The sequence below is a fragment of the Agromyces litoreus genome, assembly GCF_040496015.1.
Taxonomy (GTDB): Bacteria; Actinomycetota; Actinomycetes; order Actinomycetales; family Microbacteriaceae; genus Agromyces; species Agromyces litoreus.
The window spans coordinates 167,773-224,126 of record NZ_JBEPKA010000003.1; the positions used below are offsets into that span (position 1 = coordinate 167,773).

General features: G+C 72.8%; 52 protein-coding genes (2 of these 52 only partly in view). 21 read left to right on the top strand and 31 right to left on the bottom strand.

Annotation, left to right across the window (positions count from 1 at the left end; genetic code table 11):
- The 3 genes in view from ABME01_RS03825 to ABME01_RS03835 are tightly spaced (at most 14 nt apart) and all read left to right on the top strand, a layout consistent with a single transcriptional unit that may run on beyond the window.
- Window positions 1-783, top strand: partial view of a tyrosine-protein kinase domain-containing protein gene (locus ABME01_RS03825; RefSeq protein ID WP_353827028.1) — the 3' portion only. The gene continues 759 nt to the left of window position 1, outside the view; only the last 783 of its 1,542 coding nucleotides appear in the window; its start codon lies off the left edge, out of view; it ends in the stop codon at window positions 781-783.
- A 3-nt stretch (window positions 784-786) separates the two neighbouring features.
- Entirely contained in the window at window positions 787-1,992 is a 1,206-nt protein-coding gene (locus ABME01_RS03830) for a glycosyltransferase family 4 protein (RefSeq protein WP_353827029.1), read from the top strand.
- A gap of 14 nt (window positions 1,993-2,006) precedes the next feature.
- Window positions 2,007-2,894, top strand: a complete 888-nt coding sequence (locus tag ABME01_RS03835) for a polysaccharide pyruvyl transferase family protein (RefSeq protein WP_353827030.1) — start codon at window positions 2,007-2,009, stop codon at window positions 2,892-2,894.
- 11 nt (window positions 2,895-2,905) lie between these two features.
- On the opposite strand, the gene ABME01_RS03840 is transcribed toward ABME01_RS03835, so the two are convergent.
- Entirely contained in the window at window positions 2,906-3,973 is a 1,068-nt protein-coding gene (locus ABME01_RS03840; protein ID WP_353827031.1) for a glycosyltransferase family 4 protein, read from the bottom strand.
- 315 nt (window positions 3,974-4,288) lie between these two features.
- Between ABME01_RS03840 and ABME01_RS03845 the strand changes: the two genes are divergently transcribed.
- Window positions 4,289-4,879 (top strand): hypothetical protein, encoded by a 591-nt coding sequence (locus ABME01_RS03845; RefSeq protein WP_353827032.1) that lies wholly within the window; start codon window positions 4,289-4,291, stop codon window positions 4,877-4,879.
- A gap of 187 nt (window positions 4,880-5,066) precedes the next feature.
- The gene (locus ABME01_RS03850; protein WP_353827033.1) at window positions 5,067-6,230 is read left to right on the top strand and encodes a glycosyltransferase family 4 protein; all 1,164 of its coding nucleotides are present in this window, start codon (window positions 5,067-5,069) and stop codon (window positions 6,228-6,230) included.
- 164 nt (window positions 6,231-6,394) lie between these two features.
- On the opposite strand, the gene ABME01_RS03855 is transcribed toward ABME01_RS03850, so the two are convergent.
- Genes ABME01_RS03855 through ABME01_RS03875 form a run of 5 tightly spaced genes read right to left on the bottom strand, consistent with a single transcriptional unit; the run spans window position 6,395 to window position 12,900 of the window.
- On the bottom strand, window positions 6,395-7,531 hold the full coding sequence (locus ABME01_RS03855; RefSeq protein ID WP_353827034.1) for a glycosyltransferase: 1,137 nt from the start codon (window positions 7,529-7,531) through the stop codon (window positions 6,395-6,397).
- Window positions 7,528-8,589: a glycosyltransferase gene (locus ABME01_RS03860; protein ID WP_353827035.1), complete on the bottom strand. Its 1,062-nt coding sequence runs from the start codon at window positions 8,587-8,589 to the stop codon at window positions 7,528-7,530. Before ABME01_RS03860 ends, ABME01_RS03855 begins: the two co-directional genes overlap by 4 nt.
- Complete coding sequence (locus ABME01_RS03865; protein WP_353827036.1) at window positions 8,586-9,716, bottom strand: glycosyltransferase family 4 protein; 1,131 nt, start codon at window positions 9,714-9,716, stop codon at window positions 8,586-8,588. The genes ABME01_RS03860 and ABME01_RS03865 overlap by 4 nt, the downstream gene beginning before the upstream one ends.
- The gene (locus tag ABME01_RS03870; RefSeq protein WP_353827037.1) at window positions 9,713-10,879 is read right to left on the bottom strand and encodes a glycosyltransferase family 4 protein; all 1,167 of its coding nucleotides are present in this window, start codon (window positions 10,877-10,879) and stop codon (window positions 9,713-9,715) included. Before ABME01_RS03870 ends, ABME01_RS03865 begins: the two co-directional genes overlap by 4 nt.
- The gene (locus ABME01_RS03875; RefSeq protein WP_353827038.1) at window positions 10,876-12,900 is read right to left on the bottom strand and encodes a glycosyltransferase; all 2,025 of its coding nucleotides are present in this window, start codon (window positions 12,898-12,900) and stop codon (window positions 10,876-10,878) included. Before ABME01_RS03875 ends, ABME01_RS03870 begins: the two co-directional genes overlap by 4 nt.
- 81 nt (window positions 12,901-12,981) lie before the next feature.
- Here ABME01_RS03875 and ABME01_RS03880 point away from each other — a divergent pair, with 81 nt between their 5' ends.
- Complete coding sequence (locus ABME01_RS03880; protein ID WP_353827039.1) at window positions 12,982-13,707, top strand: arsenate reductase/protein-tyrosine-phosphatase family protein; 726 nt, start codon at window positions 12,982-12,984, stop codon at window positions 13,705-13,707.
- The gene (locus ABME01_RS03885; RefSeq protein ID WP_353827040.1) at window positions 13,704-14,900 is read left to right on the top strand and encodes a glycosyltransferase; all 1,197 of its coding nucleotides are present in this window, start codon (window positions 13,704-13,706) and stop codon (window positions 14,898-14,900) included. Before ABME01_RS03880 ends, ABME01_RS03885 begins: the two co-directional genes overlap by 4 nt.
- A gap of 10 nt (window positions 14,901-14,910) precedes the next feature.
- On the opposite strand, the gene ABME01_RS03890 is transcribed toward ABME01_RS03885, so the two are convergent.
- Window positions 14,911-15,879: an alpha/beta hydrolase family protein gene (locus ABME01_RS03890; RefSeq protein WP_353827041.1), complete on the bottom strand. Its 969-nt coding sequence runs from the start codon at window positions 15,877-15,879 to the stop codon at window positions 14,911-14,913.
- A 71-nt stretch (window positions 15,880-15,950) separates the two neighbouring features.
- Between ABME01_RS03890 and ABME01_RS03895 the strand changes: the two genes are divergently transcribed.
- A complete protein-coding gene (locus ABME01_RS03895; protein WP_353827042.1) occupies window positions 15,951-16,628 on the top strand; it encodes a TetR/AcrR family transcriptional regulator in 678 nt (225 codons plus the stop codon).
- A 5-nt stretch (window positions 16,629-16,633) separates the two neighbouring features.
- On the opposite strand, the gene ABME01_RS03900 is transcribed toward ABME01_RS03895, so the two are convergent.
- The 14 genes from ABME01_RS03900 to ABME01_RS03965 form a co-directional block, all read right to left on the bottom strand.
- The gene (locus tag ABME01_RS03900) at window positions 16,634-18,058 is read right to left on the bottom strand and encodes an FAD-dependent oxidoreductase (RefSeq protein WP_353827043.1); all 1,425 of its coding nucleotides are present in this window, start codon (window positions 18,056-18,058) and stop codon (window positions 16,634-16,636) included.
- Between the two features lie 32 nt (window positions 18,059-18,090).
- Window positions 18,091-18,933 (bottom strand): uroporphyrinogen-III C-methyltransferase, encoded by an 843-nt coding sequence (cobA, locus tag ABME01_RS03905; protein WP_353827044.1) that lies wholly within the window; start codon window positions 18,931-18,933, stop codon window positions 18,091-18,093.
- Window positions 18,930-19,847 (bottom strand): ABC transporter permease, encoded by a 918-nt coding sequence (locus ABME01_RS03910; RefSeq protein ID WP_353827045.1) that lies wholly within the window; start codon window positions 19,845-19,847, stop codon window positions 18,930-18,932. The genes cobA and ABME01_RS03910 overlap by 4 nt, the downstream gene beginning before the upstream one ends.
- A 94-nt stretch (window positions 19,848-19,941) precedes the next feature.
- The gene (locus ABME01_RS03915; RefSeq protein ID WP_353827046.1) at window positions 19,942-20,691 is read right to left on the bottom strand and encodes an ABC transporter ATP-binding protein; all 750 of its coding nucleotides are present in this window, start codon (window positions 20,689-20,691) and stop codon (window positions 19,942-19,944) included.
- Window positions 20,688-21,800: an ABC transporter substrate-binding protein gene (locus ABME01_RS03920; RefSeq protein WP_353827047.1), complete on the bottom strand. Its 1,113-nt coding sequence runs from the start codon at window positions 21,798-21,800 to the stop codon at window positions 20,688-20,690. The genes ABME01_RS03915 and ABME01_RS03920 overlap by 4 nt, the downstream gene beginning before the upstream one ends.
- Window positions 21,797-23,164 (bottom strand): sulfate adenylyltransferase subunit 1, encoded by a 1,368-nt coding sequence (locus ABME01_RS03925; RefSeq protein ID WP_353827048.1) that lies wholly within the window; start codon window positions 23,162-23,164, stop codon window positions 21,797-21,799. Before ABME01_RS03925 ends, ABME01_RS03920 begins: the two co-directional genes overlap by 4 nt.
- Window positions 23,164-24,096 carry a sulfate adenylyltransferase subunit CysD gene (gene cysD, locus ABME01_RS03930; RefSeq protein WP_353827049.1) on the bottom strand — a complete coding sequence of 311 codons (933 nt, stop codon included), beginning with the start codon at window positions 24,094-24,096 and terminating at the stop codon, window positions 23,164-23,166. Before cysD ends, ABME01_RS03925 begins: the two co-directional genes overlap by 1 nt.
- The gene (locus ABME01_RS03935) at window positions 24,093-24,884 is read right to left on the bottom strand and encodes a phosphoadenylyl-sulfate reductase (protein ID WP_353827050.1); all 792 of its coding nucleotides are present in this window, start codon (window positions 24,882-24,884) and stop codon (window positions 24,093-24,095) included. The genes cysD and ABME01_RS03935 overlap by 4 nt, the downstream gene beginning before the upstream one ends.
- Complete coding sequence (locus ABME01_RS03940; RefSeq protein ID WP_353827051.1) at window positions 24,881-26,659, bottom strand: nitrite/sulfite reductase; 1,779 nt, start codon at window positions 26,657-26,659, stop codon at window positions 24,881-24,883. The genes ABME01_RS03935 and ABME01_RS03940 overlap by 4 nt, the downstream gene beginning before the upstream one ends.
- A gap of 153 nt (window positions 26,660-26,812) precedes the next feature.
- Window positions 26,813-27,550, bottom strand: a complete 738-nt coding sequence (locus ABME01_RS03945) for a sirohydrochlorin chelatase (protein WP_353827052.1) — start codon at window positions 27,548-27,550, stop codon at window positions 26,813-26,815.
- Window positions 27,551-27,611: 61 nt separating this feature from the next.
- On the bottom strand, window positions 27,612-29,504 hold the full coding sequence (locus tag ABME01_RS03950) for a vWA domain-containing protein (protein WP_353827053.1): 1,893 nt from the start codon (window positions 29,502-29,504) through the stop codon (window positions 27,612-27,614).
- Between the two features lie 152 nt (window positions 29,505-29,656).
- A complete protein-coding gene (locus ABME01_RS03955) occupies window positions 29,657-30,241 on the bottom strand; it encodes a hypothetical protein (RefSeq protein WP_353827054.1) in 585 nt (194 codons plus the stop codon).
- Between the two features lie 94 nt (window positions 30,242-30,335).
- Complete coding sequence (locus ABME01_RS03960) at window positions 30,336-31,145, bottom strand: cache domain-containing protein (RefSeq protein ID WP_353827055.1); 810 nt, start codon at window positions 31,143-31,145, stop codon at window positions 30,336-30,338.
- Entirely contained in the window at window positions 31,142-31,942 is an 801-nt protein-coding gene (locus tag ABME01_RS03965) for a FadR/GntR family transcriptional regulator (protein WP_353827056.1), read from the bottom strand. Before ABME01_RS03965 ends, ABME01_RS03960 begins: the two co-directional genes overlap by 4 nt.
- Window positions 31,943-32,092: 150 nt before the next feature.
- Between ABME01_RS03965 and ABME01_RS03970 the strand changes: the two genes are divergently transcribed.
- The 5 genes from ABME01_RS03970 (at window position 32,093) to ABME01_RS03990 (ending at window position 36,918) form a co-directional block, all read left to right on the top strand.
- Window positions 32,093-33,142: an ABC transporter ATP-binding protein gene (locus ABME01_RS03970; protein ID WP_353827057.1), complete on the top strand. Its 1,050-nt coding sequence runs from the start codon at window positions 32,093-32,095 to the stop codon at window positions 33,140-33,142.
- A 41-nt stretch (window positions 33,143-33,183) separates the two neighbouring features.
- Window positions 33,184-34,365, top strand: a complete 1,182-nt coding sequence (locus tag ABME01_RS03975; RefSeq protein ID WP_353827058.1) for an extracellular solute-binding protein — start codon at window positions 33,184-33,186, stop codon at window positions 34,363-34,365.
- An 85-nt stretch (window positions 34,366-34,450) separates the two neighbouring features.
- The gene (locus ABME01_RS03980) at window positions 34,451-35,440 is read left to right on the top strand and encodes an ABC transporter permease (protein ID WP_353827060.1); all 990 of its coding nucleotides are present in this window, start codon (window positions 34,451-34,453) and stop codon (window positions 35,438-35,440) included.
- 10 nt (window positions 35,441-35,450) lie between these two features.
- Window positions 35,451-36,251, top strand: coding sequence for an ABC transporter permease (locus ABME01_RS03985; RefSeq protein WP_353827061.1), 801 nt, complete (start codon window positions 35,451-35,453; stop codon window positions 36,249-36,251).
- A 43-nt stretch (window positions 36,252-36,294) separates the two neighbouring features.
- Window positions 36,295-36,918 (top strand): nucleoside deaminase, encoded by a 624-nt coding sequence (locus tag ABME01_RS03990; RefSeq protein ID WP_353827062.1) that lies wholly within the window; start codon window positions 36,295-36,297, stop codon window positions 36,916-36,918.
- Between the two features lie 10 nt (window positions 36,919-36,928).
- Here ABME01_RS03990 and ABME01_RS03995 read toward each other — a convergent pair whose 3' ends face one another.
- Entirely contained in the window at window positions 36,929-37,615 is a 687-nt protein-coding gene (locus ABME01_RS03995) for a winged helix DNA-binding protein (RefSeq protein ID WP_353827063.1), read from the bottom strand.
- A 138-nt stretch (window positions 37,616-37,753) separates the two neighbouring features.
- Here ABME01_RS03995 and ABME01_RS04000 point away from each other — a divergent pair, with 138 nt between their 5' ends.
- Entirely contained in the window at window positions 37,754-38,416 is a 663-nt protein-coding gene (locus ABME01_RS04000; protein WP_353827064.1) for a MarR family winged helix-turn-helix transcriptional regulator, read from the top strand.
- 161 nt (window positions 38,417-38,577) lie between these two features.
- Window positions 38,578-41,160, top strand: coding sequence for an ExeM/NucH family extracellular endonuclease (locus ABME01_RS04005; RefSeq protein WP_353827065.1), 2,583 nt, complete (start codon window positions 38,578-38,580; stop codon window positions 41,158-41,160).
- A gap of 58 nt (window positions 41,161-41,218) precedes the next feature.
- Here the strand turns inward: ABME01_RS04005 and ABME01_RS04010 are convergent, their stop codons facing one another.
- From ABME01_RS04010 to ABME01_RS04020, 3 genes are all read right to left on the bottom strand, one after another.
- Window positions 41,219-42,577 (bottom strand): MFS transporter, encoded by a 1,359-nt coding sequence (locus ABME01_RS04010; RefSeq protein WP_353827105.1) that lies wholly within the window; start codon window positions 42,575-42,577, stop codon window positions 41,219-41,221.
- A gap of 272 nt (window positions 42,578-42,849) precedes the next feature.
- On the bottom strand, window positions 42,850-43,422 hold the full coding sequence (locus ABME01_RS04015) for a YceI family protein (protein ID WP_353827066.1): 573 nt from the start codon (window positions 43,420-43,422) through the stop codon (window positions 42,850-42,852).
- Between the two features lie 87 nt (window positions 43,423-43,509).
- On the bottom strand, window positions 43,510-44,403 hold the full coding sequence (locus ABME01_RS04020) for a serine protein kinase RIO (RefSeq protein ID WP_353827106.1): 894 nt from the start codon (window positions 44,401-44,403) through the stop codon (window positions 43,510-43,512).
- A gap of 250 nt (window positions 44,404-44,653) precedes the next feature.
- On the opposite strand from ABME01_RS04020, the gene ABME01_RS04025 reads away from it, so the two are divergent.
- Entirely contained in the window at window positions 44,654-45,274 is a 621-nt protein-coding gene (locus ABME01_RS04025) for a TOPRIM nucleotidyl transferase/hydrolase domain-containing protein (RefSeq protein WP_353827067.1), read from the top strand.
- 36 nt (window positions 45,275-45,310) lie between these two features.
- Here the strand turns inward: ABME01_RS04025 and ABME01_RS04030 are convergent, their stop codons facing one another.
- The gene (locus ABME01_RS04030; RefSeq protein WP_353827068.1) at window positions 45,311-45,889 is read right to left on the bottom strand and encodes a hypothetical protein; all 579 of its coding nucleotides are present in this window, start codon (window positions 45,887-45,889) and stop codon (window positions 45,311-45,313) included.
- Between the two features lie 170 nt (window positions 45,890-46,059).
- Here ABME01_RS04030 and ABME01_RS04035 point away from each other — a divergent pair, with 170 nt between their 5' ends.
- Window positions 46,060-47,400, top strand: coding sequence for a hypothetical protein (locus ABME01_RS04035; RefSeq protein ID WP_353827069.1), 1,341 nt, complete (start codon window positions 46,060-46,062; stop codon window positions 47,398-47,400).
- Here ABME01_RS04035 and ABME01_RS04040 read toward each other — a convergent pair.
- The 4 genes from ABME01_RS04040 to ABME01_RS04055 all read right to left on the bottom strand — a co-directional run bounded on the left by ABME01_RS04040 (window position 47,397) and on the right by ABME01_RS04055 (window position 51,674).
- A complete protein-coding gene (locus tag ABME01_RS04040) occupies window positions 47,397-47,663 on the bottom strand; it encodes a hypothetical protein (protein WP_353827070.1) in 267 nt (88 codons plus the stop codon). The two genes, ABME01_RS04035 and ABME01_RS04040, sit on opposite strands and share 4 nt — an antisense overlap.
- An 18-nt stretch (window positions 47,664-47,681) precedes the next feature.
- Window positions 47,682-49,019, bottom strand: a complete 1,338-nt coding sequence (rlmN, locus tag ABME01_RS04045; RefSeq protein ID WP_353827071.1) for a dual-specificity RNA methyltransferase RlmN — start codon at window positions 49,017-49,019, stop codon at window positions 47,682-47,684.
- A 149-nt stretch (window positions 49,020-49,168) separates the two neighbouring features.
- Window positions 49,169-50,695 carry a M1 family metallopeptidase gene (locus ABME01_RS04050; protein WP_353827072.1) on the bottom strand — a complete coding sequence of 509 codons (1,527 nt, stop codon included), beginning with the start codon at window positions 50,693-50,695 and terminating at the stop codon, window positions 49,169-49,171.
- Between the two features lie 226 nt (window positions 50,696-50,921).
- Window positions 50,922-51,674, bottom strand: a complete 753-nt coding sequence (locus tag ABME01_RS04055; RefSeq protein WP_353827073.1) for a putative endonuclease domain-containing protein — start codon at window positions 51,672-51,674, stop codon at window positions 50,922-50,924.
- A gap of 585 nt (window positions 51,675-52,259) precedes the next feature.
- Between ABME01_RS04055 and dnaK the strand changes: the two genes are divergently transcribed.
- The 4 genes from dnaK (at window position 52,260) to ABME01_RS04075 (ending at window position 56,305) form a co-directional block, all read left to right on the top strand.
- Complete coding sequence (gene dnaK / locus ABME01_RS04060) at window positions 52,260-54,143, top strand: molecular chaperone DnaK (RefSeq protein WP_353827074.1); 1,884 nt, start codon at window positions 52,260-52,262, stop codon at window positions 54,141-54,143.
- Window positions 54,144-54,145: 2 nt separating this feature from the next.
- A complete protein-coding gene (locus ABME01_RS04065) occupies window positions 54,146-54,793 on the top strand; it encodes a nucleotide exchange factor GrpE (RefSeq protein ID WP_353827075.1) in 648 nt (215 codons plus the stop codon).
- A 91-nt stretch (window positions 54,794-54,884) separates the two neighbouring features.
- A complete protein-coding gene (locus ABME01_RS04070) occupies window positions 54,885-55,883 on the top strand; it encodes a DnaJ C-terminal domain-containing protein (RefSeq protein ID WP_353827076.1) in 999 nt (332 codons plus the stop codon).
- Window positions 55,883-56,305: a heat shock protein transcriptional repressor HspR gene (locus ABME01_RS04075; protein WP_353827077.1), complete on the top strand. Its 423-nt coding sequence runs from the start codon at window positions 55,883-55,885 to the stop codon at window positions 56,303-56,305. Before ABME01_RS04070 ends, ABME01_RS04075 begins: the two co-directional genes overlap by 1 nt.
- A 37-nt stretch (window positions 56,306-56,342) precedes the next feature.
- Here the strand turns inward: ABME01_RS04075 and ABME01_RS04080 are convergent, their stop codons facing one another.
- Window positions 56,343-56,354, bottom strand: partial view of a GNAT family N-acetyltransferase gene (locus tag ABME01_RS04080; protein ID WP_353827078.1) — the 3' portion only. It continues 426 nt past the right edge of the window; 12 of the gene's 438 nt are visible here — the last part of the coding sequence; its start codon lies off the right edge, out of view — the gene reads right to left on this strand; it ends in the stop codon at window positions 56,343-56,345.

The following is a 56,354-nucleotide window of genomic DNA, read 5'->3' on the forward strand; positions in this document are numbered from 1 at the left end:
TTGCGCGCGTTGCGCACCAACCTCCAGTTCATGGATGTCGACCACCCGCCGAAGACCATCGTGGTCACCAGTCCGCTCCCGGGCGACGGCAAGTCCACGATCGCCTGCAACCTCGCGCTCACGCTCGCCGCGGCAGGCTCCACGGTCGTGCTCGTCGACGGCGACCTGCGCCGCTCGATGGTCGCGAAGACGATGGGCCTGCCCGGCGGTGCCGGGCTCAGCGACGTGCTCGCCGGCCGCGCTGCGCTCTCCGAGGTGCTGCAGCGCACGCCGAAGTCGAACAACCTGCTCGTGCTCGCCGCCGGGAGTGTGCCGCCGAACCCGAGCGAGGTGCTCGGGTCCGAGCGGATGCATGCGCTGATCGCCGACCTGACCAAGCACGCCACGGTCATCATCGACGCGCCGCCGCTCCTGCCCGTGACCGACGGCGCCGTGCTCGCGCACCAGGCAGACGGCGCCCTCGTCGTCGTCACGCTCGGCAAGACGACCTACGACCTGCTCGACAAGTCGCTCGACACCCTCAAGAAGGCACGTGGCCGCGCGCTCGGCATCGTGCTGAACAAGGCCCCGGTCCGGGGCGCGGATGCCGCGACGTACTCGTACGAGTACCGGCGCGACTACACTTCGTCGGCGACCGAGGCGACCCCCGCGGGTGAGCATGCCGAGAAGTCGAAGCCGGCGCCGAAGAAGCGACGCGGACGGGGCAAGTCCAAGTCCGAGACCGAGCCGACCGACGACCTCGTGACCGAGCCGCCGTCGGATGAGCACGGCGCGCACAGCTGACGCGTGACCGAGCCGGATCGAACCGCGACGCCCGTCGCCGACCGTGGTCGCCGCCTGCGCGTCGCCCTCGTGACCTCCTCGTACGCTCCGCACGTCGGCGGCGTCGAGGAGCACGTGCGTCAGGTCGCGCACGAGCTGCTCGAGACCGGGACCGCCGTCGAGGTGTGGAGCGTGGACCGCGGAACCGGCCCGGTGGTCCGCGAGGTCGAGGGTGTCACCGTGCGCTACCTTCCGACGCCCCTGCCGTCTTCGTCGGTGGGCGGCGTCGCGCGGTTCGCGAAGGCACTGCCGGGGGCGTGGCGGCTCTGGTCTGGGGCGCGCGCAGCGTTCCGTCCCGACGTGCTCCACGTGCACTGCTTCGGACCGAACGGCGCGTATGCGCTGGCTGCGCACCGTCGGTATCGGCTGCCGCTCGTCGTCACCTCGCACGGGGAGACCGTTGCCGATGACCACGGCGTGTTCGATCGCTCGGCGATCCTGCGCACGTCGCTGCGGCGCGCGCTGCACGCGGCGGCGGCGGTCACGGCGCCGTCCGGGTTCGTGCTCGACGACCTGCGATCGCGGTTCGGCCTCGTGGGCGGTGAGGTCGTGCCGAACGGCGTCGACCTCGGGCTGGTCGGCGATGCCGCGCGGAGCCCATTCGCGGGCCCGTACCTCCTCGCGGTCGGCCGGCTCGGGCGCGCCAAAGGATTCGACCTGCTCATCAGCGCCATGGACGGCATCGCACTCGACGCGGCGATGCGGCTGGTCGTCGTCGGCGACGGAGAGGAACGCGCTCGACTCGAGGCACTGGTCGCCGAACGGGGCCTCGAGGGCCGCGTCGAGTTCGCGGGCCGGCTCGACTCACCGGTTGTCGCGGATGCGATGGCGGGAGCCACGATGGTGGTCGTGCCGAGCCGGATGGAGGCGTTCGGCATCGTCGCACTCGAGGCCTGGCGCAGTGGCGCCCCGCTGGTGATGACCGATCGCGGCGGCGCGCCCGGGTTCGTGCGCGACGGACGGGACGGCGTCCTCGTCGACCCGCGCGATATCGCAGCGCTCCGAGCGGCCATCGTCCGGGTCGCCGGCGATGACGACCTGCGGAGCCGGATGGTCGCGGCGGGCCGCGAACGCGTCGCGAGCTTCACGTGGCGGCGCGCCGCCGATGCGTACGAGGGCCGGTACGCATCGGTGCCCGGGTTTGCCGAAATCGCGGCAGGTGCCGCATGACGTATACGAACCCCGTGAGGCGCCGGCTGCGGCAGTTGCGTCGCATGGCCGCCGCGGCGACCCGTCCCGCGATGTGGCGCTCCGGATTGGTCGTGCCCACGACCTGGTGGGACGGCCATCCGAACTTCGGCGACGACCTCACCCCGTGGCTCCTCCCCGAGTACGGAGTCGCGCCCGTGCACCGTGTGGCCCGGAGTGCCCGGCTTTCCGGCGTCGGCAGCATTCTGGAGTTCCTCCCCGAGGAGTACGACGGCGCCGTGTGGGGAAGCGGCCTCATGTACGGCCAGCCCCATCCCCTCCCGCGGGCGAAGGTCCTCGCCGTGCGAGGTCATCTCACGCGCGATCTCATCGGTGCCCCCGAGGACGTCGCCCTGGGCGATCCGGGGATCCTCGTCGCCCGCCGCTCGCCCCGGCCGCGGGTGCGGTGGGATGTCGCGCTCGTGCCGCACGGGCACCATCGGCAGCACGAGCCGTTCATGTCGATGGCGGATGCCTCGGGCCTCCGGGTGCACGTCGTCAACGTGCACCAGCCCGCGGCCCGGGTCGTGCGTGAGATCGCCGCGGCGGATGCGGTCGTCACGACCTCGCTCCACGGTCTCGTGACGGCGGACGCGTACGGGATCCCCGCGAGCTGGACCATGCTCGAGCCGCCGCTCAGCGGCGGACCGTTCAAGTTCCACGACTACGAGTCGGTCATCACGCCCGGGTCGAGTCGGTTCACCGCATTCGACGAACGGCGCGGACTGGCGGGCATGCTCGAGGGCGCCTCGGCGGCACCGAGCGCGACCGTCGAACATGCGTGCCAGGGTCTGGAGCGGTCGATTGCTCGGCTCGCAGAGGTACTCCCCGGCCTTCGGATGTTCCCGCTCGGTGTGCTGGGCGTGCTCGCGGGACGCGGGTAGTGGGGCGGCTCTCAGGCGAGCGAGGCCCACACGCGCGCATGTGCCTCGGCGCAGCGCGCCCAGGTGAACTCGCCGGCGCGTGCGCGGCCGGCCGCGACCAGGGCGTCCGGACGGGAGCTTCCGGTGGCGTCGAGGATGCCCGCGGCGATGCCGGCCGCAGTGGGCTCCACGAGGATGCCAGCGTCGCCGACCACCTCAGGGAGCGAACTCGTCGCCGCGGCCACGACGGGCACGTTGGCGGCCATCGCCTCGAGCGCGGGAAGCCCGAACCCCTCGTACAGCGAGGGGACGACGACCAGTTCCGCGCCCGCGACGAGGCCCGGCATCACCTCGTCCGGCAGCCGCCCGACCATCCGGGTCCCGGGCATGCCCTCGAACAAGGCGGTGCGCCGCGGGTGCGTCGGGCCCGCGAGGACGAGTTCCAGCCCTGGGCGCTGCCGACGCACGACCGGCCAGGCCTCGGCCAGGGCCTCGAGGTTCTTGCGACGAGTCGCACCGCCGGCGTGCAGTACATAGCGATGCGGAAGACCATGGGCCCGGAGGCTCGCCGCGTCGAGCGGGGCGGCGTCGAAGAACCGGGCGTCGACGCCGTTGTGCACCACGTGCGGCTCCCGGATGCCGAGCAACTCGACTGCCTCGCGCGCGCTGAATTCCGACACGCAGATCACGGCGGCGGCGCTGCGCGCCTCGTCGATCGCGGCGGGCACTGGCGCGGACTCGTCGGGGAACCGCCAGGCCACGACGTCGTGCACCGTGATCACGTCGCGGCCGGGCGCCGGCGGGAGTTCGAGGGCCATGCGGTGCACGACCGCGTCGCCCGCGTAGAGCGCGCGGCCGATGGCTCGACGCTGGCCGGTCGACGCGCGCGCGATGCGTCCGAGCGGCAGCCGTCGGTTACCGGCGAGACGGGAGCGGAGCGAGCGCAGCACCAGCCTTCGGATCCGCCACGCGCGATCGTCGACCGAGGACATCGCCTCGGGCGCGCGCCGCGCGACCTGCTCCTGGTACGCCTGTGCACCCATCGGCGTGTCGGTGGCGATCGTGGCGATCGTGAGCCGTGGCGTGTCACGCGACGTCATCTGGCGATCCCTCCGGGTGCGGTTTCTGGGGCGACGGAGCGTCGACCGCGCCTCGAATCTACTGATCCGCGGACGACGGCGCACGGACCACGCCTCGCACCGGACGCCTGGCGTATGCGTGTGCACAGATGTCACCCGAACGTGGGTGACGCGGATTCCGACGAGGAAGCCTCAACCCCTAGAGTTGCCTGTGAAAACCCGATAGTGTGCGGCAGGTACTGACCAGACCGCAACGGCAGTATCACAACCCGATAAGGACCCGACAGCTCCGGCGGAGGGTCGCCCAACCACAGCAAACAGTCCAGGAGGATCCCAATGAGCGACCTCGAAGAGCCGAAGCCCGGCGTCTCACGGCGCACGGTGGCCAAGGCCATGGCGTGGTCGGTTCCCGCCGTCGCGCTCGCCGTCCCCGCTCCCGCCTATGCCGCGTCCGGCCCGCCCCCGCAGGTGTTCGTCGGCGTCGCATGTAAGTTGCCCGGCAACAGCCTCGGCACGAAGTGCGCCGAACTGTTCGCGGGACTGCCGGGCCTCAACCCGGCCAAGGCCTTCGCCATCCCGCTGCAGATCTGCAACAACACCAGCAAGGCGATCGTGCTGCAGCCGGACATTCTGATTCAGTCGACGCCGCTGCCGTTCCAGGTCGTGGGCATCAACCCGCCGTACTGCACGCCGATCCAGCCCGGCGAGTGCGTGAAGGTCATCGTCTACGCGAACTCGGACAACAGCGCCAACGCGCCGGCGACGCTCTCCCTCGCTATCCCGTGGGGTCACGACTGCAACGACACCGACCACTCGCCGATCATCATCCCCTCGTACGTGGTGGACGCCTTCCCGCCGTGCTCGAGCAAGACGCCGTTCCCGACGGGAGCACCGACCTGCGACCCGCCGTTCTACCAGGAGAACTGATCGGTCGGTCCGACTCGAGGGTGCGCTGCTCCGGCAGCGCACCCTCCGTCATTCCTTGCCGACGTTCAACCGGCCGGGTCGCTGACCGTCTCGGCCAGTCCTCGAAGCAGAGCAACGAGAAACCGGTTGCCCCGTGGGTCTGTCCTCTGGCGCCCGCTAGCCTTACGAAAGTGATGGAGGGCGGCCGATGAGAGATGTCATCCACGTCGTCACGCCCGGTGACCATTTCTCACCACGAACCGGTTCCGCCATCCCGACGGTCATCGACGGACTGGCGACTGCGTCGGCTGCCGAAGGTGCGCCGTACCGTCATGTCGTCGCGATCGACCGATCCACGATGCGGCCGCGGTATTCGTCCGCGTCGGTCGTGGAGTACTCCGGCGTCCCACGCCCGAACCGGAACGAGCGCTACGTCGACCTGGTTCGCGGGGTCTTCGGTCGTCCCAGGGCAGGTGTACGGCGCTACTACGGTCCCGCCGCCGACGCCGTCCGACGCCACGAATCCGCGATCGTCGTCGCGCACAACGCGCCGGTCCTCGCATCGCTCCTCGAAGGCTCGGACCATCGGACGGTCCTGTTCGTCCACAACGAACTGATGCGCACGTATTCACGGTTGGAGGCGGCACGAGTATTCGGTCGCCCCGACATCATCATCTGCGTGAGTTCCTGGCTTGCGGAGCGTGTGGCCTCGCGTCTTCCGCATCATGTCGCTGCGCGTATTCGCGTCGTGCCCAACGGAGTGGACACGATTCGATTCGCGCCACGTGGCGATCGGCGTGGCGACGGGCGTCGAACCTCGACCGATGCCCTTCAGGTCCTCTTCGTCGGGCGGACCATCGAGCTGAAGGGCCCCGACGTGCTGCTTCGAGCGGCCGCGTTGCTTCGACGTCCCGATATCGAGTTCACCATCATCGGCAGCCATGGGTTCGCGCGGGACGCGCCGCTCAGCTCGTACGAGCATGAGTTGCGTGAGATCGCACAGACATGCCGTTCATTGGTCAGATTCGTCCCATTTGTCGACCGAATGGAATTGCCGCACTTGATCCGAGAGCACGATGTCCAGGTCGTTCCATCGGTTCGGTCCGAGGCGAGCGGACTCACGGCACGAGAGGGAATGGCCAGCGGCCTCGCCGTCATCGCGAGCCGGGTGGGCGGCCTTCCCGAGGTGGTTGGCGATGCGGGAATGATGGTCGATCCCGGTGACCCGAACTCGCTCGCAGCTGCGCTGTCGGCGCTCGCCGACGACCGTGAGCGGTTGCAGGAACTGCAACGGGACGGTCGGTGCCACGCACTCGAGCACGACTGGAATTGGGCGTGGAGGCGATTCCGTGAGGTACTCGACGAAATGTGACTCGTCCCGGCGTCCGGCCATCGCGTGCGCCGGCGGTGACCTGTGGCGATGGGCCCGATGGCGTGCGACACATACCCATCGTTCGGGGGATCCACCCCATTCCCGGATTCGCCGCCCGTCTCCGGCGAGGCCGGCCTCGGCGCATCGCCGAGGCTTTCGCAGGATCAGGCGGTATCGCTCGCCCGGGAGAGTCGTACCAGCACCTCGTGCATAGCGGCCACTCGCTCGCTCCAGTCGCTCGCCGGTCCGTCGGCACCGTGCGGGAACGGCTGCGACGCCTCGGCCGCCGCGGTGACCGCGGCCGGGAACGACGCACCCTCGGCGATCGTCACGCGCGCGTCGTCGACGTCGCGGAAGCCCGCCACCGGCGTCGAGACGACCGGGCGGCCGACCGCTTGGTACTCGTAGAGCTTGATCGGGTCGAGGCTGTCGGTGAACGCCGTGACCACGTGGGGCACGATGAGCACGTCGGCGTGCTGGAGGTAGCCGATCACGTCCTCCCGGGCCCGCGGCCCGAGGAGCACCGCACCCGCCCGCTCGAGTCGCGACGTGGCATCCGACCCGAGGAGGGTGGGCCCCACGAGCACGAGCGTGCCGCCGACCGAGCCGAGCGCCCGCGCGGTCGCGTCGCAGAGGTCGACGTCGATGCGGTCGGGGTGCGCGGTGCCCAGGTAGAGCGCCGTGCGGCCGGCGGGCAGGTCCGCGGGACGGCCGACGGGCGAACGGTACGCGGCGGCGTCGACGCCGTTCGGGATGAGGGTCACGGGGCGGTCGGCGCCCTTGCGTCGCGCCAGCTCGGGTGAGCACACGACGACCTCGCCCGCGATCTCGAGCAGCCGCGCCTCGTTCGCCGCGGCCCGCGCCCGCTCGGCGTCGGGGCGATCCGCCGCGAGCCAGTCGTCGGTCACGTCGTAGAGGCTCGGCCAGCCGGTGCGCTCGGCGAGGCCGACCGCACCGGGGTCGTTGATCCAGAGCAGCGGATCGTGCATGCCGAGCGATGCGGCGGCGCGCTCGACCGCCGCCGCGAGTCGTTCGTCGGCGCGGCGGTCCACGCGTCGCGGGAGCCACTTGGTCGGCCGCAACGTCCACAGCCGTCCCGGCGCCGGCCCCGGCACGGGCCGGACGCCCCGGCCGAGCTCTGGAGCGCGACCCGAGGCGAGCGCGTGCGTCGGGTCCGCCGCGGGCTCGACGAACAGCACGCGCAGGGCGGGGTCCGCACGCAGCAGGCCGGCGACGAGGTGCTGGTTGCGACGCCACACCTCGTCCCAGCGTTCGAGCGAGAGCACCACGAGATCGGTCATGCGTCGCTCCTCGTCCTCGCGATCGCGTCGCGGTAGACCGCCTCGGTGCCGGCGGCCTGCGCCCGCAGCGAGAAGTGCTGCTGCTGTCGAGCCCGTGCCGCCTCGCCGAGGGCGGCGCGCGCCGCGGGGTCGGCCGCGAGTTCGCGCAGGCGTGCGCCTGCGGCATCCGCGTCGTCGGCGGCGAACCGCGTGCGCGGGTCGAGTCCGTCGAGCACCTCGACGTGGCCGGCCGCGTCGGCGGCGACGGGCGGCAGTCCGGAGGCCATCGCCTCCAGCAGAGTGAGGCCGAGACCTTCGACGGGGCACGGCGCGAGGAGCAGGCCGGATCGCGCGAGCAGGTCGGGCAGGTCGGTGCGGTAGCCGCTGAACCGGACGGATGCCGCGACGCCGAGTTCGGCCGCCAGGCGCTCGAGGGGCTCCCGCTCCGGGCCGATCCCGGCGACCTCGAGGGTCCAGCCCCGGCCGGCGAGCCCGGATGCCGCGAACGCGCGCATCCCGACGTCGGAGCGCTTCTCGGGCTGCAGGCGCTGCGCCATGAGCACGGTGCGCTCGCGCGCCGCAGGATCGCCCGCCGCCCTCGGCTCGATGCCGGTGTGCACGACCGTGCTCGGGCCCGAGACCGCTGCCGCCACGGCGGCGCTGATGGCGAGCTGGGCGTCCAGTCGCGGACCGACGAGGGCATCGATCGGGATCGGCCCGACGCGGCCGCGCGCCCGGGCGAAGTGGCAGGTCGCGACGAGCGCCGGCCGACGCGAGGGCCGCCCCGTGGCGAGGGCCGCGACGGCCGCGACATCCGCCGCCGTCATGTGCGTGTTGACGACGTCGACCTCGGCAGCGAGCCCGCGGACCGCGCGCAGCACCTCGATCGTGCGCGCAGCGGGCGTGTGCCCGACGCCCGCGGCGTCGAGTCCCGGCCGCATGCGCGGCGGGTCGCCGCCGATCACGTGCACGGCGTGGCCGTCGGCGGCCTGCGTGCGTGCGAGCCGCAGCACGAACTGCTCGACGCCCGAGAACCCGTCGGAGCGGATGGCGTGCAGGATCCGCAGGCGATCGCTCACAGGCGCGCCGCCCGGTCGCGCTCGAGGGACCTCGCGAGCTCGAGGTAGCGCGACGCGACCTCGCGCCACGAGTGCTGCTCCGCCGTGCGCCTCGCCCGCTCGCGCCAGGCGTCGAGCGGTTCCGCGCTGAGCTCGGCGAGGCGTGCGCCGACGGCCGAGGCATCGCGCTCGACGAGGAAGCCGTTCTCGCCGTCGACCACGATGTCGGGCGCGAAGCCGACCCGCGTCGAGATCACCGGGACGCCGCACGCGAGCGCCTCGAGCACGACGAGCGCGTTCGCCTCGTAGGCGCTCGGCAGCACGAGGACGTCCGACGCCCGCAGGAGCGGCACGGGGTCGGGCCGCTCGCCCGCGAACACCACCCGGTCTGCGACGCCGGCCCGGCGGGCCTGCACCGTGGCCCGGCGGATCATCTCGCTCGTGCCGCCGACCACGAGCAGCACGACGCGCGGCGCGGCGCCGAGCGCGGCGATCGCGACGTGCAGCCCCTTGCGCTCGAACTCGTGGCCGATGAAGACGGCGACGACCCGATCGTCGGCGATGCCGAGCTCGCGCCGGACCTCGGCGCGCTCCACGGCATCCCCCGGGCTGAAGCGCTCGATGTCGACCCCGTTCGGGATGACGGTGACCGGCGGACGCACGCGTCCGTACACCTCGCGGAGCAGGTCCGCCTCCTGGCCGGTCAGTGCGACCACCGCGCGGTGCGTGCGTCCGCGATAGCGGATGCGGTCCCGCGCGGCCGTGAACAGGTGCACCGGGTTGCGCACCATCCGCCACGAGTAGTTGCCGCGGGCCTTCATGGCGGCCTGCAGGAGGCCGTGGTTGACGTAGACGTCGCCCGCCATCACGTCGTTGTGGGTGAAGGCGATCGCGTCGGGTCGCTCCGCGAGGAACCGCTTCGCGCGGCGGGTGCCGACCGTGCTGAACCAGACGACGTTGCCGGCCCGCAGGAGATGGCGGCCGAGCGCCGTCCGGCGCGGGCGGTCGAGCGTCCGGCCGGCGTCCGCGGCCGTGAACCGCTCGACCGGGACGCCCGCAGCGCGGAACTCCTGCTCGAGTGCGTACGCCACGCCGGCGACCCCGCTCCCGGGCTCGATCGTCGGCGCGATCTGCACGATGCGCGTCATCCGCCGGACCGCTCCGCCGACGCGTCCGATGCCGAGCGCTCCGCGTGCACGCCCTCGAGCAGGTCGAGGTAGCGCTGCGCGATGGTCGGCCAGCCGAGCGGGACGACGGATGCCCGGGCCCGCTCCCGGAACGCCTCGAGCGCCGCGTCGTCGAGGCTCGCGATCTGCTCCATCCGATCGCCGACGGCCTGCGGGTCGCGGTCCACCAGGTACCCGTTCTCACCGTCGACGATGATCTCGGGGGCGTAGCCCACGGGGGTGGCGACGACCGGGAGGCCGCTCGCGAGGGCCTCGAGCACCACGAGCGCGTTCGCCTCGTAGGCGCTCGGGAAGACGAACAGGTCGCAGGCGGCGAGATGCCGTCGGAGGTCGCCGCGGGGGCCGAGGAACAGCACCCGATCGCCCACGCCGTGCTCCTTGGCCTCCTCGTAGGCCTCCGCGATGATCGCGTCGTTGCCGCCGATGATGAGCAGCAGCACGCTCGGCGCGTGCGCGAGGCCGCGGATGGCGAACGACAGGCCCTTCCGCGAGAACTCGTGCCCGACGAAGACGGCGACGCGCTCCTCGGTGCCGAGCTTCAGCTCCGTGCGCGCCGCCGCGCGCTCGTCCGGCGTCGGCGGGCGGAAGCGATCGAGGTCGACGCCGTTCGGGATCACCTCGATGCGAGGACCGATCGGGCCGTACGTGGCACGCAGGTCGTCCGCGTCGCGCTCCGAGAGACAGACGACGGTGCGGTGGGCGTGGCCGCGGTAGCGGATCCGGTCGCGCGCGTAGATGAACAGGTGCACTGGGTTGCGGTAGATGCGCCACGGCGAGCGCCCCCGGGCGCGCATCGACGCGAGCAGCACGCCGTGGTTGACGTAGACGTCGCCCGCGAGCACGTTGTTGTGGCAGATCGAGACCGCGTCGGAGTGCTCGGCGAGGAACCGCTTCGCCCGGCGCGTGCCGACCGTGCTGAACCAGATCATTCGCCATCCGCCGCGGATGCGGGCGAGGAAGGCGTTCCGCGGCCATGGGATCGGGCGGCCGCGCCGGGCGTCGTCGAAGGTGAACCGGTCGACCTCGGCCCCGAGCGCCCGCAGGCGCTGCTCGAGGTTCCAGGCCACGCCGGCCACGCCGGTCCCCGGCCCGATGAACGGGACGATCTGGATGATCCGGGTCATGCGGCCGACTCCCCTCGGAACCGCGCCTCGACCCGGACCGGGCCGAGGCGGTAGATCGCCGCGCGGCGGCGTGCCGCGCGACCGCGCTCGCCGGGGAGCACGACCGAGCGTGTCATCGCGCCCAGCCACTGCCCGGCGCGAGCCACCTGCCATCCGGCGGCGCCGAAGTGCTTGCGCAGGAACCGCTCCTGCGAGGCGTGGAAGTGGGCCTCCCGACGGCGCGGGTCGCCGCCGGTCCCGGCACCGGTGTGGACGGCCCGCGCCTCCGGCACGACGTCGTGGCGCCAGCCGAGGCGGTGCGCTCGGTAGGCCCAATCGGCTTCCTCGGCGTAGAGGAAGTAGCGCTCGTCGAAGGCGCCGACGTGCTCGAGCGCCTCGGCGCGCAGCAGCATGACCGAGCCGATCACGTACGACGGGTCGCGCCGCAGGCGTGCGAGGCCGAGGGCTTCGAGCCAGGTGCCCGCGGGCGAGGGGAGCCACCACTCGACCCGGGCCTGCGCGCCGCGATCGTCGACCTGGGCCGGCCCGACGCTCGCGAGGTCGGGGCGCGCGTGGAGCGCCCGGTGCAGGGCCGCGACGTCGTCGGCGGAGATCTCGGCGTCGGGGTTCACGAGGAGGACGTCGGCGCCCGGCGCGATCCGATTCGCGAGCCCTGCGTTCACCCCCGCGGCGAACCCGCCGTTGCGGCCCGGGTCGAGGTAGCGCACGCCGAGCTCCTCGCACAGCGCCGCGATCTCCGGCAGCGACGAGTTGTCGACGACGGTGACCGGCAGCCCCGCGAGCGGCTCGAGCGCGCGGCGCAGCAGCTCCGGCGCGCCGTACGCGACCACGATGACCTCGAGGCCCGCCGTCGGTTCGGGGGCCGGGGACGGTTCGTGCAGGATGCCGCGGTACAGCTCGAGGTAGTCGCGCCCCACCGCGCCCCAACTGCACTCCTCGGCGCGCACGAAGCCCGCGGCGCGGAGCTCGGCCGCCCGGGGACCTGCCGCTTCGACGAGCGCCTCGGCGAGGGCGGCCGCGTCGCCGGTGGGCACCAGGAGGCCCGCGCCTCCGACCACGTCGGGCAGCGCGCCCGCGTCGCTCGCGACGACCGGCACGCCGCAGGCCATCGCCTCGACGGCGACCCGCCCGAACTGCTCGGTCCACGACGGCGTCGGCATCGAGGGGATCGCGAGCACGTCGAACGAGCGCAGCACCTCGGGGATGCGGGAGGGGTCGACCGCGCCGACGAGCTCGACGCGGTCGGCGACGCCGGCCGCGGCCGCACGCGACGGGAGCTCCGCGGCGAGGGGTCCGCTGCCCACGATGCGAAGGCGCAGCCGCGGTTCGGTCACGAGGGCGTCGAGGAGGAGCAGGACGCCCTTCTCGGGCACGAGGCGTCCGAGGAAGCCGACGGTGATCGGCGCTGCGTCGTCCGACGCCGGGGCCTCCGTCGCGCCGTCCGACCCGGGACGCTCCGGTGCGGGCGAGGTGCCCGCATCCGCGTCATCCGCCGGGGTGAACCGCGCGAGGTCGACGCCGAGCGGGATGACGCGCGCCCGGCCGGAGAAGCCCTTGTCCTCCACGATGCGCGCGGCCTCGGTGTTGCATGCCGCGATGCCCGACGCGGTGCGCAGCGCCCGTCGCTCGAGCCACCGGAAGGGGATCGGGTAGCGCTTGCGCAGGTTCTGCGCGGTGTAGAGCACGACGGGCGGACGCCGACGGCGCAGCGCGCGGAGCAGCAGGATCTCTGCCGTGGCGAGGGCGAACGGCTCCTCGTGCACGTCGAGCACGTCCCACTCCTCGCCGAGCGCGCGCCAGAGCGGGATCGGGTCGTAGACGAACAGGGCCGGATGCCGCCCGAGCGTTCGGACGCCGCGCACGCGCTCGTCGGGCCGCGGCTCGAGGGCGACCGGCACGCCGCCCGCATGCCATCGCCGCGCACACGCGACCTCGACGTCGACGCCGAGCGCGGCCAGGGCGCGCTCACGACCGCGCCACTCGTCCACGACGGCGCTGTGCGAGACCCTCAGTACGCGCACGGCACCCCCTCTAGACTCCTGTTGCAGAAACCCTATCCGGGGGCGGGGTCCCCGGTCGCGGGCGAGTTGGGGGTGGTGGCCGTGGATCGCGACGCCTTCCGCGTGCTCGTCGTCTGCACCGGCAACCTCAATCGCTCCGCGCTCGGGGCGGCACTGCTGCGCACCTGGGTCGAGTGGTACCTCCCCGCCGACCTGGCGGCGCGCGTCACCGTCACGAGCGCCGGCACCGCCGCACCGGTGGGACGCCCGATGCGGCGCCGCACCCGCGCGATCGCGGAGGCGCTCGGCGCGAGCGGGAGCGGGCACCGGGCCCGCCAGCTCGACGAGTCCGAGGTCGGCGCGGCCGACCTCGTGCTCACCGCGGACGTCGCGCACCGCGACGCCGTGCTCGGGATGGTGCCCGCGATGCTTCGCTCCACCTTCACGATCCGCGAGGCCGGCGCGATCGCCGCCGACCTCGGCCCCGCACTTGCTCCGCAGACCGCCGACGAGCTCCGCGAGCGGGTGGCGCGACTCGCCGAGGGGCGAGGCCGCGGCATCCAGGGTCCGGGCGACATCACCGACCCGCAGGGCAAGGACGACGAGGCGTTCCGTGCGATGGCGCGCGACGAGGTCCCGCCGCTGACCAGGCTCGCCGCGCAGCTGCTGGGAATGCCGCAGAAGGACCTCGAGGCGATCGGGGGCGAGGTGACGGCACCCGACGCCTTCCCCTTCGTCGGCCTCGACCCGCCGCCCACGGGTGGGCGGACGTCCCAGCCCGCCCTCGAGCGGCGGCTCCGCCGCTGGTTCGGGCGGAAGGACTCGTGAGCGTCGCACGCCGCGCGCCGGGCGTCGAGCGGCCGTTGCGGGTGCTCCACCTCGACCACACCGCCGCAGCCGGAGGGGCGGAACTCGCCCTCATCCGGATGCTGGGGGCGGCGCCCGGCTGGTCGCCCGTCGTGCAGACGCCCCCGCTCGGCGGCGAGGCCGCGGTGTGGAGCCGTCTGCCCGACCGGGTCCCGCACCGCGTGACCGGCATCGCCCAACCCGCCGGGGCGAGCTCCGGCGGTCGGCTGGCGGCGGCCGCCTTCGGAGCGCGGCTCGTCGTGCAGGCCATCGCCGTTCGCGGCTCGTCGGCCTTCCGCGGCGCCGACCTCGTCGACGCGAACACGGCCCGCGCCGCCGCCTATGGCGCCCTCGCCGCACGACTCGGGCGCACGCCGTTCGTCGTGCACCTGCGCGACCGCGTCGAGCCCGAGGCGCTCGGCGGTGCCGGGCACGCCATCATGACCCGCGTCGTGCTGCCCCGCGCCGACGGCGTCATCGCGAATTCGCGCGCCACGCTCGTCACCGCGCAGCCGTACCTGCGCGAGGGGGCCGTCGCCGAGGTCGTGCCGAGCGCCTCCGGCCTCGCCGTCGGTGCGGCGAGCCAGGCGGACGCCGCCGCGCCGCTGCGGACCATCGGCATGCTCGCGCGCATCGACCCGTGGAAAGGCCAGGTGCTGCTGCTCGAGGCATTCGCCCGGGTGTTCCGCGGTCGGGACGTGCGCCTGCAGTTCGCCGGCGGAGCGCCGTTCGGACACGAGGGCGAGGTCGACGCACTGCGCGCGCGTGCCGACGCGCTCGGCGTGGGCGGTCAGGTCGACCTGCTCGGGCACGTCGACGACGTGCCGGGGCTTCTCGAAGGGTGGGATGTCGCGGTGCAGGCTTCGACCCGCGCCGAGCCGCTCGGCCAGAACGTGCTGCAGTACCTCGCCGCGGGCCGGGCGGTCGTCGCCGCCGACGAGGGCGGCCCGGCCGAGTGGATCGCCGACGGCGTGAACGGGCTGCTCGTGCGGCCCCGCGACGTGGACGCGCTCGCGGACGCGCTCGCGCGCCTCGACGAGGAGCCCGCGCTGCGCGGCCGCGTCGCCGCGGCGGCCGCGGCGACGCCCGGGCTGATGGACGACCGGGCGGTCGCGGCGGCCCACCTGGCCGTCTACCGGCGCGTGATGACGGCGCGCGACGGCAGCACGGACTGAGCACTGAGGATCAGCGCGCGGCCGTGCGCGCGCCGGTCGCGTCGGACGTGAGCGCGACCGCGGCGTCCGCGGTGGCGGACGCCGGCGCGAGCCGGTCGATCCCATCGAGCCCGCGCGTCGCGAACGCCGTGATCGCGTCGAGCGCGGCATCCGCCCCCAGCACGCGGTTGTGACCGGCGCCCTCGGTCAGCAGGAGCCGTGAGCGCGCGCCGTGCGCCTCGTGCAGGCGGATGCCCTCGCCGACCGGCACCTCCCGGTCGCCGCGGTCGTGCACGACGAGCAGCGGCATCCGCTCGGGCAACGGCACGGCGACGCCGTCGAACCGCGACCAGGGGTCGGCGAGTTCCGGAACGATCCGCTGCTCGAAGCGCGAGGTCAGTGCGTCGGCCGTCGCGGGACCCACGCCGACGCGTCGGGAGAACGAGTCGACGAGGAACCGCGCGTCGGCGGGGCCGGCGATCGCCACGAGCGCACCGGCCGCGAGCCCGTCGTGCACGGCGCCGCGCGCGGCGACGGCGCCGAACGAGTGGCCGATCACGGCATGGAAGCGTCCGTCCCGCGCCTGCAGCGCCTGGATGGCGGCCAGCCAGTCGCGGATGTCGGTGCGGCGACCGGTCGAGTCCCCGTTCGCGGGCGCGTCGAACGCGACGAGCCGGAACCCCTCGGCGCGGAGCTCGCGCACGATCGGGGCGAACTGCGAGGCGCGGCCGCGCCATCCGTGCACGAGCAGGATCGTGTCGGCGCCCGTGCCCCACTCGTAGGCGGTCACGTCGCGGCCGCGCACGCGGAGCACCGAGCGGCGCGCCGCCTCGTGCACCGCGCGGTCGGCGGCACGCACGGGCAGTCGCGGGCCGACCCGCATGAAGAGCGGCAGGGCAGCGGATGCCGCGAGCGACGGCGAGAGGGGCTCGGCGGCGCGGATCGCGGCGACGCGCCCGAGGAGCGCGGCGGTGGTGGCGGCTTCGGCGAGGCGGGACACGGGGACTCCGATCAAACTGTACGAACGGTCGTGCGTTGAGTATACGAACGTTCGTGCGTAAAATCCAGAGGGTGAGCATCATCGGAACCGAGGAGACCGTCCGCGCGGACGGGCGACGCGCGCGCGGCGACGCGTCGCGACGTCTCGTGCTCGCGGCCGCCGTCGACCTCGCCTCGGTCGAAGGGCTCGACCAGCTCTCGATCGGGCGCATCGCCGACGCCGCGTCGGTCAGCAAGAGCGGGGTGGCGACGCTGTTCGGCAGCAAGGAGCGCCTCCAACTGGCGGCCGTCGAAGCCGCGCGCGAACGGTTCGTCGAGACGGTGATCACGCCGGCGCGCGAGTTCCCGCGGGGCCTGCGCCGGGTGGTCGCGCTCGCGGACCGATGGATCGCCTACTCGCGCGACCGGGTGTTCCCGGGCGGGTGCTTCTTCGCCGAGGCGGCCGCCGACTTCGACGCCAAGCCCGGCCCGGTGCGGGACGCCATCCGGCACGCGCTCGACCAGTGGAACGGGTACCTCGCCGTGTCGCTCCGATACGCGCACGACCGCGGTGAGCTGCCCGGGCTCGACGACCCGGAGCAGCTCGCCTTCGAGTGCTCCGCGCTGCTCGACCTGGCCAACCGCAACTCGCTCATGCGCGACACGAACGAGCCGTACGCCCGCGCCCGAGCCGGGATCGCCGCGCGCCTGCGCACGGTCGGCGGCGACCCCGCCACGATCGACGCGTTCGCCGCCGTCCGCGACGCCTGAGGGCGTCAGCCCGCGATCAGGGCGCCGTCGCGCGACAGGTCGACCTGCTCGTCGCGGGGCACGACCTTCACGCGCTCGCGCGCGACGGGCCCCTCGAACGCCTCGCCGAGGCCCCGCTCGTGCGCGTCGAGCGCGAGCCATCCGTTCCAGGTGGTGAAGCGGATGCCGCGGCCATCGAGCAGCTCGAGCACCTCGTCGCCCGCGGCCGCGTCGATCGTCGGCGCCACGCCGGGCGACGCGAGCACGCCCGCCTGCGCGTCCGCCACGAGGTTGGTGATCGTCTCGAGCGCGTCGCCCTTCGTGTGGCCGATGAGGCCGACGGGGCCGCGCTTGATCCAGCCCGTCGCGTAGACGCCGGCGACGGGGGCGCCGGAGGCATCCGTCACCCGCCCGCCCTCGTTCGGGATCACGCGCGAGCGCTCGTCGAACGGCACGCCCGCCACGGGCGAGCTCGCGTAGCCGACCGCGCGGTACACGGCCTGCACGGGCACGTCGACGAACTCGCCCGTACCGGCGACCGAGCCGTCGCCGACCGGGCGGGTCCGCTCGAACCGCACGCCCTCGACCGCGTCGGTGCCGAGCACCTCGACGGGCGAGTGGAAGAAGTGCAGGTGCAGGCGGCGCGACGCCGTGTACGGCCGGTCGTCGGCTCGGCGCCACCCGTTGAGGGTCCGCGTCATGACCTTGACCTGGTTGTTCGTCGCGAGCAGGTGCGCGGCGTGCTCGTCGCCCTCGGCCCGGGCGAAGTCCTCGTCGTACACGACGAGGTCGACGTCGGGCACCTCGCCGAGCTCGCGCAGCTCGATGGGCGTGAACTTCACCTGCGACGGGCCGCGGCGGCCGAAGACGTGCACGTCGGTCACGGGCGACGCGAGCAGTCCCGCGTGCACGTTCGCGGGGATGTCGGTCGAGAGCAGGTCGGCCGGGTGCTTCGCGAGCACGCGCGCCACGTCGAGCGCCACGTTGCCGTTGCCGATGACGGCGATCGCCTGCGCTTCGAGCGGCCACTCGCGCGGCACGTCGGGGTGGCCGTCGTACCAGGCGACGAAGTCGGCGGCACCGTACGAGCCCGGCAGGTCGATGCCCGGGATGTCGAGCGGGGCGTCCTTCAGGGCGCCGGTCGCGAAGATCACCGCGTCGTAGCGCTCGCGCAGCTCGTCGACCGTGACGTCACGGCCCACCTCGACGTTGCCGATCAGCCGGATCGTGCCCTCGTCGAGCATCTCGTGCAGCGAGTTGACGATGCCCTTGATCCGCGGGTGGTCGGGCGCGACGCCGTAGCGGATCAGGCCGTACGGCGCGGGCAGCGACTCGAACAGGTCGATCGAGACCTCGCCGCCGGCCTCGTCGACCTCGCGGCGCAGGATGTTGCCCGCGTAGATGCCGGCGGGGCCGGCGCCGACGATCGCGACACGGAGGGAGAGGGTCATGGTGACGAGGGCCTTTCGGGGTGCGGGCAGGGTCAGGACGCGGCCGGTCGGGCCGCGGTCGTCATCGACGTTCGGGTGCCCCCGGCGAGGGCGGATGCCGCGAGCTCGGCGGGCGCGTACGGACTGAGCCGCACCACGTCGCCGACCACCACGACGGCCGGTGAACGGACGCCCCGGACCGCCGCCTGGTGGGCGATCGTCTCGAGCGTGCCGATGGTGACCCGCTGGCGCGGGCCGTACCCATCCTCCACGATTCCGACGGGGCAGTCCGCACCGCGCTCGCCGCGGGCGAGCGTCATCGCGGAGTTCGCGAGCGTGCCGACGCCCATGAGCAGCACGACGGTGTGGTCGCGGCCGCCGCCGAGCGAACGGATCTGGTCGTGCCCGGTGACGACGGTGAAGGTCGTCGCGAGCCCGCGGTGGGTGAGCGGGATGCCGGCGATCGAGGGCACGGAGACGGCGCTCGTGATGCCGGGCACGACCTCGACGTCGACGCAGTGCTCGCGGCAGAACGCCAGCTCCTCGCCGCCGCGCCCGAACACGTAGGGGTCGCCGCCCTTGAGGCGCACGACGCGCTTGCCGTCGCGCGCGAGCGTCACGAGCAGGTCGTTGATCGCGTCCTGCGGCACGGCGTGGTGGCCGGGCAGCTTGCCGACGTCGACCACTTCGGCCGGGAGCTCGACCCCCTCGGCGGCGAGGCCGTCGAGCACCGACCGGGCGCCGAGCCGGTCGGCCACGATGACGTCGGCGGCTTCGAGGGCGCGCAGGCCCCGCAGGGTGAGGAGGCCGGGGTCGCCGGGGCCGGCGCCGACGAGGGCGACGTGCCCGGGGGCCGGAGCGGCATCCGCCCGGTGGTGGTTCGCGTGATCGGTCATCGGGGTCCTCCGGTCAGTCCGCGGCGGCGGAGCATGCCGCGCTCGAGGGGGGCGAAGGCGAGCAGCTCGATCACCACGCCGAGGGCGAGGATCACGAGGATCGTGCCGAGCACGCTCGCGAGGTCGGCGAGGTCGCGGCCCTGCTGCAGGAGCGAGCCGAGGCCGAAGCCGATGGAGCCGCCGAACGCGATGATCTCGGCGGCCATGAGGGAGCGCCACGAGAAGGCCCATCCCTGTCGGAGCCCGGCGAGGTAGCCGGGCAGGGCGGCGGGCAGCACGACGGATGCCGCGAGCTCGAGCCGCGACGCGCCGAGCACCGTGCCGACGCGGCGCAGCTGCGGCGGCACCTGCGCGACGCCCGCCACGAGGCCGTTCACGATCGACGGGATTGCGCCCATGAGCACCACGAAGTAGACGGTGGCATCCGAGAGCCCGAACCAGAGGATGGCCGCGGGCACCCACGCGACCGACGGCAGCACCTGCAGTCCCGAGACGAGCGGGCCCAGCGCACGGCGCAGCGGCGCCCATTCGGCCAGGAGCAGGCCGAGCGGCGTGCCGACCGCGACGGCGATCAGGAAGCCCACGACGCCGCGCTCGAGGCTCGTCGCCACGGCGAGTTGCAGCCGGCCGTCGTGCCAGGCCTCGCCGAGCGCCGCCGCCACCGCGACCGGGCCGGGTGCGAGGTCCGGCCGCGGTGCGGCGAGCACGGTGTACGCCTGCCACACCGCGACGAGCACGACGACGAGCAGCACGGGCGGGAGGACGCCGTCGATCGCGCGCCGCCACCACGGCGTGCGCAGTGCGACATCCGTCTGCAGGCGGTCGAGCCCCGCCTCCAGCGTGCGGAGGTCGTCGGCCCTCCCGCCGTCGGGTTCACCGGCGGTCGCGACGTTCGATCGCACGCGAGTGTCCATCGGATGCCGGATGGCGCGCCCCGGGGCGGCATCCACTGGACACTCGACGCGCGTGGGGGTGCGGGTGGACCGGGTGGACGAGGTCGTCAGGGCATCATGCGGCATTGCGACGGATCTCCCTTCGCAGGTGCTCGGTGATCTCCACGGAGAGCGCGGAGACGGCGGGCGACTCGATGCGACGCGGGCCGTCGTCGGCGATCCGCCACTCGTCGACGATGCGGCCCGGGCGGCTGGACATGAGCAGCACCCGTTGCCCGAGCCGGGCGGCCTCGCGGACGTTGTGCGTGACGAAGACGATCGTGCGGCCGGTCTCGCACCAGACGCGCTCGAGCTCCTCGTGCAGCAGGTCGCGCGTGATCGCGTCGAGCGCGGCGAACGGCTCGTCCATGAGCAGCACCGAGCGGTCCTGGGCGAGGGCGCGCGCGAGCGCGACGCGCTGCCGCATGCCGCCGGAGAGCTCGTGCGGGCGCTTGTCGGCGGCATCCGCGAGGTGAACCAGGTCGAGCAGCTCGAGGGCGCGGGCGCGGCGGGCGGGCCGCGCGAGGCCGGCGTCGCCGAACCGCAGGGCGAGCTCGACGTTGCGACGGGCGCTCAGCCACGGCAGCAGCGACGCCTCCTGGAACATGACGGCCGCGCGTCCGTCGACCTCGACCGTCCCGACGGTCGGCCGCTCGAGCCCGGCGATCAGCGAGAGGAGCGTCGACTTGCCGCAGCCCGAGGCGCCCAGCAGGCATGCGAATTCGCCCGGCGCGACCTCGAGGTCGATGCCCTCGAGCACCACCGGACCGTCGGCGGCGTAGCGCTTGCCGACCCCGGTGAGGCGGATGGCGGGTGCCGCCGTCATCGCGGACCACCCCCGAGTCCGGCGTCGTCGATCGGGTCGAGGCCGTCCTCCGCGCGGAGGGCGTTCAGGGCGTCGAGGTCGAGGAGGCCCTGGAGGTCGCCGGCCGTCGTGGTCTCGACGGCGGCGGCGTGACGCTGCAGCACCGGGAGGGTGGCGGCGAACGGGTCGACCGTCGGATCGACGTGGGCGAGCGCCCGTGCGAGCACCGCATCGGGGAGCGGCGCGCCGGCGTCGACGGCGAGCCGCGCGTTCGCGACGGCGGCGACCTCGTCGGGGTGCGCGGCGATCCAGTCCACCGACGCGGCATGCCCTGCGACGAGTGCCCGGACCGTGTCGGGGTGGTCGGCGATGAAGTCGGCGTTCACGACGAGCACGGTGGTCGGGAACGCGCCGTCCGGCCAGAGGTCGGCCTCGTCGACGAGCACGCGCGCCCCGGCGTCGAGCACCAGGCGGGAGGCCCAGGGCTCGGGCAGCCAGGCACCGTCGATCGTGCCGGCGACGAAGAGCTGCAGGGTGCGGGCGCTGTCGGTCGGCACGACGTCGACGTCGCCGCCGCCCGTGGGCGAGGTGTCGAGTCCGTGGTCGCCGAGCCAGGTGCGCAGCGCCACGTCCTGCGTGTTGCCGAGCTGGGGCGTCGCGAGCGTCGTGCCGTCCAGGTCGGCCGGGGCGTCGATGCCGTCGCGCACGACGAGTGACGCGCCGCCGCCGACGGCGCCCGCGACGATCCGGAGCGCCGTGCCGCCCGACTGCACGAAGCCGGTGATCGCGGGATTCGGGCCGAGGTAGGCGGCGTCGATCGCGCCCGCGCGCAGCGCCTCGACGGCGGCCGGCCCGGCGGCGAACGGCTGCGGCTCGAGCGCGGTGTCGCCGAGCGCGTCGGCGAGCAGGCCCGTCTCGAGCCCGACGAGCGCCGGCAGGTGCGTCACGTTCGCCGAGTACCCGAGCCGCAGCGCGTCGGCCGGGTCATCCGTCGTCGGGCTCGCGGCGGAGCCCTCGGCGGCGGCACGGCCGACGGAGCCGATGAGCACGGGCACGATGACGATCGCGGCCGCGACCGCGACGCCGGCGAGCAGCTCGCCGACCTGTCCACCGAGCCCGCGCGCGGTCACGCCGGAGCCTCGACGACGATGCCGGCGGCGAGCGTCGCGCCGTCCTCGGGGTGGATGACGAGGAACGCGCCCGCACGCCGGTGCTCGGCGTACGGCGCCGCCACCAGGTCGGCGGCCAGCCGCAGCGACACGAACCCGATGTCGTTCGTCGCGAGCCGGTCGGCCGGCACCGTGTCGACGCTGTCGAGGTCGAGGCGCCCGCGGATGTCGGCGACGAGCGCCTGCACGGTCGTCGTGCCGTGCTTGACGAGCACGCGAGCGCCCGGCGCGAGCGGCCGCGCATCGAGCTGGAACACGGCGGCCTCGAGCTGCCGGCGCGGGGCGGGCAGCGACCCGGCGGCCGCGATCACGGCGCCGCGCGCGGCGTCCACGGCGTCGGCGAGGCGGACCGACACCGACAGCGGCGCCGAGGCCTCCTCGACGGCGACCGGGCCGCGGTCGATGCCGACGACCGTGGTCGTGACGCCCGAGGGGAACACCTCGACGGGGTCGCCGACGCGCACCGTGCCGGACTCGATCCGGCCCGCGAAGGCGCGGTAGTCGCGGTACGCGTCGTCGGCGCCGGAGGCCGCGAGCTCGGGCGAGAGCGCGCCCTGCGGGCGCACGACGAGCTGCACCGGCAGGCGCAGCGCCTCGAGGTCGGTCTCGAGCTCGTCGATGGTCGAGAGCCCCTCGAGCAGTTCGAGCAGCGCCGGGCCGCCGTACCAGGGCGTGTTCGCCGAGCGTTCGACCACGTTGTCGCCCTGCAGCGCCGAGACCGGCACGACGTGGACGTCCGGCAGCCCGAGGTCGCGCGCGAGTCCCGCGACCTCGTCGGCGACCGCCGCGAACGCGTCGCGGTCGTAGCCGGTGAGGTCGATCTTGTTGACCGCCACGATGACGTGCGGCACGCGCAGCAGCTGCACGACCGCGAGGTGCCGTCGGGTCTGCTCCAGCACGCCGTGGCGCACGTCGACGAGCACGACGACGGCGTCGGCCGTGGCCGAGCCGGTGACCATGTTGCGGGTGTACTGCACGTGGCCGGGGCAGTCGGCGAGGATGAACGACCGCCGGCCGGTCGAGAAGTACCGGTAGGCGACGTCGATCGTGATGCCCTGCTCGCGCTCGGCCCGCAGTCCGTCGGTGAGCAGTGCGAAGTCGATCGCGCCGGGCTCGCCGCCGAAGCCGCGCTCGGCAGAGGTGCGGGCGACCGACTCGAGCTGATCGGCGAGGATCGCCTTCGAGTCGTGCAGCAGGCGGCCCACGAGCGTGGACTTGCCGTCGTCGACCGACCCCGCCGTCGCGAATCGGAAGAGGGTGCCGGACGGTGCGGTCGCGCCATCCGTCGCCGGAGCGCCGGTCGCTGCGGGCGTGGTCGTGCTCATCAGAAGTACCCGTCCTTCTTGCGGTCCTCCATGGCCGCCTCGGAGAGGCGGTCGTCGGCGCGCGTCGCGCCGCGTTCGGTGAGGGTGGATGCCGCGACCTCGCGCACGATGTCGGACACCGTCGACGCGGTCGAGACCACCGCGCCCGTGCAGCTCAGGTCGCCCACGGTGCGGTACCGGACGGTGCGGCGCTCGACCGTCTCGCCCTCGCGCGGCGGCGACACCTCGCTCACGGCGAGCCACATGCCGTCGCGCGCATACACGTCGCGCTCGTGCGCGAAGTACAGCGGCGGCAGTGCGATGCCCTCGCGCTCGAGGTAGCGCCAGACGTCGAGCTCGGTCCAGTTCGAGATCGGGAACGCGCGCACGTGCTGGCCGACCGTGTGGCGGCCGTTGTACAGGCTCCAGAGCTCCGGGCGCTGGTTGCGCGGGTCCCACTGGCCGAACTCGTCGCGCAGCGAGATGATGCGCTCCTTCGCGCGCGCCTTGTCCTCGTCGCGGCGCGCCCCGCCGAACACGGCGTCGTGGCGGCCCGCGGCGATGGCGTCGAGCAGCGGCTGCGTCTGCAGCGGGTTGCGGGTGCCGTCCGCGCGTTCCCGCAGGCGGCCGTCGTCCAGGTAGTCCTGCACCGACGCGACCTCGAGGCGGATGCCGAGCCGCGCGACGGTCTCGTCGCGGAACCGCAGCACCTCGGGGAAGTTGTGGCCGGTGTCGACGTGCAGCACCGGGAAGGGGACCTTCGCCGGCCAGAACGCCTTGGCGGCCAGGTGGAGCACGACGACCGAGTCCTTGCCGCCCGAGAAGAGCAGCACGGGCCGCTCGAACTCCGCGACGACCTCGCGGATGACGTGGATCGCCTCGGCCTCGAGCGCGTCGAGCGTGCCGAGGGCTGTCGTGGTCGGCGCCGGCGCCGGGGCCTGGATCTCGGTCATAGGTGCAACCCGCATTCCGTCTTGGCGAGGCCGGCCCAGCGGCCGGACCTCGGGTCCTCGCCCGCGGCGACGGGCGTCGTGCACGGCTCGCAGCCGATCGAGGGGTAGCCGTGCGAGATGAGGAGGTTCACGGGCACGGCGTTGACGCTCGCGTACTCGACGAGGTCGTCGAAGCTCCACGCGGCGACCGGGTTCACCTTCACGAGCCCGTTCCGCTCGTCGTACGTGACGAGCGGCGTGAGCGCGCGCGTCGGCGCCTCGTCGCGGCGCACGCCCGTGAACCAGACCTCGTACCCGCCGAGCGAGCGCTGCAGCGGCTCGACCTTGCGGCGGGCGCAGCAGCGGCCCGGGTCGCGGGCGAAGAGCTCGGCGCCGAACTCGGCATCCTGCTCGGCGACCGTCTGCTCGGGGAGCACGTCGACGACGCGGACGTCGAGCCGCCGGGCGACCTCGTCGCGCGTGACGACCGTCTCGGCGAAGTGGTAGCCGGTGTCGAGGAACAGCACGTCGACGCCAGGCAGCTGCGCGGCGACGAGGTGCGGCAGCGCGGCGTCCGCCATCGAGCACGCGACGGCCGCGGCATCCGTCGCGAAGTTCGCCGCCACCCAGGCGACGACCTCGGCGGGGGATGCCTCATGGTCGGTGAGACTGCCGAGGGCGGCGTTGCCGGCCTCGGCGAGGGCGCGCAGCTCGTCGGGCGACCGGCGTGCGGCGCGGTCGGCGACCGAGACGGCGTCGGATGCCGCGCCGGCACCCGGCGCCGCGATCCCGAGGTTCCGTGCGCTCATCGCAGCGCCTCCTCGTCGGCGCGGTGCGCCCACTCGGCGAACGTCTCGTCGGCGTCCGCGTCGCGCTCGTCGAGGAACCGCGTGACGACGCGCTCGACGTAGTCGGCGATGCCGTCGGCCGTGACCTTGAGGCCGCGCACGGTCCGGCCGAGGCCGGCCTCGTCGCGGTCCTGCGAGGCGAGCCCGCCGCCGAGGTGCACCTGGTAGCCCGGCACCTGCTCGCCGTCGATCGTGACGAGCTGGCCCTTCAGCCCGATGTCGGCGGTCTGGATGCGGGCGCACGAGTTGGGGCAGCCGTTGACGTGCAGGCTGATCGGGTGCGGCAGGTCGAACGCGTCGAGCCGCTCCTCGAGCTCGAGCACCGCCGCCGTGGCGAACGCCTTCGTCTCGACGATGGCGAGCTTGCAGAACTCGATCCCGGTGCACGCGATGGTGCCGCGGCGGATGAGGCTCGGCCGCGCCTGGAGCCCGAGCTCGTCGAGGCCGGCGATGAGCGACTCGACGCGGTCCTCCGGGATGTCGAGGATGACGACCTTCTGGTGCGGCGTCGTGCGCAGCCGCGTCGAGCCGTGCGCCTCGACGAGGTCGGCGAGCTTCGTCAGGGCCGGACCCGACACGCGGCCGACGATGGGCGTCGCGCCCACGTAGCACCGGCCGTCCTTTTGGCGGTGCACGCCGACGTGGTCGCCGGTCGTGGTCGGCGTCGGCGCGGCCGGGCCGTCGGGGAGCGCGTGCCCCAGGTACTCGGTCTCGAGGACCTCGCGGAACCGCGCGACCCCCCAGTCGGCGAGCAGGAACTTCAGGCGCGCCTTGTTCCGCAGCCGCCGGTAGCCGTAGTCGCGGAAGACCTGCGCGACGCCGTGCCACGCGTCGGCGACCCGGTCGGGCGACACGAACACGCCGAGCCGCTCGGCGAGCCTCGGTGCGGTCGACAGCCCGCCGCCGACCCACAGGTCGTAGCCGATGCCGAGCTCGGGGTGCTCGACCGCTACGAACGCGACGTCGTTGATCTCGTGCACGACGTCCTGGCTCGGGTGGCCCGTGATCGCCGACTTGAACTTGCGGGGCAGGTTCGCGAGCGTCTCGTCGCCGATGAAGCGCGAGGTGATCTCGTCGATCTGGGGGGTCGGGTCGATGAGCTCGTCGGCGGCGATGCCGGCGACCGGCGAGCCGAGGATGACGCGCGGCACGTCGCCGCACGCCTCGGTCGTGCCGAGGCCGACCGACTCCAGCCGGCGCCAGATCTCGGGCACGTCCTCGACGCGGATCCAGTGCAGCTGGATGTTCTGCCGGTCGGTGAGGTCGGCGGTGTCGCGCCCGAACTCGGTCGAGATGCCGCCGATGACGCGGAGCTGCTCGGTCGTCAGCTGCCCGCCGTCGATGCGGACGCGGAGCATGAAGTACTCGTCCTCGAGCTCGTGCGGCTCGAGCATCGCGGTGCGACCGCCGTCGATGCCGGGCTTGCGCTGCGTGTACAGCCCCCACCACCGGAACCGGCCGTGCAGGTCGGTCGGGTCGATCGAGGCGAAGCCGCCGTCGGCGTAGATCGTCTCGATGCGCTCGCGCACCGCGAGGCCGCCGTCGACCTGCTTCCACTCCTCGTTCGCGTTGAGCGGGGCCGTGCCGTCGACCTTCCACTGCCCGTTCGGCCGCGTCGACGGGCGAGCCGGGCGCGCCGGGCGCGGGTCGCCGGCGTCGCGCGCCGGGCGCTCGGCGCGTGCGGCACGCTCGGCGCGCGGCCCGCGGGTCGCGGCATCCGTCGTCTCGATCGTCACGGTTCCCCCTCTCGGGTACCCCGTCCGGGGCACGTGCCGACGACCGTACGGGTCGGCTGCGGCGACCGGAACCCGGCTCCGTCACCTGCGGTCACCCCGTGTCACGAGGCGTCGCACGACGAAACATGACGTGGCGGAGCGCGCCGCTCCGGGTCAGCCGGCGACGGATGCCGCGTATCGGTCGAGCACGAGTTCGACGAGTTCCGCGGGCGCGTCGTCCGGTCGGAGCAGCGGCTCGGCGAGCAGGTCGGGCGCGGCGCTCGCCGCGAGGTCCTGGAAGTACCCCGGTGCGAGCAGGTAGCTCGCCGCGGCGACCCGGGCGCGACCGCCGTGCGCGGCGCGAGCCGCGGCGATCGCGTCGTGCAGCCGCGGTTCGGCGGCCGACAGGAACCCGAGGGTGACGTCGGCGACGGATGCCTCGGCCAGCGCGTCGCGCACCTCCGCGCACGCCTCGACGGCGCGCGCGTCGCTCGAGCCGGCCACGACGAGCACCACGGGGTCCTCGTCGCCGGCACCGGCCTCGGCGAGGCGCCGCTGCAGCACCGCGACGAGGCGGGCGTCGGGTCCGAGCGCGCCGGCGACGACCACCTCGCGTCCGGCGGCCCTGGCCTCGGCGGCGGCCTCCGCGAGGTCGACGTGCACGTGGTAGCCGGCCGACAGGAGCAGCGGGACGATCACGGCGGGCTCCCCGTCCGGCAGGGTGGCGAGCGCCGCCGGCACGTCGGGCTGCTCCACGTCGACGTGGCAGAGGCGCGCCTCGGGGACGGCGTCCGGCCACCGTTCGGCGGCCGACGCGGCGACGGCGTCGAACAGTCGCCGCACCGCGGCACGCCCCGCGGGCGAGGACGTGCCGTGGGACGCGGCGACGAGCGCAGGCGATCGGGGCGTCATCCGCACATGCTCGCACCCGATCGGACGGACGCCCGCAAGGTCTCGTCGTGTGACGGTCGGGTCAGAAGCTCGTCACGAGGTCGCCGAGCACCTCGTCGACCTCGGTCGGGTCCGTGGCGTCGTAGTAGTGCGCGCCGGTGGTGCTCGAGATCGCCTGCAGCGTCTCGACGTCGGCGTCGGCGCCGTACGCGAGGGTGAACACGAGCACCGGGGTGGTGTGGTGCAGCTCCTCGAGGGTCTCGAGCATCTCCGCCTCGGAGGTGCGCTCGGCCGGCGTGCTGTTCTGCCCGTCGCTGAGCAGCACGATCGCGTTGATGCGGTCGGGGTCCCACGCCGCCCCGCGCTGGATCGCGAACGTGTCGACGGCTTCGTAGAGCGGGGTCTCGGAGATCGCCGTGAGCGAATCGAGCGCCGCGACGAAGCCGTCCCGTCCCTCGCCGATGTCGCTCACCGGCGCGACCTCGCCCGGGGTCAACGGGCCGGAACCCCGCGCGGAGAACGCCGCGAGGCCGACGTCGTCGCCGGCTGCGAAGTAGTCGAGCGCCTCCTGGATCGCGAACTTGGCCGCGTCGAGCTTCGACTCGCCGGTCTCGATCGGGTCGTCCATCGACCCGGAGACGTCGAGCAGGAACAGCACCGAGGCGCGCTTGCGGACGTCGGGGAACGCATCCTGCATCGCCACGACGACCTCGGGTGCCGGGAAGGCCAGGACGCCGGTCGGCGATTCCTCGAGGGCGCCGACCTCGGCGACGTCCGGGTCGAGCTCGCGATTGAGGTCGCGGTATCCGGTCTCCCGGACGATGGCCTGCCCCTCGGCGGTGCCGACGTACCGGATGAAGTCCTGCGCGGCGGCGGCGTCGGCGTCGTCGACCCAGTCGCCCTCGAGCACGACCGCGGGGTTGTCCGCGACGTAGAAGCCGTCGGTCGGGTAGATCGGCACGAGCTTCTCGGCCGGCGGGTCGCTCTCGATCCGGGTCACCCCGTCGCGACTCGTGATGCCGCGGTTGTAGTCCCACACCGACTTCTCGTCGACGATCACGGCCGACAGGAAGTCCGCGGCCGAGCCCTCGTCCTCGGACTGCCGCGCGTGCCAGAGGAAGTGCTCGGGCGTCGCCATGTAGTGGCTGGTCGCGAGCTCGTGCCGCTGGACCTCGTCGACCACGGCCGGGTCCGAGATGTCGCCGGCCTGGAGGTCCTCGACCGATCCGGCGGCCGAGCCGTACGAGGCGAGCATCGCGGCCTGGCCGGAGCTCGCGATCACGGGGCTGGTCTTGCCGAGCTTGAACGCCCCCCACTCCGGATGCCCGAGGTCGCTCCAGACCTCCGGGTCGTCGCCCTGCGCGAAGACCTCGCTCCAGCTCGGCGGATCCGCATCCCAGCCGATGGCCGCCGCGAGCGGCTCGGGCATGGCGAGCACGATGTCGGAGGAGCCGAGGCTCTCGGCCTCGTCCGGCACGATGTCGCCGCCGGTCTCGCGGGCGACGCCGAGCCAGGAGCTCGCGTCCGGGACCCAGACGACCGGTCGCTCGGCGTCCGGGACGTCGGCGAACCCGGCCGCGACGTCCTCCGCGGCGATGCCGGACTTGGACCTGGAGGTCGAGACCTCGACGCAGGAGCCGCCGATGTTCCGGGGCTCGGCGTTGTACCCCTCCGCCAGCTGCTCGATCATCTCCGCGTTCTCGAATGACGAGAGCACCGGGACGGTCGTGCACGGCTCGATCCCCGCCGAGCTCGCGGGCTCGTCGGCCGGGAACGAGATGCGGTCCGGCGCGGGCGTGCCGACCGTGTTCGCGCCGCCGCCGCCGAGGAACACGGCGGTGGCGATCCCGCCGACGACGAGCAGGAGGACGACCGCCGCCGCGATCGGGATCCACAGCACGCGACGCCGCCGCCGGCGCGCCTCCTCGCGGATGCGACGCCGGTCGCGACGGACGGGGCCGGTCGTGCCGGTCATCGTCGGCCTCCGGACGGCACGGGCGACGAGCCGCCCGCGATGGGTCGGTCAGGATCCGGTGCGCGGCGCATCGGTAGCCCCTCCCGTCGATGCTGCGTCGTTCGCGAGCATATCCCAGTCGGGTCGGAAGGCGTTGAGGCCGCGTCGCCGGCTCACCCGAGCGTGTTGAGGAACCCGACCACGACCGCGGTCCACCATGCGAGCTGGGACACGATCGCGCTCGCGACGAAACCGGCCTTGGCCCGGCGCGGCAGGCTCTGGAACCTCGCGCGGCCGGGCAGCCGCGCGAGGTCGGAGGTCCACTTGGTCAGGGCCACTCCGTTGAGGCTGAGCACGAGCACGGCGCCGAGCTTCAGCAGCGTCATCGGGGAGGAGAGGTCGGGTGAGAGCAGCGCTCCGCTCGCGAGGAGGCCGCCGAGTCCGAGCCACACCGGGAGGATCATCGTGCGGTCCGCCTGCCGGAGCTCGCGCACGCTGCTCCATCCGGTCGCCCACAGCGCGGCGTGCCATTCGATCATCAGGACCGCGCCGAGCCCCACGATGAGCGACGCCAGGTGGACGAACAGTGCGGCGTCGTGCAGCCAGGCCGGCGGGGAGAGCACCGCGCCGATGCCCACCGTGACGGCCCAGGCGAGGGTGACGACGGCGTACGCGAGCCAGCGTCGCCGCATGCGGCGCTGCTGCTTCTGCCTGATCGTCGTCGTCACGAGCTTGACCGCCGATCCCTCGTCGATCACGCCCGGCCTCCGGGCGCTCCGGTTCCGCTGGGCTCTCACGATACCCGTGCCGGGCGTCGCCCGAGCACCGGCGCCCGGGCGACGTGGTGGTCGACTACTCGAGCACGAGGGCGAGCGAGGTGTCGCCGCAGGGCACCACTTCGGCGCCACCGGGCAGCGACGGCGTGGCGGTACCGTCAGCGGCGCGGGGCGCGCCGTCGTCGTCGCCCTCACGTTCGCGGAGCGGGGCGAGCGCCTCGGTGAGCCCGTCGAGCCGGAGCAGCGCACCGGTGGCGCGGTGCAGGTCGGTCGAGGCCACGATCCGTCCGGACGCGTTGACCACCGTGCAGGTCCGGTCGGCGGACCGGATGACGGGGACGAGTGCCTGCTCGAGGCGCGCCACGTAGACGTCGGTGCCGACGAGGCCGGTCATCTCGCCGTCCTGCACGATCGGCGAGGTGATCGTCACCGTGTAGTCGTCGGTGCAGAGGTAGTCGACGTACGGTCCGGTGAGGTGGCGACGGTGCGTGCGCTCCGGCACGCGCCACCACTCGAGCGTCGTGTAGTCGCGGAACGCCTCGGAGTCGGGGTCGCTGACGGCATCGAGACGGCGGAGTCCCGTGCCGAGGATGTCCGTGCGGAAGGTCGAGGCCCCGCTCAGCCACCAGGCGAGGTGCCAGGGCGCGTCGACCAGGAATCCCGGCGCCGCGACGAAGCCGGCGCCGGTGATGAGGGTGCCGGGGCGTTCGAGCTCCGCGCCGACGAGCTCCGCGACGACCGGGTCGAGCTCTCGGGCCCGTGGTTCGCCGACCCCGTCCAGATGGGCGGCGAGGTCGTGCCGCCAGCCGTCGATGACGGCGAAGACGGGATCGATCGTGGCCGCGATGCGATCGGCGATGTCGATCGCGGGCGCAGTGGTGGTCATGTCCGGCTCCCTTCGGACGGATCGGGTCGGATCGGCAGGACGGGGGCGTCGGACGACTCGAGCCGGGCCTTCTCGTCGATGAGCCACTCGACGGCCGCGGTCACGTGCTCGACCGTCGCACGGCGAGCCGCTTCGCCGTCGAATCGGCGGATGGCCTCGATCACGCGCAGTCGCGCCTCGCGGCTCCGGTCGCGGTGCTCCTGTTCGCGCAGGCACATCCACAGCAGTGCACCGGTCTCGGCTTGCAGCCGGAGCTCCTCCTGGACGAGGCGGGGGGACTGGCTCACGGCGGCGACCTCGAGCCCGAATCGACCGACCGCCCGGCGGGCGCCACCGGGAGTGGCGAGGTCCGCGCGCGCATCGATGTCCACGAGGCTCTGGACGTCGTCGTCGCTCGCCCGGTCGGCGGCGACCTCGGCGGCCATCCCGGCGATCGCGGACACGTGCAGCGACAGGTCGCGGAGGGCGATGCGGCTGGCCGCACGCATCCGGCGCTCGAGCAGGCGTGCGGCCGTGTCGCGGTCGTACGTGACGAAGCTGCCGCCGTCGCGTCCGCGGCGGGTGCGGACGAGCCCCTTCAGTCGCAGTGCGACGAGCGCTTCGCGGGCGGTCACGACTGCGACCCCGAGGAGCCGCGCCAGGTCGGATTCGCTCGGCAGGCGCTCGCCGTCGTGCAGCACGCCCGAGACGATCGCGTCGGTCAGCCGCTGCTCCACGAGCTCGGCGCGACCCGCGCCCTCGAGCGGGGAGAAGACGACAGCTCGGGCGGCGTCGGCGCGCGCGGTGGCCTGCGGCATCCGTCCTCCTCGATCGCGAGCCGGCGGATCCCGGCCCCCCCCGGACTGGGGACGGTCGCCGGCGATTCCGTGATGCGACCGTAACACGGAGGTCTGGACTATGACATATGAATCCATATGATTTTGAACACGCCATCGAAGGAGAGGCCCATGACCGACCCGCAGCCGGCCATCCGGCTCGCCGGACTCACGAAGCAGTTCGGCGCCGTCACCGCCGTCGACCACGTCGATCTCGAGATCGCCGCGGGCGAGTTCTTCTCCATGCTCGGGCCCTCCGGCTCGGGCAAGACCACGGTCCTGCGCCTCATCGCGGGCTTCGAGCAGCCGACGGGCGGCACGATCGAGCTCTTCGGCGACGACGTCACGCGCCGTGCGCCGTTCGACCGCGACGTCAACACGGTATTCCAGGACTACGCGCTCTTCCCGCACATGAGCGTGCTCGAGAACGTCGCCTACGGCCTCCGAGTGCGCGGCATCGGCCGGAAGGAACGCTTCGACCGCGCTCGCCGCGCGCTCGCGTCGGTGCGCCTCGAGCAGATGGCCGACCGCAAGCCGGCGCAGCTCTCCGGCGGCCAGCGGCAGCGCGTCGCGCTCGCGAGGGCGACCGTCGTGCAGCCCAAGGTCCTGCTCCTCGACGAGCCGCTCGGCGCGCTCGACCTGAAGCTCCGCGAGCAGATGCAGGTCGAGCTCAAGGAGATCCAGCGTGAGCTCGGCATCACGTTCATCTTCGTCACGCACGACCAGGAGGAGGCGCTCACGCTCTCCGACCGGGTCGCGGTGTTCAACGACGGGCGCATCGAGCAGCTCGGCACGCCCGCCGAGCTCTACGAGCGCCCGGGTTCGCGCTTCGTCGCCGACTTCGTGGGCACCTCGAACCTGTTCGACGACGCCGCGTCCCGCGAGCTCATGGGCCGCGGCGGCACCCACTCCGTGCGGCCCGAGAAGATGGCGGTCGGCGGGGGCGAGTCCGGCGAGGGGATCGTGAACGCGCCGGGCACCGTGGTCGAGACGATCTACCTCGGCAGCGGCATCCGCCTGGTCGTCGACCTCGACGCCGGCGTGCGCGTCAGCGTGCTCGAGCAGAACGACCGCAATCGCGTCCACGACGACGAGCGCGGCGACCGCGTGGTCGTCAGCTGGCACGACGACGACGTCGTCGCCCTCGGCGGCGCGGAGCCCGCACCGGCTCCCGCCGCCTGAACCTGCACCACACCACCCCACAGAGAAACCAGGAGAGAACCATGATGCGCATCTCGCGCACGGCACGCCGCGGCGTGACCGTCGGACTCGCGATCGGCTCGGTCGCGCTGCTCACCGCGTGCGGCACCACCTCGGGCAACACCTCCTCGTCCGGTGACGCGCTCACCGAGCTCGGCGAGGCCGAGGGCCAGGTGTCGATCCTCGCGTGGCCCGGCTACGTCGAGGACGGCTCGAACGACCCGACCGTCGACTGGGTCACCCCGTTCGTCGAGGCCACCGGCTGCGAGGTCACCTCGAAGACCTACGGCACGTCCGACGAGGCCGTGAACCTCATGAAGACCGGCGAGTACGACGTCGTCGCCGCCTCGGGCGACGCGACGCTCCGCCTCATCGCGGGCGGCGAGGTCGCTCCCGTCAACACCGACCTGATCCCGAACTACGAGGGCGTCTTCGACTTCCTCAAGGAGAAGGAGTGGAACTCGGTCGACGGGCAGTCCTACGGCGTGCCCCACGGCTACGGCGCCAACCTCCTCATGTACAACACGGAGGTCTTCGCCGAGGCTCCGACCTCGTGGGACGTCGTGTTCGACGACGCGGGCGAGAACGCCGGCAAGGTGACCGCGTACGACTCGCCGATCTACATCGCCGACGCCGCCGTCTACCTCATGGCCCACCAGCCCGAGCTCGGCATCGAGAACCCGTACGCCCTCGACGAGGAGCAGTTCCAGGCCGCGGTCGACCTGCTCAAGGAGCAGCGCCAGTCGGTCGGCGAGTACTGGTCCGACTACCTCAAGGAGATCCAGGCCTTCGAGTCGGGCGACTCGGTCGTCGGCACGACGTGGCAGGTCATCCAGAACGTGCTCGCCGACTCCGGCGCGTCGACCGACGTCGTCCTCCCCGAGGAGGGCGCGACCGGCTGGTCGGACACCTGGATGGTCGCCTCCGACGCCGCGAACGTGAACTGCGCCTACATGTGGCTGGACTACATCGCGAGCCCCGAGGCCAACGCGACGGCGACCTCGTACTTCGGCGAGGCGCCCTCGAGCGAGGCCGCGTGCGACTACCGCGAGGACTGCGAGGCCTACCACGCCGGTGACGAGGAGTACGCGTCGCAGATCTGGTACTGGACGACCCCGATCGCCGAGTGCGTCGACGGCCGCACCGACGTCGAGTGCGTCGACTACGCGCAGTGGACCGCTGCGTGGCAGGAGATCAAGGGCTGACCCGCATCTCCACCGCGGGCCGGGGAGCTCTCCCTTCCTCCCCGGCCCGCACCCCCCGTTCACGCACCACCCGACAGGAAGCAGCATGACGATGAACGCGACGGCACCGGCATCCGCTCGCGACGCGGCCTCCGAGCCGCCCGAGCCCGACCGGGCCGCCACCGCACCCGGTGGGGCGCCCCGCCGCGGGATCCCGAGGCCGAAGCCGACGCCCGCTCGACGCGGGTCGGTCTACCTCAGTGCGCACCCGCGCGTGCGCCTCGGCCTGCTGCTCGCGGCGCCGCTGTTCTGGCTCGGCCTGGTCTACGTCGTCGCGCTCGCCGCACTCCTCGTCACCGCCTTCTGGACGGTCGACAGCTTCACCGGGCAGATCCGCACCGAGTGGACGTTCGACAACATCATCACGGTGCTCACCGGCTCGCTGTACCAGACGGTGACCCTGCGGACGATCGGCGTCGCGCTGCTCGTCACGGTGATCGACGTCGCGCTGGCGCTGCCCATCGCGTTCTACATGGCCAAGGTCGCCTCGCCGCGTGCGCGGCGGCTCCTCGTCATCGCCGTGCTCATGCCGCTCTGGGCGAGCTACCTCGTGAAGGCGTACGCGTGGCGCTCGGTGCTCTCGCAGGACGGCATCCTCGAGTGGGTGCTCGCGCCGTTCGGGCTGCACACGCCCGGCTACGGGCTGCCCGCCACGGTCATCACGCTGTCCTACCTGTGGCTGCCGTACGTGATCCTGCCGATCTTCGCGGGGCTCGAGCGGGTGCCGGACTCGCTCCTCGAGGCCTCGGCCGACCTCGGCGGCAAGACCTGGCCGACCATCCGCCACGTCGTCTTCCCGCTCGCGCTCCCTGCGATCATCGCGGGCACGATCTTCAGCTTCTCGCTCTCGCTCGGCGACTACATCACGGTGAACATCGTCGGCGGCGCGAGCCAGATGCTCGGAAACCTCGTCTACACGAACGTGGGCGCGGCCAACAACCTGCCGCTCGCGGCGGCGATCGCGCTGATCCCGATCGCGATCATCTTCGGCTACCTCGCGCTCGTGCGTCGCACGGGTGCGCTCGACAACCTGTAAGGGGCGACGGATGCGACTCTCCCGACTCTCGCGCACGACGCTCGCCGTCGTGGCCGGACTCATCCTCGTCGTGGTCTACGTGCCGCTCGGCGTGGTCCTCGTGAACTCGTTCTCGACGTCGACGTCGCTGAGCTGGCCTCCGCCCGGCTTCACGCTCGAGTGGTGGCAGCGGGCGTTCCGCAGCGCGGGCGCCATGGAGGCGGTCGGCACCAGCGTGTTCGTCGCGATCGTCGCGACCGCGGTCGCGCTGCTGCTCGGCACGCTCATCTCCTTCGCCCTGCAGCGGTTCGACTTCTTCGGCCGGCACACCGTCAACCTCCTGGTGATCCTGCCGATCGCGCTTCCCGGAATCATCACCGGTATCGCGCTGAACAACTTCTTCCGCACGATCATGGGCGTGCCGCTGTCGATCTGGACCGTGATCATCGCGCACGCCACGTTCTGCATCGTGACGGTGTTCAACAACGTGATCGCGCGGCTGCGCCGCACGGGGACCAAGCTCGAGGAGGCCTCGGCCGACCTCGGGGCGGGTGTCTGGACGACCTTCCGCCTCGTGACCTTCCCGCAGCTGCGTTCGGCGCTGCTCGCCGGCGGCCTGCTCGCCTTCGCGCTGTCGTTCGACGAGATCATCGTGACGACGTTCACGGCCGGGTCGGGCGTGACGACGCTGCCGATCTTCATCCTGAACAACATGTTCCGGCCGAGCCAGGCGCCCATCGTCTCGGTGATCGCGGTGGTCCTCGTGCTCGTCTCGATCATCCCGATCTACCTCGCGCAGCGCCTCTCCGGGGAGGAGCAGCAGCGCCGCTGATCCCGGCGCGCGCCGGGGCGTGCGGACGGTGGACAATGGGGGCATGGATGCCACGCCGACGTCGTCCTTCTCCGCCGCGCTGCCCGAGTGGCTGGCCGCCGAGCTGCCGCGGCTCGCGGCCCGGCCGCTGCCCGATGACGACGAGCGGATGGCGCTGGCCATCGCGCTGGCGGACCGGAACTGGCGCGAGGGCAGCGGCGGGCCGTTCGCCGCGCTCGTCGTCGACCCCGCGACGGGCGCGCTCGTCTCGGCGGGCGTCAACCTGGTGCTCTCCAGCGGTCTGAGCTCGCTGCACGCCGAGGTGACGGCGATCAGCCTCGCGCAGCGCAGGCTCGGGCGGTGGGACCTCGGCGCGGAGGGCGCGGAGCTCGAGCTCGTCGTCAACTGGGCGACCTGCGTCATGTGCTACGGCGCGACGATGTGGTCGGGCGTGCGCCGGCTCGTGCTCGCCGGGCACGGCGAGGAGTGCGAGCGGCTCACCGGCTTCGACGAGGGCCCGATGCCCGCCGACTGGATGGGCGAGTTCGATCGCCGCGGGATCCGCGTGCACTCGGGAGTGCGCCGCGACGAGGCGATCGAGGTGTTCCGCGCCTTCGGCGCCTCGGACGCGGTCGTCTACAACGCGCGCGGCGCGACCGAGCGGGAGCCCGGCCGCGCCGCGGAGTGATCCGCCGGGATCAGCGACCGTGGCCGCGACGGCGGCCGTGGTGCACGTGCACGCGGACGTGCACGTCCCGGTCGTGACGGTGCCCCCGGCCGGCCGTCCGGCCGCGATGCGCGCGGGCGGTGCCCGGGCCGCCGCGGCGTCGGCGCTCGTGCTCGCTCGCGGACGACTCGTCCCAGCCGAGTTCCCGGGCGATGGCCTCGAGGCTCGCGAGCATCGTCGCGAAGTCCTCGGATGCGACGGCGCCGGCGACGCGGTCGCGGACGGCGCCGACCCGCCGGGTCAGCTCGTCCAGCGCGTCGCGTCCCGCCGTCGTCACCGACCAGTCGCCCGGGCCGCCGGCGACCCACCCGCGCTCGACGAGGTCGTCGAGCTTGTGCGGGCGGGCGTCGAGCCGGGCGAGCATGCGCTCATCGCGGACGTCGCCCGCGATCAGGTTGAGGCGGCGCCAGTCGCGCCGCGTGACCTCGAGGTCGGCGAGGGCCGCCTCGACCTCCGCCGTGATGCGTCGCTCGACGGTCGCCAGCCAGAAGCCGAGCGGCCGCGCGGCGCCGGACGCCGCTGAACCGCCGTCGCCGGTGGCGTCACCCGGCCGGTCTGCGGGTCGGTGCGCGTCGTCGGCGCCGTGACGGCGGGACGAATGGTCGTGGTCGTGGTCGTGGGGGTCGTCGTGGTCGTGGTCGTGTCGTGTGTCGTTCATGGGAATCCTCTCGTCGGCGCCCGGTGGGCGCTCGTCCGCCGTTCGCGGAGCGATCCGGTGGAATACATGTCATATGACAAGTGCATGAAGGATGACATGCATGTGGTTTGCATGTCAAGTGACATGTACTCTGGGGTGGTGGACGAGCAGGCGACCGGTGGCAGCGGCGATCCCGTCGAGCGGATCGAGGCGGCGCTCGCCGCGCTCCGAGGCGGCGGGCGCGTGCGGTGGGGTGGGCCGCACGGCGGCGGGCCCGACGGTGCGGGAGGACCGCACCGCGGTCGCGCACACCGCGGGCAGGGCGACGGCGAGCACGGTCCGCACCACGGCGAGCCGCACGGCGGCCCGTGGGGCGGGCGTTCCCACGGGCCGGCCGACGACCGCGACGGCGCCGGCGACCCGTGGCGAGGCGGCCGCGGGCGACGCGGCGCCCGGGGGCCGTGGGAGTTCCGCGTCGGCCCGATCGCACGGGCGCGCCTGCTCGCGACGCTCGATGCCGCGGATCGCCCGATGAGCGTGACGGAGCTCGCCGGCGCGGTGGGCGTCGACCAGCCGCGCGCGAGCCGGCTCGTCCAGGCGGCCGCAGAGGACGGGCTCGTGGTGCGGGAGGCCGATCCGGGCGATGCGCGACGCACCCGCATCCGACTGACCGACGCGGGACGCGACGCGCTCCGAAGCGCGGCGACCTCGCGGCGCCAGACCATCGAGGCCGCGCTCGACGGCTTCACCGACGGCGAGCGGGCGCAACTGGCCGACCTCCTCACCCGGTTCGCCGATGGGCTGCATCGCGCGCACCGGTGAGCCGTGCTCATGTGAGCAGCTCGCACCCGGAAACCTGCACATTCGCATGCAGCGCGTGAACGTCTCGTGACGGGTCTTCCCAGGCGTGCGGCGCCATGCCTAGGCTGACGCCCGTCCGGGGGGTCACGGTGGCCTCGCCGCGAGTGCCGGAGGTGCCACGCATGCAACCAACCATCCGCCGCCTGACCGTCGGGGTCACGGCCGCAGCGCTGATGGGGGTGGGGGTCCTCGTTCCGGTCTCGTCCGCCGCGGCCGCGGAACCCGCCGACCTCATCATCAGCGAGTACGTCGAGGGTTCGGGGTTCAACAAGGCGATCGAGCTGTACAACCCCACGGACGCCGACATCCCGCTGAGCGGCTACCAGCTCGAGGTCTACTTCAACGGCGCCGCCACCGCGACGGCCGGAGGCACCTTCGCCCTGACCGGGACCGTCGCGGCCGGTGACGCCTTCGTGTTCGCCGACGAGGACCTCGTCGCCTTCGCGGACCAGATCACGAGCAGCAATCTCTGGAACGGCGACGACGCCGTCGTGCTGCGCAAGGACGGCGCCGTGGTCGACTCCCTCGGCCAGGTCGGGTTCCGGCCCACGCCCGAATGGGGAACGGGGCTGACCTCCACCCAGGACAACACGCTCCGCCGGAACGCGACCGTCTGCACCGGCGACACGAACCCGAACGACGTGTTCGATCCCGCGGTCGAGTGGACGGGCTACGCGCAGAACACCTTCGACGGGCTCGGCTCGCACACCGTCGACTGCGACGGCACGCCGCCGCCGCCGCCCGTCGCGGACTGCGACGCGGACGTCGTCTCGATCGGATCCGTCCAGGGCGCCGGCGCGAGCTCGCCCGTCGCCGGACAGACCGTGCGCATCGAGGGCATCGTGGTGGGCGACTTCCAGGTCGGTGGCTTCAACGGGTACTACGTGCAGGACGAGGGCGACGCCGATGCGGCGACGTCCGACGGCATCTTCGTCTACGCCCCCGGCGGCGCCGCGGTGGCCGAGGGCGACCTCGTGCACGTCCTCGGGTCCGTCACTGAATTCAGCGGCCTGACCGAGATCACCGCCGCCGACGTCGAGGTCTGCGACAGCGGTCTCGCCCTGCCGGCGGCCGTGGAGCTCACCCTGCCGTCCGACGACGCGACCTACGAGTCGCTCGAGGGCATGCGCGTGACGCTGCCGCAGGAACTCGCGATCATCGAGTACTTCAACTACGACCGGTTCGGCGAGATCGTGCTCGGCACCGAGCGCCAGTTCCAGCCGACCGCGCTGTACGAGCCCGGCTCGCCCGAGGCGCTGGAGCTCGCGGCCGAGAACGCCGCGAACCGCATCACGCTCGACGACGGCCGCAGCGCGCAGAACCCCGACCCGGCGATCCACCCGAACGGCGAGGAGTTCACGCTCGAGAACACCTTCCGCGGCGGCGACCTCGTCACGAACGCGACGGGCGTGCTCGACTACCGCTTCGGCCTCTGGCGGGTGCAGCCCACGCAGGGCGCCGACTACGAGGCCGCGAACCCGCGGCCCGACCTCCCCGAGGTCGGCGGCAACTTCACCGTCGCGAGCTTCAACGTCCTGAACTACTTCACGACGCTCGGTTCGCGCGGCGCGGAGACCGTCGAGGAGTTCGAGCGTCAGGAGGCCAAGATCGTCAGCGCGATCACCGCGATCGACGCCGACGTGGTCGGGCTCATCGAGATCGAGAACAACGGCACGGCGCTCGACACGCTCGTCGCCGCGATCAACGACGCGCTCGGCGGCGACGTCTACGACGCGATCGACACCGGCGTGCTCGGCACCGACGCGATCACGACGGCGTTCATCTACAAGCCGTCCGCCGTCTCGCCCTCCGGGGACTTCGCGGTGCTCGACGGCTCCGTGGACCCGCGGTTCAACGACGACAAGAACCGGCCGGCGCTCGCCCAGACCTTCGCGGACGTCGAGTCCGGTGCGGAGGTCACGGTCGTCGTGAACCACTTCAAGTCGAAGGGCAGCGACTGCGACGACCTCGGCGACCCCGACACGGGCGACGGCCAGGGCAACTGCAACCTGACCCGCACGGCGGCGGCCGAGGCCCTCGTCGACTGGCTCGCGACCGGCCCGACCGGCGCCGAGCCCGGGCGCGACCTCATCATCGGCGACCTCAACTCGTACGACCACGAGGACCCGATCCAGGCGATCACCGACGCGGGCTACACCGACCTGCTCCTCAGCGAGCAGGGCGAGGAGGCCTACTCCTACGTGTTCGACGGCCAGCTCGGCTACCTCGACTACGCGCTCGTCGGACCGGCGCTCGCGGAGAAGGTCACCGGGGCGTCGACGTGGGCGATCAACGCCGACGAGCCCGACCTGCTCGACTACCTGACCCGCTTCAAGAAGGACGCCCAGGACGCCATCTTCGCGCCCGACCCCTTCCGCTCGAGCGACCACGACCCGGTGATCGTCGGCTTCGACTTCATCGCCCCGGAGCTCTCGGTCACGGCCGACCCGTCGGTCGTCTTCCCGCCGAACTCCATGTGGCGCACGGTCACGTTCGACATCGAGGCCTCCGACGACTCCGGCGAGGTCGAGGTCGCCCTGGTCGACGCCACGGCCGAGGGCCACAAGGCGCAGATCGAGGTCGTCTCCGACACCGAGGTCCGGGTGCTCGCCAGGGCCCGGACGTCGTACGTCATCACCTTCGAGGCGACCGATCCGTACGGCAACACCACCACGCAGGAGGTGACGGTCACGGTCGGACCGTAGCCCGCACGACCCGACGGCGCGTCGCTCCCCTCCCCGGGGCGACGCGCCGTCGTCGTTCCTAGGCCGCGGTCGTGGTGCCCGGCGCCCGCTGCGGGACCCGGACGAAGAGCATGAGCACGAGGCCGGCGAGCAGCACGAGGACGATTCCGAGGATGCCCCAGTAGGTCGCCCCGAAGATGGCGATGAACGAGGCCCACAGCAGCGGCGACAGGAAGCTCGCGGCGCGACCGGTGGTCGCGTACAGGCCGAAGATCTCGCTCTCGCGGCCGGCCGGCGTGACGCGGGCGAGGAACGAGCGCGAGGCCGCCTGGGCCGGTCCGACGAACAGCGTGAGGATCAGGCCGAACACCCAGAACGGCAGCTTGCCCGCGTCATGGAGGAAGAAGACGATCAGGCCGGCGGCGACGAGGCCGCTGAGCGCCGTGAGGATCACCGCGCGCGGCCCGAACCGGTCGTCGAACCACCCCGCCACGATCGTCGAGACGCCGGCGAGCAGGTTCGCGGCGATCCCGAAGATCATGACCTCGTCCGCGGAGAAGCGGAATGCGACGGCGGCGATCACCGCGCCGAATGCGAAGACGCCGGCCAGGCCGTCGCGGAACACCGCACTCGCGAGCAGGAACCAGAACGTCGGGCGCGACTCGCGCCAGAGCCGCGCGATGTCGCGCACCAGCACCGCGTAGCTGCGCAGGAATCCGACGCGCTCCCGCCCCGGCGCGGGCGGTGCCTCGGGCACGAAGACGAGCACGGGCCAGGCGAAGATCACGGTCCAGATCGCGCAGCCCACCGCGATCACGCGGAACACGAGGCCGTCGTCGGTCGGCATGCCCCACCAGTCGAACGCGGTCGCGACGACCACGAGCACGAGCGCCACGATGCCGCCGAGGTAGCCGAGGCCCCAGCCGAGCCCGGAGACCTTGCCGACGGTGCGGGGAGTCGAGACCTGCACGAGCATGGCGTTGTAGTTCACGCCCGCGATCTCGCTGAACACCGTGCCGGCCGCGATGAGCGAGACGCCGAGCACGAAGAACGACGGCGAGCCCTCGACGAAGAACAGCGCGGCCATGCTGGCCACGAGCGCCGCGGTCGCGCCGCCGAGCCAGAGCTTTCGGCGCCCCGCGGCATCCGCCCGCTGGCCGAGCACGGGGGCCAGGACCGCGATCAGGACGCCCGCGATCGTGATCGCCCAGCCCAGCCCGCTCGCGAGGTCCGCGAGCCCGCGCTCGCGAGCCGGGTCGCCCTCGCCGAGCTCGGCGATCGACGGATCCAGGAACCAGTCGCTCGTGAGGTACAGCGCCGTGAAGACGAACGTGAGGATGACCGAGTTGAACGGCTGCGTCGCCCAGTCCCACATCGCCCACGACCACACCTGACGACGCGGCACCCGTCGCTCCGCCTGGAGCTCGAGTCCGGTCATGACGCCGAGGTCGGCCGTGGAGGCCTCCGGCGCGATGGCACCGGGACGGGTCGACCAAGGGCCGTGGGACGAGGGCGTGCTCGTCTCGGGTGCGTTCGGGTCGGGCGGGGTGGGCAGGTCGGTCATGTGGGGAGTCTCCCGGCGTGGGGTGAACGGGCGGTGACGGCGCGACCGGCCCGGCCGATCCACGTCGATCCCGTGAAGGCTAGCGCCTTCGACTCCCTCCGCGACAGCCCGTCGCCGACCTCAGCCGGCGGCACGTCGATCGCGGATCAGGCGGCCTGCTCGGCCTCCTCGCCGCGCTTGATCGCGGAGATCTCGAACTCGAGCGTGATCTTCTCGGACACGAGCCATCCGCCCGAGTCGAGCGCCATGTTCCACTCCAGGCCGAACTCGCGTCGGTCGATGCGCCGCGTGCCCTGGAAGCCGGCCCGCGTCGCGCCGAACGCGTCGACCTGGGCGCCCGTGAACTCGATCGGGATGGTGATCGGCTTGGTCACGTCGCGGATGGTCAGGTCGCCGGAGACGACGAGGGCGTGCTCGCCGACCTCCTCGATCCGCGTGCTGCGGAACGTGATGTCGGGGTAGGTGTCGACGTCGAAGAAGTCGGCACTGCGCAGGTGCTCGTCGCGCTGCGCGTTGCGGGTGTCGATGCTGGCGACCTTGAGCACGACCTCGGCGGTCGACTGCTCGGGGGCGTCGAAGTCGACGTGCAGGGTCCCGGTCAGGTCGTTGAAGGCGCCGCGGACGTTGGCGACCATCGCGTGCTTCGCCGAGAAGCCGATGCGCGTGTGCGCCGGATCGAGGTCCCAGTCGCCGCTCAGTTCGGGTCCGATGTCGATCATGATCTCCCCAGGGTCGTTGCACGAACCGGAACAGTCTCTCATCCCGCAGCCGGGAGTCCGCGCACAGCGGCGAGGGGGCGCGGGCGCTCAGCGGGTCACGTCGGCGACGAGTTCGGCGAACAGTTCCTCGGCGTCGCACTCGAGCCGCTGCCGCGTGAACCACTCGCAGACGTTCACGCAGTCGCGGTGCAGCAGGTCGAAGCCGTTGGGGTTCGCGACCACGTCGACGACCTGGGGCAGGTCGATCGCGACGACCCGCCCGCGGTCGACGAGCAGGTTGTACGGCGAGAGGTCGCCGTGCGCGAGCCCGGCGAGCGCGAGCGTGCGCATGAGGTCGATGACCTGGTGGAACAGCTCGCGCAGCTCGTCGGGTGTCCCGCGAACCTGCGCGAGGCGCGGGGCGGCCGTTCGGTCCTCGCCGATGAACTCCATGAGCACCTCGGTCTCGCTGACCTGCACCGGGTAGGGCACGGGCGCCCCGAGCTCGGTCAGCCGGCAGAGGGCCGCGAACTCGGCGTACGCCCATTCGGTGCGCGCGACCGCGCGACCGTACGTGGAGCTGCGCTGGACGGCGCGCACGTCGCGACTGCGGCGGGGCGCCGCGCGCCCCTCGGTGTAGACGGCCGAGCGGTGGAACATCCGGTGCTCGGTGCCGCGGTAGCGCTTCGCGGCCAGCAGGGAGCGGGTCCCCGGGGCGCCATGGGGCGCACCGGGCACGGCGCGCTCGATGAGCCAGAGGTCGGCCTCCTTGCCGGACTTCACGATGCCGAGCTCGGTGTCGAGTGCGGCGGCGGAGGTGACGAGCCAGTCGGGCCGGGGCTCCGGTCCGCGCTCGCTCGGCTGGGTCGCGGGCCAGGTCGACCAGCGTTGGTCCTCGCCGGGTTCGACGTCGGCGAAGGCGAGGGGTTCGGATGCCGCACCGGACGGTGCGGCGGACGCCGCGCGGGCGCGCGCGGCGGAATCGTCGAGGGACGACAGCATGTTCACGGTGGTGTCTCCGAGATCGTGGAGGCCACCGTCGCGGATGCTAGCGGGCGGCCTCGCAGGGAAGGGTGTCTGCGATACGCGCGACGAGGACGGTGTTCATCGCTCACTCCCTTCGCTCTCGGCCCGCGATGCGGGTGCCGGTTCCATGGCCGACGGCCGACGGACGGTGCCGACGAGGCCGGGCCGCGCCCGAGCCTACGCCCGGGCGCGGCATCCGTAAAGACCCGGCGCTAGGGTCGGTGCCATGCGGGGCGACGGCGGGACGCGTGCGCGGGAGCCGCGCACCGTCGTGCTCGTCGAGGGCGAGAGCGATCGCCTGGCACTGGAGGCACTGGCGAGCCGGCTGGGCCTCGAGCCGGGGCGTGCCGGGGTCCGCGTGACCTCGATCGACGGGATCACCAACCTGCGCCGCCATCTCGAGGCGCTCGACGGCCGCGAGGCGCCGCCGAGGGTGCTCGGCCTGTTCGACGCGGAGCAGGCGCACGTCGTCGAGCGCATGCTGGCCGCATCCGGTCGCGTGGTGGACGCGCACGGCGGACTGGAGGCGGCCGGCTTCCACGCCTGCACCGCCGACCTCGAGGACGAGCTCATCCGGGCCGCGGGGACGGAGGCGGTCGAGACGGTGATCGCCGCGCATGGCGACCTCGCGAGGTTCCGTTCCTTCCAGCAGCAGCCGCACCAGCGAGGTCGTTCCCTGTCGGCGCAGCTGCGTCGATTCGCCGGCACGGCGAGCGGCCGGAAATCGTGGTTCGCCGCCGACGTCATCGCGTCGATGCCGGCGGATCGCCTGCCGCGTTCGATGGTGCGGCTGCTCGAGGCGGCGATCGCCGACGCACCGGCGGTCGGAGGCCCGACCTCGGCGTGAGGCCGGGCCGGTCCGCCCGGGTGACGACCCGGCCGGTCAGCCGATGCCCTCGAAGGACTCGAGGAAGGCGGCGTAGCTGGCGAAGTAGGTCACGCCGTCGAGGTGCACCAGTGACGGGCGGTAGTTCACGTCGTAGTCCGGCGGCGCGACGAGGGTGCCCGGGATCGGGTCGCCGCTCTCCGTCCAGCCCGCAGCGGTGAGCGCCGCCTGTCGCGACGACCACGCGTCATCGGGTTCGGCGAGGCGCGCGGCCCACACCGCCACGTCACCCTGCGGCTTGGCCCAGACGCAGCCGAGGCCGCCGTCGGCGACCAGGTCGTTCATCGCGGTCCCGAGGCCGGCGAGCTCCGGTCGGAGCGTCATCCCGTCGGCGTCGAGGGAGGCCATCTCGTCGGCGTCGAGCAGGTCGTCGCAGGTCGCGGACGCCTCGTCCCCGGCGGGTTCGGCAGCGGGTTCGGGTGCGTCGGGTCCGGCCGAGGCCGTCGGCGTCGGCGAGGTGGTCGGCTCGGGTGCGACGGCGGCGTCGGAGGACTCCACCGGAGCGCAGCCGGAGAGCAGCACGGCGGACAGCGCCAGGGCGCCGATGGTCAGGGCGGGTGCGAGGTGTCGGGTCATGGGCCGCACGCTAGCCACCCGACCCAGCCGCGCGCACCGGGCTGGCCCTGAGATCGGAACCACCCGGTACGCACGGCGCGACGTCGTGCGAACCGCGGTGCCGGAAGTCCCGGTGTCGGCACCGCGTCCGGGCGGACAATGGCGCTATCGACGGTGTGGAGGTGGTCGACATGCGACCGACGCCGGCGTCGCAGCGCATCGGAGCGTTGGCCGCGGCGATCGGCATCGTGCTGATCGGCTCCGCGGCGGTCCCCGCGCCCGGGCCCGACCTGACGGTGGTCCACCCCGTCGGCGACCCGGCGCAGGACGTGCCGAACGTCCAGGCGGCGGTCGACCTCGGCGGCACGGTCCGACTGAAGGCGACGACGGTGGATGGTGCGCCCGGCGTCTTCGACTTCGGGTCGAACCTGCCCGGCGGCGGCTTCGTCGACCTGAGCCGGGACGTCGAGATCGAGGGAGAGGTGGCGGGGACGCACCCGACGACGATCTCCGGCGGCTTCGCCCCGTTCCGCGCGTGGTACGACGCGCCGGTCGACAGTCGAATCAGCGACATCACCTTCGACGCGCCGGGGGTGGCCGCGCTGTACGCCAGCGGTTCGACCGGCCTCGAGTTCACGCGCAACCACGTCACGGACGTCGTCGGCCTCCCCGAGTGGCTCCCGGGGGTCGACAAGGGCCAAGCGGTGTGGGTGGTCGGCCTCGACGCGGTCACGGGCGACATACTCATCGCGGACAACCTGATCGAGGACGTCCACGCCGACAACGGCTACGGACTGGCGCTCTTCGGGTTCAGCGCGGACGCACGGATCGAGCGGAACGAGATCCGCGGCGTCAGTACGGCCGGCATCCTCGCCGGCGTCAACCTCGGAGCCGTCGCCATCGTCGACAACGACATCGCGCCGGGTCCGCCTCGAGCACCCCTCCCGTACGGCGGCGGCAACGGCATCATCATCGGGAACTCGCTCGGTGGCCGGGCACTCGTGACCGACAACGCCGTGGAGTGCGAGAACCCCTACGCCGACGGCATCCTCATCGCGGCCTCGGCGTACTACGGGGATGTCCAGGACGGCGCCGTCCTGACGGGCAACCGCGTGCTCATGCACGACTCCATGTACGGCGCGATCAGCCTGGTCGGCAGCGTGACCGACACCTACGTGGGCCGCAACCGCCTGGGCGGGAACGGAGCGTTCGCCTTCGCCAACGAGCCGTACCTCCTGCCGCACGAGGCGGTGGCGTCCACCACCTTCGTCGGCAACAACATCGCGGAGTTCGACAGCGAGGTCGCCGACCTGCTCTTCCACGAGAACACCGTCGAGAACGCGTTCTTCGGGGCGGTGGAGACGATCATCGACCTCGGCCGGGGGAACTGGGTATCGGGCGCCGGCACCGGTGCTCCGCCGACCTCGCCGGGGCACGCCCCGCCGGCACCGGGCGCCGGCGGCGCGGCGATCGGACGGACGTGGGATCCCGTCGGAGCGCCGATCCTCGACGGAGGCACCAGGGATCGCTAGCGGCTGTGGTCGGCGAGGATCTGGTCGACGTCGACCTGCGAGAGCAGGTGCGCCCAGTCGATCCCGCGCGCCATGTCCGCGACCGCGGGGTCGGCGAAGGCCTTCCCGTTGCGGTGCACGACGACGCCCCGCGGCACGAGCTGGTTCAGCCGCGCGAGGATGGCGTCGTCCACGGCCTCCGTGTCGAAGTCGGCGCCGATGCGTTCGTAGACGTCGGCGGAGAGCGTGTACGAGACGATCCCGACCTCGATCGGTTCGGCCATGGTGCTGCCTCCTTCGGTTCAGGCGCGCGCGGCGGCGGCCTCGTCGTCCTCGGTCGCGACGAGCTGACCGCACGCGCCGTCGATCTCCTTGCCGCGGGTGTCGCGAATGGTCGTCGGGATGCCGGCATCCGACAGTCGCCGGACGAACTCGCGCTGCACGTCGAGCTCGGACGCCGTCCAGATCGACCCCGGCGTCGGGTTCAACGGGATCGGGTTGACGTGCACCCACCCGTGCCCGCGGGCGTTGAGCTTCTCGGCGAGCAGGTCGGCGCGCCATCCGTGGTCGTTCATGTCCTTGATCAGCGCGTACTCGATCGAGACGCGTCGGCCCGTCTTCTCGAAGTACTCGCGTGCGGCATCGAGCGCCTCGTCGACCTTCCACCGCGAGTTCACCGGGATCAGCTCGTCGCGCAGGCCGTCGTCGGGCGCGTGCAGGCTGAGCGCGAAGGTCACGGGCACGTGCTCGTCGGCGAGCTTCCGGATGGCTGGCACGAGGCCCACCGTCGAGACCGTGATGTTGCGCGCCGACATCCCGAGGCCGTTCGGCGCCGGCGCCGCCATGGAGCGGACGGCGCGCATGAGCCGGGCGTAGTTCGCCAGCGGCTCGCCCATGCCCATGAAGACGATGTTCGAGACCCGCTCCGGCGTGCCGTCGTCCGCTCGCTTGCCGTGCAGGGCGCCCGACGCGATGACCCGGTTCGCGGCCACGACCTGCGCGAGGATCTCCGCCGCGGACATGTTGCGGGTGAGGCCGGCCTGGCCGGTCGCGCAGAACGGGCAGTTCATGCCGCATCCGGCCTGGCTCGAGACGCAGAGCGTGATCCGGCCGGGATAGCGCATGAGCACCGACTCGACCAGGGCGCCGTCGTGCAGCTTCCAGAGGAACTTGATCGTGTCGCCGCGATCCGTCTCGAGGCGGCGCACCTCGGTGAGCAGCGGCGGCAGGAGCCCGGCGACGAGCTCCTCGCGCCCGGCGGACGGCAGGTCGGTCATCTCGGCGGGGTCATCGGTCCACCGCGTGAACCAGTGCCGGGCGACCTGCTTGAGGCGGAACGCCGGGATCCCGAGCTCGTCGGCCTTCGCCTTCCACTCCTCGGGCGCGAGGTCGGCGAGGTGGGCGGGCGGCTTGCCGCGCTTGGGAGAGGCGAACTGGAGCAGCGGCCGGCCGTCCGCGCCCTTCTGCTGCTGCCATCCCTCGGTCTTCGGCCGGACCTGGCGGACACCCGACCCGCCGGATGCGGATCGGGGGGTCGTCTCACGGATGCCGCCCGCGCGCGCCGTGTTCGGCGCGCCCTCGCGCGGCGTCGCCGGGCCGTCCTCGGCGGGGGTGGGACTCTCGGGCGCGTCGGTCGACATGGATCCAGCGTACGCCGCGGTTCGCGCGCCGAACGGGGTCCGGGACTTCGGGTGGTCGTGTCGATCGCCGCGGCGGAGCAGGGGGTCGAGTCATGCCCGCACGCGAGCGGCGCGCGGGCACCGGGCCACGCGCGCCGCCGCATCGTCTCCTAGGGCGTCGTCCAGGTGGCCGGCGGCTTCTCCTGGGCATACAGCCAGATCTGGAAGAACTCGTCGAGGTCCTCGCCGGAGACCTCCTCGTAGACCTCCTGGAAGTCCTCCGACGTGCCGACCGAGTCGTCGTAGCGCTGCAGCCAGAGCTGGGCGCCCGCGAAGAACGCGTCGTCGCCGACCTCGACGCGGAGGGCGTGCAGCGTGGCGGCGCCGCGGTTGTAGACCTGCGTCGCGAAGAGCCCGAACTCGCCGGGATCGCCGATCTGGAGGTCCCAGTACGCCGGCGTGCGCGCCGGCGCGTACCAGTTGTCGTAGGTGGTCTGCGCCGTGTTCCTGCCCTGCTCCTCGTTCCACATCCAGGTCGCGTAGGTCGCCCAGCCCTCGTTGAGCCAGATGTCCTGCCACCGCTCGGGGCTCACCGCGTTCCCGAACCACTGGTGCGCGGCCTCGTGCGCGACGGTGCCCTCGCTCGCCTGCGAGGAGTACACCGGCCGGGTCTGCGTCTCCAGTGCGTAGCTCACCGAGTCGTTGTCGACGATCGCGCCGTACGCGACGAACGGGTAGGGGCCGAACTTCGACTCGAAGAAGTCGATCATGTCGACCTGCCGGCCGAGGCTCGCGTTCGTGGTCGCGAGGCGGGTGGTGCTCAGCTTGGTGTCGACCGCGTCGATGATCGGCACGCCGCTCGCGGAGGTGTACGCGTCGCGAAGGTCGAAGTCGCCGACCGACGCGGTGGTCAGGTAGCTGGCCTGCTGGTCCGGGGCGTCCCAGTACCAGGTGGTCCAGCCGTCGGCCGTCTCCTCGGGCTTCGGCTGGATGCCGTTCGCGACCGCGACCTTGCCCTCGGGCACGGTGATCTCGAACGAGTACGTCGCCTTGTCGGTCTGGTGGTCGCTCACCGGGTACCAGGTCATCGAGCCCTCGGGCTCGGCCACGACCATGGCCCCGTCGCGTTGCGTCACCCAGCCGTAGAGCACGCCCTCGATGTCCCGGGGCCGGGTGGTCGTGCCGCCGTACTCGACGACCACCTGCACGTGCTGTCCGGCCTTGAGCTTCGGACGCGGCTGCACGGTGAGCTCCCAGACGCGCGCCGTGTCGTCCTGCACGTGCCAGTACGCCGCGCCCTCCACCTCGGCACCGGCGAGCGGCGGGGCGACGGATGCCGCCGGCTTGCCGTCCACGCTCAGCGCGTGCACGTCCATCCCGCGAAGGTCGAGGTTGAATCGGTCGAGGTCCTGCGTCGTGACCAGGTCGATCGTGGCGACCCCCTCGAATTCGCCCTCGAGCGCCGCAGGGCTCGGGGCCGGCGGCGTGTAGGTGACGTCGAGGTCGTAGTGCTGCACGTCGTATCCGCCGTTGCCGGCGTAGGGGAAGTACGCGTCACCGACGCCCGGGGCGCCCGCCGTGTAGCGTCCCTCGCCGGGCTTGCCCGGCGCCGCCACGGCGCTCGCCGCTCCCAGCGCGCCCAGTGCGAGCGTCGCGACCGCGACCCCGCCGACCAGCTTCCGCCCGTACCTGATCATCGCGGTTCCCCCTCGCGCTCGGTGCTCGGTGCTCGAACTCTAAGGTGGTGCCTCTCCCGCCGGTACCCCCTCTTCGGCCGTACGACGTCGCACACCCCCTGCAGCCCGCACCGCCGCGCCCCCCCGCACCCCCGCGCCCCATCCGTCCGCCCGCCCGGCGAGTGTCCAATGGATGCGGCCTCCGGGCGCGACATCCGGCATCGGTTGGACACTCGTGGCCGCCGGGTCACGTGCGGGCGACGAGCAGCGAGGCGAGCTGGTCGAGCACGCGCGGCGTGTCGAGGGATGAACGCACGCGGAGCACGATCCACCCCGCCGCGGCGAGCGCGTTGAGGCGGCCGACGTCGCGCGCGAACTGGGCAGGATCCGTGCGGTGGTGGTCGCCGTCGTACTCCAGCAGCACCCGGCCGGCGCGGAACACCAGGTCGCCGAACACCGTCCGTCCGCCGGGCAGGCGGATCGCGGCGTTGCACTCCGGCTCCGGGAGACCCGCACGCCTCACCGCGAGTCGCAGCAGCGACTCACGGCGGGAGGCCGCGCCGGGCCGGATGTCGCGGCGGGCCGCGTCGCGCACTCGCGTTCCCCGGCCGCCGCGGTGCCGTTCGATCGCCGCATCGAGTTCGTCGGCCGTGATGATCGCCACGGGCCAGCCGAGGAGCGCGTCGCCCGCCGCCACCAGGTCCGCCGGCGACAGCGACCCGGCGAGCTGGCACCACGCGTCGGCCGGGGACACCGACGGCATTCCGCGCACCACTGCCGGCCGCACGCGAGCAGGGTCGATGCGATGGCCGATCACGCCGGCGCACCGCGGCTCGCGTCCGTGGAGCGCGGACACGTGCAGCGGCGGCCGCTCGTGTCCGCGTGGGAGCGGCAGGCCCCACAGGGCCGCAGCTGTCGCGTGGCTGAACACCTGCGACGACGGCATCCGCTTCGCCACCGCCCGGCAGTGCGCCTCGAGGTCGCCCGGTACGCCGGCCATTCGTACGCCGTGGTACGGCGCCGTGAGGTCGGCGGCGCGAAGCCGCCCGCGCGGCACTCCGAGGGCGTCCGCCTCGTGGACCGCGAACGGTCCGGACCGCAGTGGAGGCGGAAGCGGTCGTGCGCGCATCGCCGCAGGGTGATGGCTCCGTCGCCGACGTCGATGCCGAACGGCTCGCCTGCATGCGTGGGGGCGCGGCGTCGCACTCGTGGAGGACGGGTCAGCGCGCTCACCCGGACGCGCCTGCCCGACGCGTGCTCCCGCGAGTGTCCGATGGATGTCGCTGCGCGCGTGTGCGGGCAGCATCCAGTGGACACTCGCGCGTGCGGGGTGCGGGGTGCGGGGTGCGGGGTGCGGGGTGCGGGCGGCGAGGGGACGCGGGGAATACTGGGAGTGCGCCGAGAGTTGAGCCGAGTACGCTCAAGTTCTCCGGTCTCGACTTGACATCGATTCGGGCGGATCGGACACTTGAGTCGGCGGGGCTCAAGTCTCGCCGATCACTGACTTCGGCCGCGGGCGAGGAACGCCGGGCCGATCGCCGGAGGGCGTTGTCCGCGAGACCCTCAGGCAGAAGGAGATACACACATGTCACGTGCAGTCGGAATCGACCTCGGCACCACGAACTCGGTCGTCAGCGTCCTCGAGGGCGGCGAGCCCGTCGTCATCGCGAACGCCGAGGGCTTCCGGACCACCCCGTCGGTGGTCGCGTTCACCAAGGACGGCGAGGTGCTCGTCGGCGAGACCGCCAAGCGCCAGGCCGTGACCAACGTCGACCGCACCATCTCGTCGGTCAAGCGCCACATGGGCACCGACTGGAAGTCGGCCGCGATCGACGGCAAGGAGTACACGCCGCAGGAGATCTCGGCGCGCATCCTCCAGAAGCTCAAGCGCGACGCCGAGCAGTACCTCGGCGACATCGTCACCGACGCGGTCATCACCGTCCCGGCGTACTTCAACGACGCCGAGCGCCAGGCCACGAAGGAGGCCGGCGAGATCGCGGGCCTGAACGTGCTCCGCATCATCAACGAGCCCACCGCGGCCGCGCTCGCCTACGGCCTCGACAAGGGCAAGGAGGACGAGCTCATCCTCGTCTTCGACCTCGGTGGCGGCACCTTCGACGTCTCGCTCCTCGAGGTGGGCAAGGACGACGACTTCTCGACGATCCAGGTCCGCTCGACCGCCGGCGACAACCGCCTCGGCGGCGACGACTGGGACCAGCGCATCGTCGACCACCTGATCAAGCGCTTCAAGGAGTCGACCGGCGTCGACGTCTCGAAGGACAAGATCGCCCTCCAGCGCCTGAAGGAGGCCGCGGAGCAGGCCAAGAAGGAGCTGAGCTCCTCGATGAGCACCAGCATCCAGCTGCCCTACCTCTCGCTCACCGAGAACGGCCCGGCCAACCTCGACGAGACCATCACGCGCGCGCAGTTCGAGAACATGACCTCGGACCTGCTCGACCGCACGAAGAAGCCCTTCGAGGACGTCATCCGCGAGGCCGGCATCAAGGTCTCGGACATCGCTCACGTCGTCCTGGTCGGCGGCTCGACCCGCATGCCCGCGGTCTCCGAGCTCGTCAAGAAGGAGACCGGCGGCAAGGAGCCCAACAAGGGCGTGAACCCGGACGAGGTCGTCGCCGTCGGCGCCGCCCTCCAGGCCGGCGTCCTCCGCGGCGAGCGCAAGGACGTGCTGCTCATCGACGTCACCCCCCTGAGCCTCGGCATCGAGACCAAGGGCGGCATCATGACCAGGCTCATCGAGCGCAACACGGCCATCCCGACCAAGCGCAGCGAGACCTTCACGACCGCCGACGACAACCAGCCGTCGGTCGCGATCCAGGTCTTCCAGGGCGAGCGCGAGTTCACGCGCGACAACAAGCCGCTCGGCACGTTCGAGCTGACCGGCATCGCTCCTGCGCCCCGCGGCATCCCGCAGATCGAGGTCACCTTCGACATCGACGCGAACGGCATCGTGCACGTGTCCGCCAAGGACAAGGGCACCGGCAAGGAGCAGTCGATGACGATCACCGGCGGCTCGTCGCTCCCGAAGGACGACATCGAGCGCATGGTCCGCGACGCCGAGGAGCACGCGGCCGAGGACAAGAAGCGCCGCGAGTCCGCCGAGACGCGCAACCAGGCCGAGCAGTTGGCCTACTCGGTCGACAAGCTCATCAAGGAGAACGAGGACAAGCTCCCCGCCGACGTGAAGTCGGAGGTCCAGGGCGACGTCGACGCGCTGAAGACCGCCCTCGCGGGCGACGACGACGACGCGGTGAAGTCCGCGTTCGACACGCTGTCGCAGTCGCAGGGCAAGCTCGGCGAGGCGATCTACGCGCAGGGCCAGGCAGCCGACGCCGCGGCCGGCGCCAACCCCGGTGAGGACGCGACCGCGTCCGGTGCCGAGGGCGCCGAGTCCTCCGACGAGGACGTGGTCGACGCCGAGGTCATCGACGACGAGGACGAGAAGAAGTAACCATGACGGACGAGAACCAGAACCACGACGAGCCGATCATCCGGGACAAGCGGCGGATCGACCCCGAGACGGGTGAGGTTCGCAAGCCGCAGGCCGACGGGGCGGACGACGAGTCCGCCCCCGAGGCCGAGGCGACGGATGCCGCGGCATCCGAGACGGCGGAGGACGCCGGCCTCGAGGACGACGAGCTGACCGTCGACGACATCCTGAACGCGGCGCAGGCCGAGGTCGAGGACCCGTCGGCCGAGCACCTCGCCGACCTCAAGCGCGTCACGGCGGAGTACGCCAACTACCGCAAGCGCACCGAGGCGAATCGCGAGATCGAGCGCGAGCGCGCGATCGGCGCCGCCGCGGCCGTGCTGCTGCCGGTCCTCGACGACCTCGACCGTGCCGAGAAGCACGGAGACCTCGAGGGCGACAGCCCGTTCGCGACGATCGCGGCGAAGCTCCGGGCCTCGGTCGAGAAGCTCGGCCTCGCCAAGTTCGGCGAGGTCGGCGAGCCGTTCGACCCGCAGCGCCACGAGGCGATCTTCCAGCAGCACTCCGACGACGTCGAGGTCGACACCGTGGCCGACGTCGTCGAGACGGGCTACCTGCTCGGCGGCACGCTGCTGCGCGCCGCGAAGGTCGTCGTCAAGACCCCGGCCTAGCCGGATCCGGCCGGCTCGCGACATCCGCCCCACGGGGATGCCGCGGGCCGGCCGCCCACCAACCAGTACATTCAGCAGGGAGGAGGCGCCGATGGCCAGCCAGGATTGGTTCGACAAGGACTTCTACGCGATCCTCGGCGTCTCGAAGGACGCCAGCGACGCCGACATCAAGAAGGCGTACCGAAAGCTCGCCCGCAAATACCACCCCGACCAGAACCCCGGGGATGCCGCGGCCGAGGCGAAGTTCAAGGAGATCAGCGAGGCGAACTCCGTGCTCTCCGACCCGGAGGAGCGCAAGGAGTACGACGCCGTCCGGGCCATGGGCTCCGGGGCGCGCTTCACCGCTCCCGGCGGCGCGGGTGCCGGCGGCTTCGAGGACGTCTTCGGCGGCATGTTCGGCCAGCAGGGCGGCGGCCCCCGCTACACCTACCGGCAGGGGGGCCAGGGCGGCGACTACGACGACCTGCTCGGCGGGCTCTTCGGCGGCGGTCGATTCGGCCAGCCGACCGGCGGCTACCGCGGCTTCGGCGGGCCGACGAAGGGCCGTGACGTCACGGCGTCGACCACGCTCGACTTCATCACGGCGACCAAGGGCGACCGGATCACCCTGCAGACCGCCGAGGGCCGCGAGATCACGGTCAACGTGCCGGCCGGCGTCGCCGACGGCCAGAAGATCCGCCTGCGCGGAAAGGGCCACCCGTCGCCCGACGGCGGCGAGGCCGGCGACATTGTGCTGACCGTCAAGGTCCGCAAGCATCCCGTGTTCGAGCGCGACGGGCTGAACCTGCGCGTGAACGTGCCCGTGACCTTCGCGGAGGCCGCGCTCGGCGCGACCATCCAGGTGCCCACGCTCGGCGGCGACCCTGTGAAGCTGCGCGTCGCACCCGGCACCCCGAGCGGCCGCGTGCTGCGGGTGAAGGGGCGCGGCGTCGAGACGAAGAAGGGTACGGGCGACCTGCTCGCGGTCGTGCAGGTCGCGGTGCCCGCGCACCTCTCGAAGGACGCGGAGGAGCGGCTGCGCGAGTTCGCGGCCGAGCTTCCCGACGAGAACCCCCGAGACGACCTCCTGGCGAAGGCCCGGAGCAGCTGATGCAGGTCGACGGCGAGAGCCCGCTGTTCGTGATCTCGGTGGCCGCCGAGCTCGCGGGCATGCATCCGCAGACGCTCCGCCAGTACGACCGCCTGGGACTCGTGTCCCCGAAGCGCACCGCCGGCAAGTCGCGCCGGTACTCGATGCGCGACGTCGCGCAGCTCCGCGAGATCCAGCAGCTCTCGAGCGAGGGCGTGAGCCTGGAGGGCATCCGCCGCGTGCTCGGCCTCGAGAACGAGGTCGACGAACTGCGCCAGCGCGTCCGCGAGCTCGAGCGCGCGCTCGCCGACGAGATGCTGAACCGGCCCGGTCGTCGGGTGTTCGCCGCGGGCGCGGCGGGCGAGGTCGTCTCGCTCAAGGCGGGCACGCGCGTGCGGCGTGAGAACGCGATCGTGGTCTGGCGGCCGCTCGACCGGGACTGACGCCCGTCGAGCGGGTCATCCGTGGCCCGCGGGGCGCCTACGGGTGTCG

Bases quoted from the DNA above. Each gene is read 5' to 3' on its own strand.
- ABME01_RS03850 (WP_353827033.1), top strand. From the start codon at position 5,067: ATGAGAGATGTCATCCACGTCGTCACGCCCGGTGACCATTTCTCACCA.
- ABME01_RS03985 (WP_353827061.1), top strand. From the start codon at position 35,451: ATGCGACTCTCCCGACTCTCGCGCACGACGCTCGCCGTCGTGGCCGGA.
- ABME01_RS03925 (WP_353827048.1), bottom strand. From the start codon at position 23,164: ATGAGCACGACCACGCCCGCAGCGACCGGCGCTCCGGCGACGGATGGC.
- ABME01_RS04040 (WP_353827070.1), bottom strand. From the start codon at position 47,663: ATGGCCGAACCGATCGAGGTCGGGATCGTCTCGTACACGCTCTCCGCC.
- ABME01_RS04020 (WP_353827106.1), bottom strand. From the start codon at position 44,403: ATGCTGTCGTCCCTCGACGATTCCGCCGCGCGCGCCCGCGCGGCGTCC.
- ABME01_RS03970 (WP_353827057.1), top strand. From the start codon at position 32,093: ATGACCGACCCGCAGCCGGCCATCCGGCTCGCCGGACTCACGAAGCAG.
- ABME01_RS04055 (WP_353827073.1), bottom strand. From the start codon at position 51,674: ATGGCCGGCGTACCGGGCGACCTCGAGGCGCACTGCCGGGCGGTGGCG.
- ABME01_RS03910 (WP_353827045.1), bottom strand. From the start codon at position 19,847: ATGGACACTCGCGTGCGATCGAACGTCGCGACCGCCGGTGAACCCGAC.
- ABME01_RS03915 (WP_353827046.1), bottom strand. From the start codon at position 20,691: ATGACGGCGGCACCCGCCATCCGCCTCACCGGGGTCGGCAAGCGCTAC.
- ABME01_RS04075 (WP_353827077.1), top strand. From the start codon at position 55,883: ATGCAGGTCGACGGCGAGAGCCCGCTGTTCGTGATCTCGGTGGCCGCC.
- ABME01_RS04035 (WP_353827069.1), top strand. From the start codon at position 46,060: ATGCGACCGACGCCGGCGTCGCAGCGCATCGGAGCGTTGGCCGCGGCG.
- ABME01_RS03990 (WP_353827062.1), top strand. From the start codon at position 36,295: ATGGATGCCACGCCGACGTCGTCCTTCTCCGCCGCGCTGCCCGAGTGG.
- ABME01_RS03845 (WP_353827032.1), top strand. From the start codon at position 4,289: ATGAGCGACCTCGAAGAGCCGAAGCCCGGCGTCTCACGGCGCACGGTG.
- ABME01_RS03935 (WP_353827050.1), bottom strand. From the start codon at position 24,884: ATGAGCGCACGGAACCTCGGGATCGCGGCGCCGGGTGCCGGCGCGGCA.
- ABME01_RS04015 (WP_353827066.1), bottom strand. From the start codon at position 43,422: ATGATCGACATCGGACCCGAACTGAGCGGCGACTGGGACCTCGATCCG.
- ABME01_RS03865 (WP_353827036.1), bottom strand. From the start codon at position 9,716: ATGACGCGCATCGTGCAGATCGCGCCGACGATCGAGCCCGGGAGCGGG.
- ABME01_RS04005 (WP_353827065.1), top strand. From the start codon at position 38,578: ATGCAACCAACCATCCGCCGCCTGACCGTCGGGGTCACGGCCGCAGCG.
- ABME01_RS03960 (WP_353827055.1), bottom strand. From the start codon at position 31,145: ATGACCACCACTGCGCCCGCGATCGACATCGCCGATCGCATCGCGGCC.
- ABME01_RS04065 (WP_353827075.1), top strand. From the start codon at position 54,146: ATGACGGACGAGAACCAGAACCACGACGAGCCGATCATCCGGGACAAG.
- rlmN (WP_353827071.1), bottom strand. From the start codon at position 49,019: ATGTCGACCGACGCGCCCGAGAGTCCCACCCCCGCCGAGGACGGCCCG.
- ABME01_RS03870 (WP_353827037.1), bottom strand. From the start codon at position 10,879: ATGACCCGGATCATCCAGATCGTCCCGTTCATCGGGCCGGGGACCGGC.
- ABME01_RS03975 (WP_353827058.1), top strand. From the start codon at position 33,184: ATGATGCGCATCTCGCGCACGGCACGCCGCGGCGTGACCGTCGGACTC.
- ABME01_RS04025 (WP_353827067.1), top strand. From the start codon at position 44,654: ATGCGGGGCGACGGCGGGACGCGTGCGCGGGAGCCGCGCACCGTCGTG.
- cysD (WP_353827049.1), bottom strand. From the start codon at position 24,096: ATGACCGAGATCCAGGCCCCGGCGCCGGCGCCGACCACGACAGCCCTC.
- ABME01_RS03855 (WP_353827034.1), bottom strand. From the start codon at position 7,531: ATGACCGATCTCGTGGTGCTCTCGCTCGAACGCTGGGACGAGGTGTGG.
- ABME01_RS03995 (WP_353827063.1), bottom strand. From the start codon at position 37,615: ATGAACGACACACGACACGACCACGACCACGACGACCCCCACGACCAC.
- ABME01_RS04010 (WP_353827105.1), bottom strand. From the start codon at position 42,577: ATGACCGGACTCGAGCTCCAGGCGGAGCGACGGGTGCCGCGTCGTCAG.
- ABME01_RS03965 (WP_353827056.1), bottom strand. From the start codon at position 31,942: ATGCCGCAGGCCACCGCGCGCGCCGACGCCGCCCGAGCTGTCGTCTTC.
- ABME01_RS03945 (WP_353827052.1), bottom strand. From the start codon at position 27,550: ATGACGCCCCGATCGCCTGCGCTCGTCGCCGCGTCCCACGGCACGTCC.
- ABME01_RS03980 (WP_353827060.1), top strand. From the start codon at position 34,451: ATGACGATGAACGCGACGGCACCGGCATCCGCTCGCGACGCGGCCTCC.
- dnaK (WP_353827074.1), top strand. From the start codon at position 52,260: ATGTCACGTGCAGTCGGAATCGACCTCGGCACCACGAACTCGGTCGTC.
- ABME01_RS03840 (WP_353827031.1), bottom strand. From the start codon at position 3,973: ATGACGTCGCGTGACACGCCACGGCTCACGATCGCCACGATCGCCACC.
- cobA (WP_353827044.1), bottom strand. From the start codon at position 18,933: ATGACCGATCACGCGAACCACCACCGGGCGGATGCCGCTCCGGCCCCC.
- ABME01_RS03950 (WP_353827053.1), bottom strand. From the start codon at position 29,504: ATGACCGGCACGACCGGCCCCGTCCGTCGCGACCGGCGTCGCATCCGC.
- ABME01_RS04070 (WP_353827076.1), top strand. From the start codon at position 54,885: ATGGCCAGCCAGGATTGGTTCGACAAGGACTTCTACGCGATCCTCGGC.
- ABME01_RS04050 (WP_353827072.1), bottom strand. From the start codon at position 50,695: ATGATCAGGTACGGGCGGAAGCTGGTCGGCGGGGTCGCGGTCGCGACG.
- ABME01_RS03900 (WP_353827043.1), bottom strand. From the start codon at position 18,058: ATGACCCTCTCCCTCCGTGTCGCGATCGTCGGCGCCGGCCCCGCCGGC.
- ABME01_RS04030 (WP_353827068.1), bottom strand. From the start codon at position 45,889: ATGACCCGACACCTCGCACCCGCCCTGACCATCGGCGCCCTGGCGCTG.